Raw genomic sequence first — 57,671 nt, 5'->3', positions numbered from 1 at the left:
ACCCATCTCAGCGCCCGACCACGTCGGTGGCACCATCGATCGCGTCTCCTGGTCATTTCAGATCGAGCCCCGGACCCAGGCGCAGGCGGGCCCGCTTCGGGCCTGGCTCTGTCAGGCATCACTCTGCGTGCCGCTGGCCGCGGCGGCGGGAGAGACGGCGCGTTTCGCCGGCCGCGCCGCCGATGCGCCGTTCCGTTTTCGATTCCAGCGTCCGCCGGCGCCAGGCCTGAGCGGCAGTCTGGTCGTCTCGCGAGGTCAGATCACCGTCAACTATCGGCAATGAGGCCTGGATTGCCGCGCATCCCACGCTCGGTCGCTTCAAAAACCCAAAATGACCGCTTCCTCGTGGGGTTTTCATCCGCTTGGGGCGGCGGCGCCCGGACATAATAGATGGACTGGCAGGGTCTCGGTGCGTTCGACGCGGACCCGGGCAACGGAACCACGAGGCAAGCCGATGTATACCGCACAGGGCAAAATCGATCAGCAGGCATTGCTCGAGCAGTACATGCCGATGGTGAGGCGCCATGCACTCTCGCTGCAGGTGCGGCTGCCGGCGAGCGTGGAACTCGACGATCTCGTGCAGGCCGGCATGCTTGGCCTGCTGGATGCGATGGGGCGCTACGACGATGGGCAGGGGGCAAGCTTCTCGACCTACGCCAACCAGCGAATTCGCGGCGCGATGATCGACGAGTTGCGCAGCCGGGACTGGATGCCACGCAGCGTACGCCGCAACGCTCGCGCCATGGATCAGGCCACCAGCCGACTCGAGCAGCGCCTGGGCCGGGCGCCCGATGAGCGGGAGATCGCCGATGAAATGGGCATCTCGCGCGATGAGTATCATCAGTTGCTGAACGACGCCAACAATGGCTTTCTGCTCGCTTACGACGAGGCCGACAGCGAGAACGGGGTGACCACTGCGAGCGAGAGCGCCACGGCCTCGCCGTTTGAAGCGCTGCTCGACGAGAGCAATCGGGCGCGGCTGATGGAGGCGATTGATGCCTTACCCGAGCGCGAGAAACTGCTGCTCGGCCTCTATTATCAGGAAGAGCTCAACCTGAAAGAGATCGGCGCGGTGCTGGGCGTCAGTGAATCCCGCGTCTGCCAGCTCCACAGCCAGGCCGTCTCGCGCTTGCGCGGGCGCCTGAATCGCTGAGCTCAGCTAGGCTGGGGCTAAGTCCCGTCCCTGACGACGAGATAATGATTCGCTCTTGTGAGCGAATCAGTCGTTATGGAGTCGCGTCGGGTGCCGGCTGATTCCTGATCCGTGCCGCGATCTGGTCAGCGACCGTCTGCCATGCCTTACCTAGCGTCCTCACCAGCGCCGGATAGCCATCGTCCGGCAGCGGTTCGGTGACGTCGAACGGCTGCTGAAGCATCAGCCGGTTGCCATCATGTAACTGCCACTCACCGGACACGACCGCCTGACCATCGTAGCGTCCCTGGAAACGATCGACGGTCACCGTCAGCGATTCGCTGCTGGCCTGGCCGCCGCCGACCAGCGTGGCGCCGGGGAGGTCGGCCATCAGCGATTGCCGCAGTCGCCGGGTCAGTTGATCGCCTAGACCTTCCGCCCATAGATTCTGGTTGGCCGCCGTCAGCTCGATATCGCTGAGCTGCATGACGATACCGTCCTGGTCGAGAAAGCTGGCGACCTGAACAGGGCGCAGCCAGAGCTTGCGTGTCTGTGAGGGGTGGGTCTCCGCCGTCGACGAGAGAGCCACGTCAGGTAGCGTATAGCGGTTCTCGGGTGTCGCCTGGCTGGCACAGCCGGTCAGTGCCGTCGCGGCTGTCAGCATGAGAACGCCGGCGCCGATGCGCCAGCGGGGGAGTCTCGACGGATTCATTGCGGGGCCCTCGGTACGGGATCGGTCTTGACTTCACGGTCGAAGATCAGCGCGTTGGGCTGCTCGCGCAGCGTGCGCGCGACCGGCTGCAGATCTCGCATCAGCGTCTCGAGCTGCTTGAGCGTGTCGTTGAGCTGTTGATAGCCGCGCGAGCCCGAGGAGAAGCCATTGAGCGTTCCCTGAAGCTCCTGCAGCGTATCGTTGAGACTCGACGGCAGCTGCTGCGTTGCCGGATCGGAGACGATCGCGTTGACCGACTGCGCAATCTGGCGCACTTGCTCGAGCGTCTGCTGAGACGTCTGCATGGTCTGATCGAGACGCTCGAGGATCGGCTCGACCTGGAGATTGTTGAGCTTGTCGAGCAGGTTGGAGACCTTCTGCTCGATCTGCGCGAATCCACCCGACATGGTCGGGAAGACCGGCTTGCCGTCGAAGGTCAGCGGCTTGTAGGGATCCGCGTCATCGTTGAAGTTGACGTCGACGAACAGCGCGCCGGTCAGCAGGTTGCCCGCCTTGAGCGTCGCCCGCAGACCGTAGTTCTTGAACATCTTCTCGAAGCGATCCTTGACCGCCTGGTCGTCGATATCACCGGTCACGTCGTCGCCGCTTTCGAGCCGCTGTGGCTCGATACGAATCAGCACGGGAATCGCGAACTGGGTCAAGGAGTCCGGCTGAGGTGCGGTGAAATGCCAGGGCACGCTCTCGACCGTGCCAATACGCACGCCGCGATACTCCACGGGGGCGCCGCGACTGAGGCCGCGAACGGTGTCGTCGACCAGCAGGACGTATTCGATGTACTGATCGTAGGTGCCTTCGCGAGCGCTCTCCTCGCTGTTGTAGAGCGTGTAGGTCGCCCCCTGCTTGGCTGCCGAGCCTTGGGTGACGTCCTCGGGGACGCCGAACGTGACCCCGCCGCTGATCAGTGTCTCGAACGAGTCCAGGTTGACATTGACCCCTTCGGAGTCGAGCTGGATATCGATACCCGACGAGCTCCAGAACCGCGTGGTGTCGGTCACCAGTGAATCGTAGGGCGCCTGGATGAACAGGCGGTGGCGCATCTCTCGCTTGTCGGGGTCGAATTCCGTGCTCTCGACGCGACCCACGGTATACCCCTGATAGGTGACCGGATCTCCCGCGCTAAGGGAGTTACCGACCTGACTGACCAGGTTGATACGCAGCCCCGGCGCATCCGGCGGCGCGACCGGTGGCTGGTCGAGCACGTCGAAGTTGTCCTGAGACTCGTCCGACTTGCCCGGCGTGAGCTGGATATACGCCCCGGAGAGAACGGTGTTCAGCCCGCTGATTCCCTCTCGGCCGATCCGCGGCTTGACGACCCAGAAGCGGCTGTCGCTGTTTAGCATGCGCTCGGCGTCGCGAGACATGCGCGCCGTCACCACGGTGTGTGACAGATCGTCGGAGAGCCGAACGGCCTCGACATGCCCGACCTCGACGTTGCGAGTCTTGATCAGCGTCTTGCCCGCCTCGATGCCTTCGGCATTCTGCATGTTGAGGGTGATCAGCGGGCCGCGGCTGGTAATGTTGTCCCAGACCATCCAGGCGCCGATCAGCGCCGCCAGCAGCGGCACGATCCATATCGGCGACAGTCGCGACTGCGACAGTCGTTTGGCGCGTTGCATCGATTCAGGCATCGTCGACTTCCTTGACCGGCGAATACGGGGATTGATGTTTGAGGACCGCTGGCATGGGTGGCTGCATGTCACGCGCATCCCAGATCAGCCGTGCATCGAAGCTGTTGGCGGCCAGCATGGTGATCACCACCACGGCGGCGAAGGCCAGGGCAGCCGGGCCCGGCGTGATCGATAGCAGCGAGCCGGCGTGAACCAGCGCTACCAGAATCGAGACCACGAACACGTCGATCATCGACCAGCGGCCAATGAATTCGGTGATGCGGTAGAGCTTGAGGCGCTTGTGCTTGTTGTCCGACTCGCCGCTGCGCCGCACGCGGATACAGAGCCAGGCCAGGGCAAAGACCTTGCCGATCGGCACGACCACGCTGGCAGTGAAGATGACCAGAGCGATCGGCCAGTCACCATGGCCGATGAACAGCAAAACGCCGCCGATGATGGTCGATGGCGTCGCGCTACCCAGCGAAGTCGTGGTCATGATCGGGTAGAGATTGGCAGGAATATAGAAGATGGTTGCCGCGGCGAGCAGTGCCCAGGTTTTCTGCACGCTGTGCGGGCTACGGAACCGCAGCGGTTCGCCGCAGCGCTGGCAGCGCCCTCGGCCGAAGTGGCTGAGACGGTTGACCAGTCCGCAGGTCGGACAGCCGGTCATACCCTGCTCGGCCGCGGGCTCACCCACGCGACACCCTTCCGGCGCCAGCGGCTCACCCTCGAGCGAGAACCACATCCAGTCCGTATCGAGCGAGCGGGTGGTCAGCAGCAGCATCAACGCATAGACGCAGAAGGCCCAGAACGAGAGCCCGAGATCGATCGATGCCATCCCGGCGATCTTGATCAGGCTGACCAGCGCACCGATGACGAAGACATCCGCCATCATCCAGGGGGTGAGGTGCGAAAGGGCTCGCGCGATTCGTCGGCTGCGCGGCAGCGGCGCGCGACGCAGCAGGCCGATCTGTAGCCAGATGACCGAAAGCAGGTAGGCGACAGGCAGGATCACGATGGTCAGAAGCACCAGCACGCCGACGAACGGCTCATGGAAATTGACCAGGCTGAAGGCGGTGTCCGTCAGCTGGATGGCATTGCTGACGCCGCGGGCTTCGAAGCTGATGAACGGAAAACAGAGTGACGCGGCGAGGGCGATGAGCGCGGTGATGGCAAATGCCAGGCTTCGCTCGGCGGGCCGGTAGTGGCGGTGGCTCAGCGAATGGTCGCAGCGTGGGCAGTTCGCGCGCTGATGAGGCTTCAGCGGAGGCAGCGCGACGAGCAGATCGCATTCGTGACAGGCGCGCAGGCGTCGCCGCGAACGAACGCGCAGGTTGTCTCCGATGACGGTCTGTTGGGGTTGCGGATTGCTCGATGCCAAAAGCGAACTCACTATCGGGACGTTAGGCCGAACCACGGCGAGCGGATGACAGTATCACTCGAACGCCGGGCGCGCCGATCATCGGCGCCATTCCGAGAATCTGAGTCTGAATACCTCGGCCCATGGACCTGGGTCTGAGAAAGTCGGTCTGCCGAGCAGTATGGACGCGAACCTGAAAATTTGAAATGACTCCGCGCTCAGCCATTTAGCTGCCGTTCACATGCGTTGACCTATGCTGGAGGCCAGTCGGTTCCGGCAAACGATCGGCCGAGCCTACAAGTCGGTCGCCGGATAGAAGTGGCTGGCGCCCGATAACGATCCAGTCCGGCTGCAGTCAAAGCAGGCGGCTTGCGGGCCCGTTCGGGAATGAAAGTTACAGATTGTGAGTGAAAGATGAAAGGAGAGTCTGGCGTGGGGATGGCAATCGTCGCAATCGTTGCAGGTCTGGTGGTGCTCGTCTGGAGCGCCGATCGTTTCGTCGACGGCGCGGCGGCGACCGCTCGTCATCTGGGGCTGCCGCCGCTGTTGATCGGCATGCTGGTGATCGGCTTCGGTACCTCGGCCCCGGAACTGATGGTCTCCGCGCTCGCGGCGCTGCAGGGTAATCCGGGGCTGGCGCTGGGTAACGCCTACGGCTCCAACATTGCCAATATCTCGCTGATCGTGGGGTTGGTCGCCGTGATCAGTCCACTGCTGGTGCACTCCCAGGTGATCAGGCGGGAGTTGCCGCTGCTGGCGCTGGTTACACTCATATCGCTCTGGTGTCTCTTCGATGGCGAGATCTCCCGCTGGGATGCGCTGCTGTTGCTGGGGCTGCTGGCTACCTTCATGGTCTACAGCGTGCGTAGCGCCGGCGGCGGCAGTGGCGACCCGCTGCATGGCGACATGGAAACCGACGCCGCCGGCCAGTCGATGTCGCTCAAGGCCGGCATCGTCTGGACACTGGTCGGGCTGGTGATGCTCATCGTGAGTTCGCGTCTGCTCGTGTGGGGCGCGGTTTCGATTGCCGAGGCCTTCGGCGTGAGTGACCTGGTGATCGGCCTGACGGTCGTGGCCATCGGGACATCGCTGCCGGAATTGGCGTCGTCGATCAGCGCCGTGCGCAAGAAGCAGCATGACCTGGTGCTGGGTAACGTGGTCGGCTCCAACATGTTCAACACGCTGGGCGTGGTCGGTCTCGCCGGCGTGATCGAGCCGATCCAGGTCGACCCGGCGGTGCTGACTCGGGATTGGCCGGTCATGGCAGTACTGACGCTAGCGCTGTTGATCTTCGGGATGGGCCGCAAACGGCAGGGAAGCATCAATCGATGGGAGGGCGGCATCCTCCTGGCCAGCTTCATCGGCTATACGACCTACCTGGTCTTCAGCGTCATCGGTGGCTGATGCCGCTACCACGACCTTTTCGAGAAGGCAGCGTCGCGGGAGCCACCGCCAGGAGCGTGGCGGTCGCTTCAGTGTTGGCGATGCAGACTACTGGCGCGGGCGACTGTCGAAGCTCAGCGCCGTGCGTAGCGCGACCTGCCCGATGACGGCCGCTGCAGCCAGCACCAGCGCCGCCGCGAGCGCCGGGTCCTCGCCCAGTCCGGCGAGCGTCGTGCAGAGTGCGCCGATGCCCATCTGCACGAAGCCGTAGATCCCCGCCGCCGAGCCGACCACCTTGGGATTGATACCGACCGCCAGCGTCAGTGCGGTGGGGCCGCTCATTCCGACCCCCAGCGTGAAGAGCAGCATCGAGCCCTCCAGCGTGACGACCGATGCCCATCCTGTCAGCACGACGATCAGCATGAGCAGGCCGCCGGTCAGGCTGAGCAGGCTTGCGGAAAGCATCAGACGCGTCATGCCGATCCGGTGAATGGTGCGATTGGTGATGAAGTTGCCCAGCGAGATGCTCAAGATCAGCAGTGAAATATAGAACGCGACATGACTGGCCGGCTTGCCGAGCTGATCGACGAAGATGAATGGCGCCGACGCCACGAAGGCGAACATGGCGGTGGTGACGCAGCCGCCACCGATGGCATAACCGATGAAGGCCGGTGTCTTGAGCAGGCTGCGATACTCCACACCGAGTTTGTGGAGGTCAGGGCTGCCGCTCGCGACCGCGGTCTCCGGCATCAGCCGCCAGACGAACAGCAGATTGCCGATTCCCATCAAACAGAGCGCGAACAGCACGCTACGCCAACCCAGCGTCACGCTCAGCAGGCTGCCCAGCAGCGGCGCGAGAGCAGGTCCGATGGCGACGACGAGATTGAGCACGGCGAGGCGCTGGACGGCACGATCCGGCGGTGCCGTGTCGCGGATCATCGCGCGCCCTAGCGCCAGGCCGGCACAGCCGCCGAACGCCTGGAAGAACCTGGCCGTGATCAGACATTCGACGCTGGTCGAGCGCCAGGCCACGACGCCGGCAATGGTGTAGATCGCCATGCCCAGCATGAGTGCCGGGCGCCGCCCGAGGGCATCCGACAGAGGGCCGTAGAACAGCTGCCCGACCGCCAGGCCGAGAATATAGAGGCTGATGGTCAGCTGCATCACGCTGCTTTCCGCGTGCAGTGCGTTGGCCGCCGTCGGCATCGCGGGCACGAAGATATGCATCGCCAGCGTGCCCGCGAGCGTGATGAGCACTAGCATCCACAGCGCGGGTACCGCCGGGGGTAAATCGGTTCGTGTCGCCGGCGGCGTGGCAGGATCGGTCAAGTGAACTCTGTCTTGTCGGTATTGGTGAATATCAATCGGCGAGTGACCAGTGGCGGTCCGCATCGAGAGTGCATGATTCGGAATAGCGTGCTAGCGATTAAGACGATACTCGAAAACGCGCTAAGAAACCACGCGACCAAAGCCGAAGGAAACTTGGGAAATGGCGGTACGTTCAGGTGAAAAATCCTGGACTAAAAGCACGCTTTATCCTGGTCAGATTGTCGCATGGATGAATGTCTCGACATGACGAATGGATACACGTAATTCCTGAATCCCTGTTGATCAAGCCGCGTGGCTGGCGACTTTCCGCTGTTCTGTCTAGGTTGTCTGAAGGCTCGGGAGTGATGGAACGTGGCACGAAATGTCGACGTGGTGCGACATCGCGGCCGTATCGATAGTGCTTGCCAATTTCTATGATGCCGAGGTCGGGCGGCTGCAAGGGTCGCCTGAAAAGGGGTCGAAAATACGGCGCAATCGCGAACGGTGAATAGAGTACCGAGAGCGGCAGGTGCGTCGGGATAAACGGTAGAGTTGCCGTCGAGCGAAAGAGCCTGGCGAAGGGATTCGCTGCCATCGATGGCGAAACGCGATAGGGACTCAAGGAGAGGCCCGTTCGTGCGCTAGCGAGGAGTCAGTCATGGCGTTGGATCCTGTTCTGCTCTCACGATTGCAATTCGCTTTCGTGGTTTCCTTTCACGCAATCTTCCCGGTCTTCACGATCGGCCTGGCCTCCTACGTGGCCGTACTCCAGGGCCTCTACGTGGCGACCGGCAATGCGGTCTGGGACCGCCTGGGTTACTTCTGGACCAAGATATTTGCGGTCGTCTTCGGCATGGGTGTCGTCTCGGGGATCGTCATGGCCTTCCAGTTCGGCACCAACTGGAGCAACTTTTCCCAGTTCGCGGCGAACTTCATCGGCCCGATGCTGAGCTACGAGGTGATTACCGCGTTCTTTCTCGAGGCGGGTTTTCTCGGCGTGCTGCTCTTCGGTCGCCACAAGGTGTCACCGTCAGTTCATTTTTTCGCGGCATTGATGGTGGCGGTCGGCACTTTCATTTCGGCTTTCTGGATTCTGTCGTTCAACAGCTGGATGCAGACGCCCCAAGGCTACGAGATCCGCGAAGGTGTGCTGCATGTCACTTCCTGGCTGGAGGCGATGTTCACGCCATCGTTCCCTTATCGATTCGCGCATATGGCGCTGGCGGCATTCCTGACGGGTGGGTTCGTGGTCTGCGGCGTCAGTGCGTGGTTTCTGCTGCGCCGGCGAGACGTGGAAGCGCACCGGCGTGCGCTGTCGATGACGCTATGGCTGCTATTGATTCTGACGCCGCTGCAGGCCTGGGTCGGCGACGAACACGGCCTCAATACCCTGGAGCACCAACCGATGAAGGTGGCGGCGATGGAGGGGAACTGGGATACCCAGCCAAACGTGCCGCTGCTGCTGTTCGCGCTACCGGATCGTGACCTGCAGGCCAACCGATTCGAGATCGGCATTCCCAACGGCGCCAGTCTGATCCTGCGTCACGACCCGAACGGTGTCGTGCCCGGTCTCAAGGAGATCCCGGTCGAACAGCAGCAGCCGGTGTGGATGGTGTTCTTCAGCTTCCGCGTCATGGTCGGCCTGGGGCTTCTGATGATTGCGTTCGCCGTTGCCGGGCTGGTTCTACGCAGGAACGACCGGCTCTACACCTCACGCTGGTATCTGCGCGGACTCCAGGGTATGAGCCTGGCGCCATTTATCGCCGTACTGGCGGGGTGGTTCGTGACCGAGATCGGGCGCTCGCCGTGGCTGGTCTACAACGTGCTCTCCTACGAGGACGCGGTGACACCGTCGCTGTCGGGCTGGATGGTACTGCTGACGCTGATCGGCTATGTCGCGGTCTACGCGGTGATCTTCGTCGCGGGTGTCTACTACCTGTTCAAGGTGATCCGCCAAGGGCTGGACGAGCTGGGGCCGGATGAAGAGATCCACGATTCGGATCGTCCCGCGCGTCCGCTCTCCGCCACTCACGTGCCGTTCGACGGCAGCACCGCATCCGCCAGGAGCTGAATCATGGAAATGTTCGATCTGTCGCTGATCTGGGCTGTCATCATCGCGGTCGGGATCATCATGTACGTGCTGATGGACGGGTTCGATCTCGGGCTCGGCATTCTGTTTCCTTTCGCGCCTGACGAAGACGCCCGCGACGTGATGATGAACTCCGTCGCGCCAGTGTGGGACGGCAACGAGACCTGGCTGGTGCTCGGCGGGGCAGGACTCGTGGCGGCGTTTCCGCTGGTCTATACGATTTTGCTACCGGCACTCTACATCGGTGTCTTTCTGTTGCTGGCAGGCTTGATCTTCCGCGGAGTCGCCTTCGAGTTTCGCTTCAAGTCGAAGCGCACCAGAGGCTACTGGAACGCCGCGTTTGCCGGCGGCTCGTTCGTGGCGGCGTTCGCGCAGGGCTGCGTGGTGGGCGCCTATATCCAGGGCTTCGAAACGGCCGATCGCGTCTACACCGGGGGCGCTTTCGACTGGCTGACGCCGTTCTCGGTGCTGACCGGTATCGGGCTGGTCATCGGCTATGCGCTGCTGGGCGCCACCTGGCTGGTGCTCAAGTCCGAAGGCCATGTGAGGGAGTGGGCGCGCAACCTGGTGCCCAAGTTGCTGGCCGGGGTGCTGGCGGTATTCGCGATCGTCAGCCTGTGGACGCCGTGGATCGATCAGGGCGTGTTCGAGCGCTGGTTCGATCACCTGCAGATCATCTGGCTGCTGCCGTTTGCGGCGCTACTCTGCGCGCTCGGCATTTTTCTCAGCAACCGGCACCGGCGTGAGGGGCTCGCATTTCTGCTGACGTTGGGCATGTTCGTCTTCACCTACCTGGGGCTGATCGTCAGCCGTTGGCCGTACGTCGTGCCGCCGCAGTACACGCTGTGGGATGCCGCCTCGGCGCCTGAGTCCCAGTTTTTCATCTTGATCGGTGTGCTGTTCGTGCTGCCGATCATTCTTGCCTATACGGCCTGGTCCTACTGGGTCTTTCGCGGCAAGGTTCGCGTCGGCGAGGGCTACCATTGAGCGCCGATCGACGCGCACGGAATCCGTCGCGGGCGTGGCTCGCGGCGCAGGCGCTGCCATCCCGGCCCTGGTATCGCGCTGCCGTGGCCTGCGGGCTGGTTGCCGGCCTCGCTACGCTGGTCCAGATGGGCCTGCTGGCGTGGGTCATCGATCGCATCGTCATCGCGGGTGCCGGGCTCGGCGGTGTGAGCCTGGCGGTGGCGGGCATCGCCACGGCTATCATCATTCGAGCCGCGGGGCAGTGGGGCCAGGAGGTCTGCGGCCAGCGCTGCGGCCTCGCGGTCAAACGTCAGGTTCGCGAGCGACTGCTCAAGCATCTTCATCAGCTGGGCCCGGTGAGACTTGCTTCGCGACAGGGGGCGGGCGTAGCCAACCAGCTGGTCGATCAGGTCGAAGCACTCGAGGGGTACCATGCCCGTTTCCGGCCCCAGATGATCCTGGCGGCGCTGCTCCCGGTGCTCTATCTCGGCGTGGTGCTGTGGCTCGATTGGCTGGCCGGTATCTGGCTGCTGATCGCGGCACCGCTCATTCCGCTGTTCATGGCGCTGATCGGCATGGGGGCACAGCGACTGAACGAGGCTCAGTTTCAGGCGGTGGCCCGATTGGCTGGACACTTCCTGGATCGAGTGCGCGGCATCACCACGCTGCAGCTCTTCGGCCTTGGCGAGAGGAGCGTGGCCGAGGTGAGCGAAGTCGCCCACGACTACCGTAGACGCAGCATGAAAACGCTGCGCGTTGCGTTTCTATCGTCAGCGGTGCTCGAGTTCTTCGCGGCAGTGTCGGTGGCGGTGGTGGCCATTTATATTGGCTTCGGTCTGCTTGGCTACATCGATTACGGCCCCGCGGGCAGCCTGACGCTCTTCAGCGGCCTGTTCATACTGCTGCTGGCGCCAGAATTCTTCCAACCGCTGCGCACGCTCTCCCAGCACTATCACGATCGCGCCTCGGCCCTCGGCGCGGCCGAAGGGCTGATGGCACTGTTGGCGGAGCCGGTGCCGGAAGACGATCGATCCAGAACTCCCGATTCACTTCCTGGGTCCCTGGCCTGTCGCTTGACGGGCGTCGAATTCGCTCACGCCGGACGCGAACGTCTGCTCGGCCCGCTATCGCTGGACGTACTCGATGGCGAGGTCGTCGCGCTGGTCGGCCCGTCGGGTTGCGGCAAGTCGAGTCTGCTGCAGCTGATCGCGGGGTTCGTCTCGCCGACGGGGGGCAGCCTCGCCGCGCGGCGAGAGCCGGCCGTAGCGTGGCTCGATCAGCGGCCGCTGATCATCCACGGGACGCTGGCGGAGAATCTGCGTCTGGTCGCGCCCGAGGCGGACGACGGGAGTCTCCGGCAAGCGCTCGAGCAGGCGGGGCTCGGCGCCTGGTTGGCACGAGCTCCGGCAGGGCTGGCGACGCCGCTCGGTGAGCGTGGGGTAGGGCTTTCCGGGGGCGAAGGCCAGCGACTGGCTCTGGCGCGGGTGTTTCTCTCGCCGGGGACGCTCGTCCTGCTCGACGAACCAACGGCCGCGCTGGATTCCGTCACCGAGCGTGAGGTGATCGCGGGGCTCGAGTGTCTGGCCGCGAGCGGGCGAACGCTGATCGTCGCGACACACCATCCGGCGATCATGGCGATGGCGGATCGGATCTTCTCGTTGGAGGCAGGCCAGCTACGTCCTGTTGCACGAGCCGAGGTCCGCGAGGTAGGGGAGGCACTTTCATGAAGCGGGTATTCATGAGGTGGGTGTCCATGGGGTGGGTATTATGAGAACAGGATCGAAACAGGCGGCCGAGCTCCTCGCGCGGGACGGCGCTCACGACGGCGCGGCGAGGGAGCGCGTGGCGCTCACGCTGCAACCGCTGAAGCCGTGGCTCGCGGTACTCGGCGAGCGGCGAGGGCGACTGCTGATCGGCGCGCTGCTGATGCTGTTGACGTTGCTCAGCGCGCTGGGGTTGCTCACGCTCTCCGGCTGGTTCATCACGGCGACCGCGGTCACCGCGGCTCTCGGTGCCGGTGCCTATCTCGACGTCTTCACGCCCGGCAGCGGCATTCGCTTCTTCGCCGTGTCGCGCACGCTCTCGCGCTATCTGGAACGGCTCTATAACCACGACACGGTACTGCGGCTGCTTGCCGATCTTCGTGGTCGGGTCTTCCGCGGCCTGGTGACGCTGGATGCGGCGACGCTCGGCCGGGCCCGATCGTCGGAGTGGCTGAACCGACTGACCGCCGATATCGATACGCTGGATAACCTGTATCTTCGGTTATTGGCACCACCGCTGGCTGCGCTGATTGCCATACTCGGATTCGCCGGGTTCGCGATGGCGTTTCTGCCGGCGGCGGGCGTGTTACTGCTGGCTGTACTGGTGCCGCTATGGTTAGTGCTGACGCTGGGCTGCGCCTGCTGGGGCTGGCAAGCCAGCTATCGCCGTGTGGACCGCGAAGAGCGGTTGAGAGTGCGAACGATCGAGCAGATCGACGGGCTTGCCGAATTGCGCGCCTATGGGGCGACCGGGCGGCACCAAGCGCTGTGGCAGGCCGAGGAGTGCGAGCTTCTCGCCGACCAGCGTCGGCTCGGATGGCGCACCGCAGCGGCCAATGCGTTGCAGACACTCGGGGTGCAGCTCGCCATGCTGGCAGTCCTGCTCATCGGGCTTTTCAGTTTCGCCGCAGGCGACATCAGCGGGCCGGTCATGGTGATGATGGCGCTGGGTACGCTTGCGGTCAGTGAAGCGCTGGGCAATCTGCCGATGGCATTCACAAAGCTAGGCGCGACCGTCCGCGCAGCGCAGCGGCTCAATGCACAGATGACGCTACGAACGTCACTACAAGGAGAGCCGTTGACAGGCGGCGGCCAGGCGCCTGGACTTGATTACCGAGATATCAACGTGCGCCTGGGTGGTCGTAATTTATACCGTTATCTCTCCCTGTCAATCCACCCAGGAGAACGTGTTGGCATCATCGGTCCATCGGGCTGTGGGAAATCGACTCTCGCCGATCTTGCCGTGCGCGCGTTCGATCCGGATGAAGGGTGCGTCAGCTTCGCGGGCCGAGACCTGGTTGGTGTGGATCCTGCGTCACTGCGGGCGCGGATCGGATACCTGACGCAGCGCAGCGAACTCTTCCATGACACGCTCGCCGCCAATCTCAGAATCGGCGATCCGCAGGCAACCGACGCGGATCTGTGGCGAGCGCTCGAGCGGGTCGAGCTCAAGACGTGGGCCGACTCGCTACCGAGTGGCCTGGATACCTGGCTCGGTGAGCAAGGCCGCCAGGTCTCCGGCGGGCAGGCGCGTCGCATCGCCCTGGCACGCATTCTCTTGCGCAACTCGCCGCTGGTCATCCTCGACGAGCCGGTGAGCGGCCTGGATAGCGCCACTGCGGCGCGCATCAAGGCAATGCTTGACGTTTGGCTTGCCGGACGCACGGTATTGATGCTGGCGCACGCCCGGAACGCCATGCCGGCCTGCGACCGAATTGGCCGGCTGTCGCCTGGGGAGGAGGGGGCGCATTGGGTGGAGGAGTGAGCGAGATGCTCGAGCACTCGACCAGAGGTGAATAGTCGAGCTCGCAACGAGGTCTCAGACTGAAGGCTCTTCCGCTGTCGGATTGCAGGAGGGGCCATGCCACTCACGACGCCACGCCAGCTCGAGCAGCAGATTGCCCGGATCATGGGGTTCTATCACCCGCGCTGCATCGATGCCCAGTCGGGTTTCTATCACCACTTTCTGGATGACGGCACGCGCTACAACGAGGGCTACCGGCATCTGATCTCCAGCGCGCAGTTCGTCATCAACTACGCCCGTTTCGCGCGCCACACCGGCAACGACGAGTATCGGCACTGGGCCCGGCATGGGCTCAAGGCCCTCGAGGAGGGCCATCGACAAAGCCGGACCGGCGCTTATGCCTGGACGCTCGATCATGGGCGCCCGGGTGACACGCGCCAGCGGGCCGAAGGGATCGCTTTCGTCATGATGGCGTATGCTGAGGCGTTCATGGCAGGCATTCCGGAGGCCGATGCCGGGATGCAGCAGACGCATGAGTGTCTCGAGCGGCATTTTTTTGAACCCGCCCATGGACTCTACCTTGCCGAGACGGACGAGCGCTGGCATCCCCCGGGCGTGCGCAGGCAGAGTGCCAATCTGCTAATTTGCCGCGCGTTGCTCGCGGCCCATGCCACGACGCAAGCCGAGTCGTCGGCGTATCGGCAGCGCGCAGCCGAGTTGGCGACGACGGTCTGGCACAAGTTGGCGTCGATGGGGGACGGCTGGCTCTGGGAAACTTTCGATGCCGACTGGCGAGCGCTGTATGACCGAGGTTTACCGTTTGACGAACCCGGTGATGGCGGCTGGGGCTTTCGAATCGGGCATCAACTAGGGTGGGTCGAGACATTGGTGAGATTGAGCGGCACCGATGCCCGCTCACCCTGGATGCTGGAGACCGCCCAGCGCCTGTTCACTGAAACCATGAATGCCGCCTGGGACCGTAAACACGACGGTCTGATCGCGACCGTGGATTTCAATCGACACCCGCTCGATCGGGACAAGGTCCACTGGGTCCAGGCAGAAGCGCTGGTGGCCGCCGCCAGGCTGGCCGAGGTGACGGGAGAAGCGCGCTATTGGCGTTGGTTCGATCGCCTCGCCAATTACTGTGCGCGCTATTTCATCGATCAGCGTTACGGCGGTTGGTACCGAGTGCTCACGGCGGACAATCGCCCCTACTCGAGGGAGAAAAGTCCGGGTGGCAAGACGGACTACGAGTCACTGACGGCCTGCTACGCGTTGCTCCCGATTCTGAACCAGGCGAATGCGATGAATCGCGTAGCCTAGGCATCCGCCGGCGCTGGTGGCGTTTCCTGACTGAGCTTCGCGTTCTCCAGCCGATGACGAAGATCGGTCCAGGCGGCGTAGGTGCTGAGATAGACCTCGCCGCCAAGATGGTCGAGCAAGTCGCTCTTGCGCAGGCGGTCCATGACCGGCCCTTTCACCTCTGCCAGATGCAGCTCGATGGCGGAGTCCTTCAATCTGGCGTTGATCGCCTCGAGGCTTTCCAGCGCCGAGGCGTCGATCAGATTGACCGCCGAGCAGATCAGAACCATGTGCTTCAGGTTCGGTCGGTCAGCCAGTAGCCCGTAGACCGTGTCTTCCAGATAGCGGGCGTTGGCAAAATAGAGACTCTCATCGATACGCAGCAGCGCGATCTCATCGTCCACTTCGGCATCGTGGCGCTGAATGTTGCGAAAGTGCTCCGTTCCCGGCAGGCGACCCACCTCGGCGGTATGCGGGCGGCTGGTGCGGTATAGATAGAGCGCCAGCGACACGCCGACACCGGCCATGACACCGGCCTCCACGCCCTCGATGAACGTCAGCACGATCGTCATCAGCATCGCCGCGAAATCGCTGCGAGAGTAGCGCCATGTACGCTTGAGCCCGGGTAGATCGACTAGCGTCAGGGCGGAAACGATGATGCTCGCGGCCAGCGTGGCGATCGGCAAATAGGCAATCAACGAGGTCAGAAACAGAATCACGAGGCCGACGCCCAGCGCCGCGAAGCTCCCCGCCGCGGGGGTGCGGGCGCCAGCGTCGAAATTGATCACCGTACGTGAAAGGCTGCCCGTGACCGGCATGCCGGAAGTGATTGCCGCCGCCAGATTGGCGGTGCCGAGCCCGACCAGCTCCTGATCCGGCGAGATTCGCTCGCGACGGCGAGCGGCCAGCATCTGGGCCAGCGAGACCGACTCGATGAAGCCCACGACGCTGATCAGAAATGCTGGCAGCAGCAGCTCTCGCAGCAGCGCGGGGTCAAAGGAGGGCAAGCTGAGCGGCGGCAAATGCTCGGGGATCTCGCCAACGACCCTGACGCCATGCTCGGGCAGGTCGAGCGCCCAGGAAAGGGTCGTCGTGATCGCAACCGCCATGACCGGGCCGAGCCGAACCAGAAAGGTGGCTGCCCCGGCGTTTAGCCCCACCCGGCGCAAGAGTGGCCCGGCGCGTCGCATCAGTAGAAGAAACAACAGCGCCGAGGCGCCCAGCAGCAACGTCGGCCAGTTGATCTGGGCGAGATGGGTGATCAAGTGGCCGAGCTGATCGATGAGCGTGAAACCCCCGCCCCCGACACCGATCAGACTGGCGAACTGGCTCGCCGCGATCAGCACGCCGGAAGCCGTCAGCAGGCCGGAAACGACCGGATGGCTCAGGAAGTTGGCAAAAAAACCCAGTTTCAGAAGCCCCATGAGCGCGAGAATCAGACCCGAGAGCATCGCCAGCGTCGTCGCGGCCTCGCTGTAAGAGGGCGTACCGGACGCGTAGAGAGGCGAAAGCGCCGCAGCCGTCATCAGCGACACGATCGCCATCGGCCCCACGGCGAGTGTGCGGCTCGTGCCGAAGATCGTGTAGGCGATCAGCGGCAGCATGCTGGCGTAGAGGCCGGTGATCGGCGGTAGCCCGGCCAGGATGGCGTAAGCCAGCGCCTGCGGGATCACCATCAGCGTGACGATCACCGCCGCAACCAGATCCTCCCCCAGCAGGTGGCGATTGTAGTAGGGCAGCCAGGAGGAGATGGGAAACAGACGCGCCAGCCGCGCCCGCAAATGGACTTGCTCTCTCGTATCGCTACCGGTGAGTCGCTGCCAAAGGCTCATCGTAGAGTGCTGCCTCGTCATAAGCTTATCGTTGGAGGCGATAAATGGTGCGCTCGGTGGGCGTTGGGTGCAAGTCAATGAGTGTTCCGAAGTATCCCCGCTTGCGATGATGGTACGCGAGGGATGACTTGGCTAGCGATGCCTGCTCATGTGTTCGGCAGCCGCATCTCCCAATTCATATTCCGCACTGCCGCGAAACAGAAAGGTCGTGATGTGGCCGAGGCCATTCATTCAGAACAGTTTCACGTGGTTGTCATCCACTTCTGGCGCCTGCATTAAGGTCCCGATCTGTCGGTAAGATGCGAGATTGGGAGCATAAAGAAGTGCGGTATATTGGGGGGGGGGAACGCGGAAGATCGCCGGTGCCACGGTATAGGCTGCCGGATGCTCCCATTCATCATTTGTATCAGCAGGCGACCCTGTCCCATGGACACAAATGTGCCAGCGTGCTGCCAGAGAATACCTCCGCGAAACCGGTATCGCTACCGCCGGAGGGGTGTCCAGGCTTGCTGATTGTGCCGACTACCAACGCCAGCAGGCTGACGTGATGGGGCCCCGAAGTCGGTCCGTCTCGGCGCCGAGCCGTCTCTGTTCGCAGCGGTCGATACCTTCTAGGCAGACGACTGGAGCATTTCCGCTCCCAGTGAAGTCCTAATCATCGAAGGAGTCGGCTCCCTGATGTTTACCTCGAATCGCTTGAGAGTGGGAACGTGCAAGATTTTTAATCAATGTAAATTTTTAGCGAGAGAAGCATCTATGAACTGAGAGTTTCGGACATTTTCAATGAATAGCAGGTCATAAAAAGCTACTCTGTCAATGACCTCCGTTTCTTCTTTATCATGATCAATTGAAGTCTGCCATCTATTAGCTGGAGACGGTACGTTGGGATTGTGATGAATAGTCGTAATTTTTTTATGCATGCGTCGGGCTTCTTCTAGATCGTCGACGTGAAGGCCGAGTAAACTACCAACTTTTAAAGTTTTATTAAAATCTTTAAAATCGTCTGTTGAGGCCCATAAGAAATTTCCGGATATCTTTTGGTATATTCTCTCGGCTTGAATTTGCCGGTAATAAGAGTCTAAAACACCCCAATAACAGAGCTGATAGTTTGAAAGGGTTTGGGGCTCAAAAATAGGTAGAGAGCCAGGTGCTGTTGGATCGGCTGAGAACTGTTTCCCTAAGGTCGTTCTCATCGGGAAGCTACCACGCGTGTATAGACTTTTGGCTGTTTTTCTGAAATTCCTATTGAGGAAGATTAGCTGTGGAGAAATGCCCATCCTGACGAGTGGAATCAGAAAACCCTTTCCGAAAACGTTGCTCGTTTCAGCATAATGCTGCTCTTTTAAGTTGTTGATGATATTTATTTTTTCCTTTAAAAATTCTATCGATGCCCTAGGGTTTTCTTTGACACTAGGGAGTATGTCAGAATAATTGGGAGCAGGTTCATGTTCGCTGCGGATGTCGGAGAATATTTTCAATATCTCCGTCAGCATGGTCGTTCCTGTTCTGCCATGAGTAATAGTAAAAATGATGTTTTTCTTTGTTTCTATCATAACTTGGAACCATCGATTTTACGTACAGGTTTAGCAGGTCGTCCTGCTACGATTGTGTTGGCAGGTACATCGTGGGTAACCAAGCTGCCAGCGGCCACCACGGCATTCTCACCGATGTGGGCTGGGCCTAGAACGGTTACGCCTGAGCCCAGCCATACGCCTTTTTCCAAGGTGATGTCTCTACCAGTATCCGGCACTGCTTTCAGTCTTTTTAAACCAGTTTCCCTATAATCATGGGTTCCGGTTAATAGCATACAACGATGACCAAAGAAGCAGTCTTCCTTGATGGTGACATTTCCCGAGCGAGTGTTTACCAACAGATCATTTATCGATATCGTTGCTCTATCAACATGAAGCCTGCTTGGCTCGCCCCATATTTTTGGCTGTCGCAGTTCTAGATCGGTTATGAATGGCATCAGCAGTTTGGCTAGTGCTTGCAGTTCGTTTTTTTTGGCCGTCCTAAGAAGGGCGAGGAAGTCACTGTCGTTCTCATTATTAGCCTGTGCAGGCGAAGTCGAAATGTTGTCGGGGGTGGTGCTTCTTTGTATAGAGAGCATGATGAATGCTACCTTAGCAGTTTGTCTAGATCGTCGGAGATGGTGTCCGTGCTATTCCAGTCTGAGCCAGAATCGAATGGTTGGCTGAATGCGGATGGTTTTGTTTTAGCATCCTTGTTTTCCAAGAATCTTTCCCAGTTATTTGCCAATATAGAGTTTGCGGTCGCCAACAAATTATAGCTGAGGTCGCGAATGCCGTAGAGTTGGTGTAGCAGAAATGCCAGCTTAATACGTTGACTGTTGCTCATTTTTTTAATGCGATCTGCCGCCGGCACGAATAGTGCATCAGCAGTGACTAGTTCCGAGGCTTGTTTTAGTTGCACCGATGCTTCTTCCGACACGCTACTATGATAGTCAGCATGGTGTAAGCGGTGGAAACGGAAGCCATGTTTATTAGCCCATCGAATAAGGCTGCCGAGGTCTGCCTGATTTTTATGAGTGGGATTGAAGCGAACCCGGATCTGTAGCAGTAGTACTTTTTTCAGTGCTTTGGCGCCGTATTCGAGAATCGCTAGGTTGTCGTGGCGATCGTCGAGGGCCAATACATCCAGGCTTTCCAAGCCTTCGATGCTGTCCAGGGCGATACTTGGTATCTCCAACGTGTGCATTGAATCGGCAATGTCGGAGGCTAACGGCTTCAAACTAGTAATGTCGTATTCGCCTTCAACCTCTATGAGCATGGCGGGTTGACCATTACCCAGCGTGACTTGTGGGAAATGCTGAATTTCACCGTATTGTGCCAGCTCCTCAGCATTGCTGATGGCGTTTACTGGATCGAATACCAGGACCGCAATGTTGCCCGAGCCGAGTAACTCCTTGGCGTCGCTGCGTGTCGCAATACCGGCGCCGTTATCTAGAATCGTGACGGGGCTTTCCAGACTCCAGTCGAAATCGTGCTGCAATTCGGTAGTAAGTTTTACAGGCTTGGCCTCGTCTTCGAACCAAGCTTGACCACCTTTGTTGAAAGTGAGGGCGGCTGGCGACTTGCCTTCACAGTGGCGTTGCCAGATGGCGCGCAGTGCCTTATGAAGGTGTTTACCGAAACGCGCGCCGTCGCAGATAGGCGACTGTTCCAGATAGGTGCGCAGCGTGGCACGAATGATACTTAGACTTGTAAGGTCGGTGGCGAGTCCAATGGCCCGGGCTCGGTACTCTTCCCAGTTGTCGGTGACCAGCTCTGGCATGCCAGCGTTCGTGAGATGTGTTGCGCTATGGCGGCCCGCGAATGTCGGCCCGGTTCGGGTGACAACGGGAACGCCCATCAGCAAAGCTTCACAAGTGGTCAGTCCTCCCGAATAAGGCCAAGTGTCGAGAGAGATGTCGACTCTGTTATAGCTCTCCAACAAACGTTGATGATTGGATGGGCCTTCAAGCGTGATCCGGTCCCGCGTGATTCCGCAGCTTTCTAGTGTGTGCAGGACCCTTTCGCAAATTTTAGGACTGCTATATTGAGATCCCTTAAGGAACAATCGACTATTGGCGACCTTGTGCATGATTTGAGACCACTGTCTCAGCAAAATGTCGTTGACTTTGGCAGGATTGTTGAAACAACCAAAAGTGATATATTGATTTTCCATGGCCGGTAGGGCCGTGATGGAAGGTTTGTAGTATGGAGTTAGATAGCAGATGTAATCATCGGGCAGCCGGATGAGCTTCTCGGTATAGAGTGAGTCAACGTCTTCGGGTGTCTCTATTTTATCACTGAGGAAGTAGTCGAAGGACGGCATTGCCATGCTGCTGATTTGCATGCCGACCCATTTGACGATGATCGGGGCAGGCTTGATTAGTGCGACCTTGAGGCGTGAGCCACTTCCATGGCCCGCCAAATCGATCAGGATGTCTACCTCGTCTTCTTGAATCAAATTCGCCAATTGCGCGTCATCGAGATGGTAGCACGGCTGCCATTGAGTGATGACGCTCTTGATTTTTCGGGTGATAAAGTCTTCGGCGTCACTATCGCTATAAGCAACGATATCGATATCATCTGGCAGATGAGCGATTGCCGAGGTTATCATCCACCCAACCGGATGGATGCGAAAGCTGGGGGAAATTAATCCAACCTTGAGTTTCTTGTCCGGTGTGTTATCGGTATTACGCTGACTAAGCGGCTTCGTGTTCGCCGCAAAGCGAGTGTGCCAAGAACTTGCCAGCTTGAAGATATCTTCGCTCGAGACGCCGGGGATATAATGGAGCGTCAACAGCTCGTTAGAATAAGCTGTGATATATTCCGGAAAAAGCTCCTGCGCTTTCCGATAATGAAATAGAGACTTTTCAAAATTTGTGGCGTCCTTGTGGAAATTCGCCAGATTGTTATGCACGACGGGCTCGTCTGGCCTAAGTTCATAAAGCTTTTCGAGATCCTCTAGGCCTTCCTGAAATTTGAAGCTCAGAGCCTTAATGTTGCTGCGAATAGATAATATTTCCGCAAGACCGTAACCCAGTTGCTCAGCTTTTTCGAGATGGGGTAAGGCACGGTCTCCCATTCCTGCCTGATGTAGCATGGTAGCTAGATTGAAGTGTGCCTTCGAGTTAGTCGGATCGGATTTCAAGCTTGACTTCTGTATGTCGATGGCCCGTTCCGTTTCTCCTAGCATGAAATATACGCGAGACAAAGTGGTCTGCGCTAAAGCATCTTCAGGCCCTAGAGAGAGAGCGGTTTCAAGGCTCTTTTTCGCCTCTTCGAAATCGCCGATATGGAAAAGACAGTTGCCTAGGCACTTCCAGGCAAAGGGATCACGAGAGTGTCGCGCGACCAGTTCCAGCGCCAGTGAGTGTGCCTGAGATATCTTGCCCACTTGATATAGGTCGACAAATTTCTTTTGCTGGTTCTTGGGGGTCAGACGATCATGTTTCATTGCATCCGTCTCTCAGAGTACAGGCCGGTCTAGAGTTGGATGAAGGATGTCACGGGTGGGGCGGAGGGAAAGCCAAGAAAAGAGTTCGTTTAATAGTACTTTCCTTACCCTTGAGCGAAAAAAAGGCCGGCTAATAGCCGGCCCCTATCTACTGCTGCGAAATGATTACTGGAGCAACGAGAGAACGCCCTGCGGCACCTGGTTGGCCTGAGCCAGAACCGAGGTCCCTGCCTGTTGCAGGATCTGTGCCCGGGTCATGTTCGACACTTCGACAGCGTAATCAGCGTCTTCGATACGGGATTTGGCCGCTGACAGGTTAGTGGATGTGGTGGTGATGTTGTCGATGGCAGTCTCGAAACGGTTCTGTACCGCACCGAGGTTGCTGCGCTCGTTGTCGACGTTGCTAACCAGTGAGTCGAGGTCCGCGAGAGCGGTACTGGAAAGCACGTCAAATCCTTGCGCGGAGACTCCACGGGTGGTGCCGTGTACAGAAGCAATATCATTGGCTGCAGTCCCGGAGTACGCGTTCCAGCCGGAAGCAGAGCCTATGCCGATGGAGATGGTTTCATTGTCGTTGGCACCAACCTGGATGCTGAACGAGCCGGTGGCGTTCTGCGAGAAGAGGGCCGTACCATTGAAACTGGTCTGGTCCGTGACTCGATTGATCTCTTCCAGACGCTGATTGACTTCCTTCTGGATGGAGTCAATGTCAGCGGCGCTGTTGGTGCCGTTCTGAGCCTGGACGGTCAGTTCACGGATACGCTGCAGGTTGTCGTTGATCTGATCCAGAGAACCTTCGGCGGTCTGGGCCAGAGAAATACCGTCATTGGCGTTACGGCTAGCCTGGTTCAGACCGGTAACTTGGCTGCTCATACGGTTGGCGATGGCTTGACCGGCGGCGTCATCCTTGGCGCTGTTGATGCGCAGGCCGGAGGAGAGACGCTCCATCGCGGTGGAGAGCTGGCTCTGGGACTTGTTCAGGTTGTTCTGACCAATCAGCGAGGTGATGTTGGTATTGATAACTGCCATCGTCGTATTCCTTCTTGCGGTGGTAGGGCTGGGGCCCGGTGTCAGCTCTGGTGGCGATTGTGCCCCTCGAGCCTCACTGCAACGGCGCCGTCGCCGTTGTCCCAGTTATCGGCGCTAGCGGTTTTCGCTTTAGGGGCAATTTCGCTTTTTTGATGTAGCGGTTTGTTAACGTTAGCGACGAGCGACGAGCGACGAGCGACGAGCGACGAGCGACGAGCGACGAGCGACGAGCTACGAGCAGCGGTCCGCCTGCCGCTGGTGCATGCAGTCGCTGACGCGGGCCGACATCTCAGGCGGGTGAGGCAAGCTCGAGGGAACGAAAGGCCTGGATCGAGGTCTGAGGGGCTTGCCTTGTTCGCGCCGAGCGGGTGCGAGCTGGATGCGATGAGCGCGTAATTTGACTAGAATGTGGCGGCTGTGGCGTGCCTCGTGCGCCCATCGGCACGCCCCACATCCACTTTTTTCTGCTGCCATTTTGAAAGTCTGGTGCGGGTAGCCGTTTATTACATAATCAATAGCAGTTTTTATTATTTACCAAGGTCTCGATTTCAATCATGTCTCGTATGTCCGATGAGCGGGAAAAATTAAGAAAGTTTCGTGAGCTCGATGATGCTTTCTCTCAAGCACTTCGAGCGCTGGACGCTGGAAAGAGCGGTGTGCCGGAGGTCAGCCACGAAGCGGCTCCGCGTACCGATTTCGAAGATCGACTCAAGGCGCTGATGCAGGAGTATGCGCTGAGTCAGGCGTGTGTCCACCGGATGCTCACCACGTTGGTCGAATATCAACGCATTGCGTGATGCCTACCGCTACTGTTTGGCGGCAGGGGCTGGCCGCACAGGCATTTCTTGGTCGTTTCCCTTACCATGACAGCCGGAATTTGAGCTGAAGAGCTGGTTGAGGGAACTCGCATGCGAATTACGGTCTTTGGTACGGGGTACGTCGGGCTGGTCACGGGCACTTGCCTCGCCGATGCCGGGCATGAAGTCATGTGCATGGATATCGACGGGGAGAAGGTTGCGAGACTCAAACGTGGCGAGATCCCGATCTACGAGCCTGGGCTCGAGGCGCTGGTGACCGAGAACGTCGCGCAGGAGCGCCTCCGATTCACTACCGACCCCGCCGAAGCGGTGGCGTTCGGTACGCTGCAGTTCATCGCCGTGGGGACGCCCCCGGACGAGGATGGCAGCGCGGATCTCCAGTACGTGCTCGCGGTCGCGAAAACTATCGGTGAGCACATGGAGGATTATCGTGTCGTCATCGACAAGTCGACGGTTCCCGTGGGGACGGCAGACCGCGTACAGGCGGCCATCGCCGAGTCGCTCTCCAAGCGCGGGGCGGATATCGCGTTCGACGTCTGTTCCAATCCGGAGTTTCTGAAGGAAGGCGCGGCCATCGAAGACTTTACCCACGGCGCGCGGATCGTCGTCGGCACCGATTCCAGACGGGTCGAGTCGCTGATGCGCGAGTGTTACGCGCCTTACAACCGCCGTGCTGAAAAGCTGATGTTCATGGACGTGCGCAGTGCGGAGCTGACCAAGTACGCGGCGAACGCGATGCTCGCGACGAAGATCAGCTTCATGAACGAGATCGCCAATCTCGCCGAGCGCCTGGGTGCCGATATTGAGCAGGTGCGGCGCGGCATCGGTAGCGATCCGCGAATCGGCTACCACTTCATCTACCCCGGCTGTGGTTACGGCGGCTCCTGTTTCCCCAAGGACGTCCAGGCGCTGGCGCGAACTGCCAGCCAGATCGGCTACGAGGCGCAATTGCTCAATGCCGTTGAATCCGTCAATGACCGGCAGAAGACCACGCTGTTCACCAAGCTCAATCAGGCGTTCGATGGCGATCTGAAGGGCAAGACGGTCGCCGTATGGGGGCTCGCTTTCAAGCCCAATACCGACGATATGCGCGAAGCGCCGAGCCGCGCGCTGATGGAGGCGCTGTGGGAAGTCGGTGCCCGGGTACGCGCTTATGATCCCGAGGCGATGGAAGAGTGCGCTCGGCTCTACGGCGAGCGTCAAGACCTCGAGCTCGTCGACGCCCGCGATGACACGCTCGAAGGCGCCGACGCTCTGGTGATCTGCACGGAATGGAAGTCGTTCCGCACGGCTGACTTCAAGCAAATTGCGACGACGCTGAAGACACCGGTGATCGTCGACGGTCGCAACCTGTTCGACCCGGCGATGGTGCGTGAGGCGGGGCTGCTCTATTTTGCCGTCGGGCGAGGGGACTCCCTGCAGGTCGGTCGTCGGCAGACGCACTGAACGAACTTTACAATGAATTGATGAAAGCCCGGCGCATCCGTGCGCCGGGCTTTTGCGTTAATAGACAGAGTGCCAGCTTGAAGGGAGCCGCATCAGAGAGGAGTCGTTGTCAGGGATCGAGGGTTATCGACTAATCTTCCGGATACTCAACGCAAAAGGACGTGCTTATGCTGATTCCCGTGGTGCTGGCCGGTGGCGCCGGCACTCGCCTGTGGCCGATGTCTCGGGCCAGCCTGCCCAAGCAGTTTCTGCCCGTTTGCGGTATTGAAAGCATGCTGCTCGAGACGCTCGAACGGTTTCGTCCGCTAGAGCCATCCGATCCCATCGTGGTCTGTCAGGAAGCACACCGGTTCCTGGTCGCAGAGCAGCTGCGGGAGGGCGGTTGGCAGGCCGATATCCTGCTGGAACCGGCGATGCGCAACACCGCGCCGGCGATTGGCCTGGCGGCGCTGCAGTCGCTGGAGCGAGACGCTGACGCAACGCTACTGGTGCTTCCCGCCGATCACGCTATTCGTGACCCTGCTGCTCTGCTGAATGCACTGACGCCGGCTGTCGAGGCGGCCCGGCGTGGCAAGTTGGTGACGTTTGGCATCACGCCGGATCGCGCCGAAACCGGCTATGGCTATATCGAGGCCGTCGAAGCGCCGGCGAGTGATCGCGCGGTCGGCGTCAGCCGCTTCGTCGAGAAGCCCGACGCCGAGACTGCCGAGTCGTATCTCGCCAGCGGCCGCTACCTCTGGAACAGCGGCATGTTCGTGATGCAGGCTAGCCAATACCTGGAGGCACTGGGTCAGGCACGCCCAGAAATGCTGGCGGCGGTCGAGGCGGCCTGGCAGGGGCGGCAGGCCGATCTGGATTTTCTGCGCGTTGACACGGAAGCCTTCTCGCGCTGCGAGGCCGAGTCGATCGACTATGCGGTGATGGAGGCGACCGAGGATGCCTGCGTGGTGGCGCTCGATGCCGGCTGGTCGGATGTGGGTTCGTGGCAGGCGCTGTGGGAAATCTCGACGCGAGACGAACAGGGCAATGCGAGCCTGGGAGACGTGATTCTCGAAGATGTCGGCGATAGCCTGATTCGCAGCGAGAGTCGGCTGGTCGCGGCGGTCGGCGTGAAGGATCTGGTGATCGTCGAGACGCCGGATGCGGTGATGGTGGCGCACCGCGATGCCGCGCAGTCGGTCAAGCGTGTCGCCGAAGTGCTGAAAGGGCAGTCACGCCCGGAGTGGGACCTGCATCGTCGCGTGCACCGCCCCTGGGGCAGCTACGACGGCGTCCACGCCGCCGAGCGCTATCAGGTCAAGCGCATCTGCGTGGCACCAGGCGGTCGGCTCTCCCTGCAGAAGCACTTTCATCGTGCCGAGCACTGGATCGTGGTTCGCGGCACGGCCAAGGTCACTCGGGGTGAAGAGAGCTTTCTGCTGGGCGAGAACCAGTCGACCTACATTCCGCTCGGCGTCGTTCACCGGCTCGAGAACCCTGGCAAGATCGAGCTCGAGCTGATCGAAGTGCAGAGCGGCAGCTATCTGGGCGAAGACGACATCGAACGGCTCGACGACGTCTACGCCCGCAGCTGATCTGACGCCCAAGGCTGATTCAACACTCGGCGCTTGCCTAACCGGCGGCGCTCGCATCCTTCAGCGGGTTGCCGTTGCCGGGAGGATGGGTCTCCGAAAGCGGCGGCTCTGGCGTGTTGCTGCCGTCACGTTGAGGCATGTCGAGACGCACCGTAGGCAGATACTGCGGGTAATGTTCGCAGATGAAGTCGATCAGTCCCTCGCGAATTTCGCAGCGCAGGTCGAACGTGTTGGGGCCGCCGCTGCTGCTGATCAATACGCGCATCTGCTTGTTGCGTTCGGTCATCTCCAGCATCTGGATCTTGCACACCCGGCCGGTCCAGAACGGTGAGTTGTCGGCGATGCGCTGACACTCTTCGCGGAGCGGCTCCATCGGCAGGTGATAGTCGGCGTAGAGGATGACGACGCCGATCAGGTCCTTGTCACGGCGGGTCCAGTTCTCGAACGGATGATCGACGAAGTAGGTGATCGGCAGGACCACTCTGCGCCAGTCCCAGGTCCGCACGACGGCGTAGGTCAGCGTCAGCTCTTCGACCCAGCCCCATTCTCCCTCGACGATCACCGAGTCGTTGAGCTGGATCGGCTGCGTCAGCGCGATCTGGATACCCGCGATCAGGTTGCCGAGCACCTTCTGTGCGGCAAAACCCAGCACGACACCCAGAATACCGGCCGAAGCCAGGATACTGGCACCGAGTTGGCGCACCTTGTCGAATACCATCAGCATCGAAGCGACGGCGAGAATGATGATGATGAAGTTGATCAGCTTGCGCAGCACCGTGATCTGGGTGTGCACCTTGCGCGCCACGGCATCCTCGTCATCGAACTTGTAGCGCTCGCTCAGTGCCCGTTCGCTGATGTTGACGCCATGCACCAGCACGCCGGCGATGCTGCCGATCAGAATCAGGCTGGTGAGGTTGTGCAGGGCCGCATCGAGACTGGCGGAGGTGATGAAGACGGGAAAGATCGAGAACAGCACGAAGATCGGAATGAGCGCGGCGAGACAGCGTGCCATGAAAGGCACCAGGAAGCGCTCCAGCATCGATGTCCGCTTGTCGCCCCAGCGATCCATCAGCTGCACCAGGCGGCGACAGACGCGTATCAGCAGCCACACCCCCATCAAGGCCGCGAAGAAGTGGGCCACCGTCATGATCAGCGAGTGGCCCTGAATGGAGGAGGGGATCAGGTAGTAGGCGGCGCCGAACAAACCGTATCCCCAGAGCGCACCGACCAGCGGCGGATGCACGGCCTTTGCCGTGGTGCTGAGGACATGAAACCGGCTCTCGTTGAGTCGGCGCAGGCGGAAGTGCAGATATTTGAGACCCGCGTGAGCGAGCACGGTCGCGCCGATCAGCGCGGCCGCAGCGACCCAGAACGGGAAGGCTTCAAGCGAATCGGTAATCCAGGCGTTGATGGTAGAGACATCCATTGGCGGTCACATTGTTGCTGTTGTCTCTGCTCATCCTAGGCGCTTTGGCTGCAACTTTCGTCGTGTCTTGCGCGCGAACTCGCCTCCCTGCGCGTAGAAATTTGTATCACGGCCGTTGGTGAACCCGGCGACCATCGGCCCAGGTCGCGGCCACGGTGCGGTCGTCGCCGAGCATCATCATCGCGAAGAGGCGTTCGGCCAACGAGCCTGTCTGCGAAAGCCGGCGTGACAGAAGCGGGGTTGCCTCCGGGTCGAGCACGACGATATCCGCTTCCTGGCCGGGTTCGAGACTACCGATGCGGTCCGCGAGATGCAGCGCACGGGCATTGCCGAGCGTCAGTCGATAGAAGCCCTGCCAGCCTGTCAGCGGCTGGCCGAGCAGGGCGCCGACCTGGTAGGCCCCCTGCAGCGTGCCGAAGCCGGAGAGCGAGGTACCCCCGCCGACGTCGCTGGCCAGCGATGTCGCGAGCCCGGCGTCACGACAGGCGAGTCGATCCATCAGACCGCTGCCGAGGAACAGATTCGAGGTTGGGCAGAAGGCGATATTGGCGCCCTCGGCGGCCAGGCGGCGGCGCTGTTCGTCGTCGAGGTGGATGCCGTGGGCAAAGGTCGAACGCGGGCCGACCAGGCCATGATCTTCGTAGACGCCAAGATAGTCGCGGCTCTCCGGAAACAGCTCCGAGACCCAGGCGATTTCGCCGCGATTTTCGGACAGGTGCGTCTGCAGGTAGAGATCCGGCGCATTGCGCAGCACGCCACCGACGGCGTCGAGCTGCTCGGCGCTCGAGGTGGGGGCGAAACGCGGGGTCAGGGTGTAGCTCAGCCGGTCGCGGCCGTGCCAATCGGCGATCAGCCGCTCGCTGTCACGGATGCCGCCAAGGGTATCGTCAACGAGGGCAGCCGGCGCGTGGCGATCCATCAGCACCTTGCCGGCGATCATCCGCAGCCGCCGGCGCTGGGCGGCGGCGAAGAAGCTGTCCACGGAAACCGGGTGGGAGGAGCAGAAGACCTGGGCCGTCGTCGTGCCGGCGCGCAGCATCTCGTCGAGGAACCGCTCTGCCGAGGCTTCAGCGTGCGCCTGCTCGGCGAAACGGCACTCCGCCGGGAAGGTGTAGTCGTTGAGCCAGTCGAGCAGTTCGCGGCCGTAGGCGGCCATGATATCGAGCTGCACGTAGTGGACGTGGCTATCGATGAACCCCGGCATCATCAGCTTGCCGCGGTAGTCGACGTGCTCGGTTTCGGCGGGAACCCGGCCAATCAGCGCAGCGTGATCGTCGACCGCCTGGATATGGCCATCGACGATCCAGATCGCGCCGTCGTCCCAATAGCGGGTCGTGCCGGGCAGCGGGGTGTTCTCCTCGCCCGGGTCGTCGACGCAGGTGAAGATCGCGCCGCGCAGCAGTCGATGGGTAGCGGTCATGTCAGCGGTCCTGATCTGATGAACCGCCAGCGGTCGCGCCCGCTACCGGCTCGGATGAAGAAAAGGCGTCGCGAAGGGCATCTGGCGAGACACCCCGGCGGTCCTGGCGTGGCGCCGCAGGGACGAGTGTCAGAAGCTCGGCGGCGACGCAGATCGCGATCTCGTGGGGTCGTTTACCGGACGCTGGCGAGTCGGCGTCCGGTAAACGACCCGATGGACGGCCGATCGGGCAGCGCACGCGAGCCAACTGGTCGGCGCCGACACCCTCGGCGAGTAGACGGCGTTGAAAGCTCGCCCATTTGCTGGTCGAGCCGATCATGCCCAGCGAGGCGAGATCGTCGCGCCGTGCCAGCGCCGCGATGAGGTCCCGGTCCTGGGCGTGATCGTGGGTCATGATCAGCACGTGCGTCTGCGCCGGGATAGCGGCCGTCACGGTCGCAAGCGAACCTGGCTGATGCGTCCAGCGGATCGCAGTGACCCGATCCAAGGCCGGCATGGCGGCCATTGCCTCCTTCCGCGTGTCGTACCAGTCGATGCGCCAGGGCAGCGGGGCCAGAATCTGTACCAACGCCTGGCCGACGTGGCCGGCACCGAACAGCGCCAGACGCTGTTCGGTGCCGGGAAAGATCTCGATCAGCACATGCACGAATCCGCCGCAGCACTGGCCAGAACGACCGCCGAGCGGGAAAGCTTCCAGGCAAGTTTCGGCGACGACGGGCATGGCCGTGAGCCGTGCGCGGGCCAGTTCGACGATCTGTTGCTCGAAGTGGCCTCCGCCCAGCGTGTCGATCACGTCATCTCGCGTGACCACGAGCTTGGCGCCCGGTTCTCGCGGGGTCGAACCGGCCGCGCTGACGAGGCTCGCGAGCGCATGCGGCTCGCCTGCGCGCTGCAGTCGGTCGAGGGCGGCGTGCCAACGTTCCGGGCGCTTCCAGCACTCAAGCGCATCGTTGGCGCTCATGGGTGTACGTCTCGCTGTTGGGCGCTCGCGTTCTCATCGCCGGCGTGCTTGAGCGCTTCGGCGGCCATCAGCACTCGTTCGGGCGTGGCTGGCGTATCGAGGTCCGGGCTGATGCGATAGTCGACGAGACTCGCGAGCGCGTCTCGCAGCGCCGACCAGACCGACATGCTGAGCATGAACGGTGGCTCGCCGACCGCCTTGGAGCGATAGATGCTCGCCTGCGAGTTGGGGTGGCCTTCGAGCAGTTCGACGTTGAACACGGGTGGCAGGTCGCCGAAGGTGGGGATCTTGTAGGTCGCCGGGCCATCGGTCATCAAGCGACCATCGTCGTTCCACTTCAGCTCTTCGCTGGTCAGCCAGCCCATGCCCTGAATGAAGCCGCCCTCGACCTGCCCCAGATCGATCGCCGGATTGAGCGAGTCGCCGACATCGTGAAGGATGTCGACGCGCTCGACGCGATATTCCCCGCTCAGCGTATCGACGCGTACTTCGCTGACCGAGGCGCCGAAGGCAAAGTAGTAGAACGGGCGGCCCTGTCCGGTGTCGCGATCGTAGTGGATCAGCGGCGTCGAGTAGAAACCGGTCGCCGATAGCGAAACGCGACCGAGGTAGGCAGCCTGGATGAGTTCGCCCCAGGGCATGCGACGGGTGACGTTGCCGACGCCGGTCACGAGCTCGCCGCCTTCCAGACGCATGCCCCCGCGATCGAGTTGGTAGTGTTCGGCGGCGAAGTCGTAAAGCCGCTCGCGAATCTGGCTGGCGGCGTCGCGCGCCGCCATACCGTTGAGGTCGGCGCCGCTGGAGGCGGCGGTCGGCGAGGTGTTCGGCACCTTGTCGGTACGCGTCGCGCTGATGCGCACGGTAACCAGATCGAGGCCCAGCTCTCGCGCCACCACCTGGCACACCTTGGTGTGCAGCCCCTGGCCCATCTCGGTGCCGCCGTGATTGATCATCACGCTGCCGTCCGTGTAGACGTGGAGCAAGGCACCGGCCTGGTTGAGGTGCTGGGCGGTGAAGGAGATGCCGAACTTGACCGGCGTCAGCGCCAGCCCCCGTTTGATCACGGGGCTTCGACGGTTGAAGGCGGTGATTTCCTCCCGCCGCGCCCAGTAGTCGCTCGAGCGTTCCAGGCGCTCGAGGATCTCCCGCATCAGCGGATGCTGATCGACCTCCTGGCCGTAGTGGGTGACGTTGCGAGGCTTGCCATCTTGCACCGATCGATAGAGATTGCGCTTGCGCACGCTCAGCGGGTCGAGGCCCAGGTGGCGGGCGATATCGTCCATGGCCCGCTCGATGATCATCATCCCCTGTGGGCCGCCGAAGCCACGAAATGCGGTGTTGGAAGCGGTATGCGTGCGCGCGCGGTGGCCGACGACGCGAGCGTCGCCCAGCGAATAGGCGTTGTCGGCATGGAACATGGCGCGATCCACGACCGCCTCGGAGAGATCCGGCGAATGGCCGCAGTCGCCGATCACGGTAATGTCGGCGCCGAGCAGGATGCCCTCATCGTCGAAACCGAGTCGGTAGCGGTTGGAGAACGGATGGCGCTTGCCGGTGGCGCGCGTGTCGTCGGCGCGGGGCAGGCGCAGTTTCACCTCCCGGCCCGTACGTCGGGAGATCAGCGCGGCCATGCATGCCCAAGGGGCGGCTTGGGTCTCCTTGCCGCCGAAGCCGCCGCCCATGCGCCGATTTTCGACCGTCACCGCGTGAAACGGGATCGACAGCACCTCGGCAACGAGCTTCTGGGTCTCGCTGGGATGCTGGTTGGAGGTATAGACGGTGACGCCTTCGTCCTCGCTCGGCACGACCAGGCACGCCTGGCCCTCGAGGTAGAAATGTTCCTGACCACCGACGAATTGCGTGGCCTCCAGCGTGTGCGGCGCGTTGGCCAGCGCCGCCGACCAGTCGCCGCGACTCTGGGTGTGGGTCGGGCGTACGAATTCACTTGCTTCGGCCGCCGCCACCGGGTCCAGGCGCGGCGGTAGCGGATCGATCTCTATCACGGCCGCCTGGGCCGCGCGACGGGCGACCTGATAGCTGGTCGCCGCCACCGCGAACAGCGGCTGGCCGACATAGCTGACTGTCGCTTCGGCGAACATCGGGTCACCGGGAAAGACCGGGCCGATATCCCGGTGGCCGGGAATGTCCGCGGCGGTAATGACGTCGACCACGCCCGGAAAGCGGCGCACGGCCTCGAGGTCCAGGCGCTCGAGGCGGCCGTGGGCGACCGGGCTGAGTCCGACGATGGCATGCAGTGCATCGTCAGGGGCCGGCAGGTCATCGATATACTCGGCGCGACCGGTGACGTGCTTGATCGCACTCTCGTGCTGGCGGGTATGTCGATTCGGCGCTTTCGCTTTCGGGGCGCCGGGCCGCACGGGGTCTCTGGCGATCGGTTCGTCACCTTCGAGCCTCCCGACTTCGCCGGTTTGTCCCAGCTCGCGTTCCACTTCCCGGGCCAGGTCGGGCGCAGCGTTTCGATCCGTGGCCGACGCCCGTGAGCCGAAGACGCGTTTAGTGAGCGTACGCATGGAGCATCACCTCCTCGGTCGTATCCGATGGATCGCCTTCGCTGCCTTCGCCGCCTTCGACGACCAGTCGCCAGCGTTCGAGCAGGTTGCACGCTGCTGTCAGGCGGTACGCCGCCGAGCCCCGGGCGTCGTTCATCGGCGTCAGGGCGTTGCGGAGCGCGTCCTTGGCGGCTTCGAACGTGTCGATGTCCGGCGCGCTGCCTTCGAGGATCCGTTCGACCGTCGGCACGCGCAGCGGTACCGCGGCCATGCCGCCGAAGGCGACACGGATATTCACCAGCCGGATTTCCCCGCTGGGAACGTTTTCAAGCTGCCAGCGAAAAACGCCGAGCAGCGTCGAGATGTCATCTTCGCGGCGCTTGGAGAGCTTCCAGGCCCGCAGTTCGACGCGCGGCGAGGTTGGCGTGGCTTCTCCGGGCGCGTCTTCCGGGCGAGGTGAAAGGCTTCCGAGCGTGTCTGGGCGAGTTGAAAGGCTCCCGAGCATCTCTGGGCGAGGTAAAAAAACGTCGGCGATGCATTCGCCCGGCTGCAGCGCCGTGCGCTTGTACTCGAGAAAGAACGCGTCAAGCGGCAGTTCACGGATGCCCGACTCGCTTGCCAGGCGCAGTTTCGCATCGAGCGCCAGCAGCGCGGGTGGCATGTCGCCAATGGGCGAGGCGTTGGCAATGTTGCCGCCGAGCGTGCCGCGATGGCGAATCTGCGCGGAGCCCAGGCGCGTCAGCAGGTGCGCCAGCGCCGGATAGTGGCGTGCGAACAAGGGCTCCAGTTCGCGGTAGGTGAGCGCCGCGCCGATCCACCAGCCGTCGGGCGTCTCTTCGATTGTGCGAAGCTCCTTCACCTGGCGCAGATCGATCAGTGCATTCAGCGGCGCGAGGCGCTGGGTCGTCTCCAGCCAGAGATCGGTCGCGCCTGCGACCAGCCGCGCCTCGGGGTGGGCCGACATGGCACGGGTTAGCGCGGCGAGATCGGTCGGTACCGCCAGAAACGTGTCCGGTTCCAGATCGTCGGTCGCGGGGATTCGGCCGAGCCCGTGGACGGCTGTGTCGAGCGCCGGGTCTTCCGACCACGCAGGACGGTGATCGGGCTGCCGGCTCATGTCGAGCGCGGCATCGCGAATGGGTCGATAGCCGGTACAGCGGCAAAGATTGCCACCGAGGGCGGACTCCAGGCGCTCGGCGTCGAGTGGCGGTCCGGGGTGAGCACGTCGATCTTCGTGCAGCGTAAACAGCGACATGACGAAGCCCGGCGTGCAGAAGCCGCACTGGCTGCCGTGGCAGGCGACCATCGATGCCTGCGCCGGATGCAAGTCATTGCCGTGAGCCAACCCTTCGACGGTAACCAGATGGCATCCCTGCAGCTGGTGGGCCGGCGTGATGCAGGCATTGGCGGTGCGGTATTCGAGGGGTTGATCGCCGGTCTCGGCTTCCGCGATCGCCACCGTGCAGGCGCCGCAGTCACCGGAAGCGCAGCCTTCCTTGGTGCCGCGCTGGCCCAGCGGCCCGCGCAGCAGTTCGAGCACGCTGGTGTCGGGCGCGACCGTCACGCGCTGGCGTTCGCCGTTGAGAAAGAATTCGATCATGGGGAACCTGCCGTCGGCCTTGTCGTTATCGTTGTGTCGCTATCGTCGTGTCGTTGTCGAAATCGTCTGCGGATCATGACTGACAAGCTGAAGCCCACCCCGCGACATTCGACCGAACCTGACCAATCGGTCAAGAATCTGTCTAGCTTCTCGGATTTCGCTGTGTCTGACAAGCCCTCTCGCACTGGATGTCGGCCCCCTCGCGCTGAATCGCGCTCTCGATCGGCCGTGCGTGAGGAGACTCGCTCGGCTCGAATGACCGTTTGGACGGTGACGGGAAGACAGACAGGGCGTTTTCAGCATAGCATCGGAGGCGCGCGCTTCATGTGGCGCGGCCAAGGGAGACGGTGTGAACGATAGGCAGGCGATGAACAAAGACGAGACGTCGAACGTCAGCAGCGAAGCGACCATCCGCGAGCGTAATCAGGCGCGGATACTCGAGGCCGCGGAGAGCGTCTTCGCGCGGCATGGCTATCGCGGCGCGAGTATCCAGGCGATCGCGGCAGCCGCCGGGTTGCCCAAATCCAACGTCCTTTACTATGTGGGCAGCAAGCGCAAGCTCTATCTGACGCTGCTGGAGCGGACCATGCAGCGCTGGAACGCGATGCTCAGCGATATCGATGCGGACGACGACCCGGCTCAGGTACTGGAAGCGTTCATTCGCAGCAAGATGGCGCTAAGCCAGACCCACCCGCAGAGCTCGCGTCTGTTTGCCAACGAGATCCTGCATGGCGCGCCTTTCCTGAAAGAGTCGCTGTTCGACGAGATGCAGACGTGGGTCGATTCTCGCGCGCAGGTCTTTCGCCAATGGGCGGATCGTGGATTGATGGACCCGGTCGATCCTGTCTGGCTCATTTTTCTGATCTGGTCCGCCACGCAGCATTACGCCGACTTCGAAACGCAGATTCTGGCCATCACCGGACGAGAGGCACTCGGTGACGAGGACTACCGTCGCGCAAGCGATTTTCTGTGCGAGGTCATTCTGAAAGGGTGTGGCATTCGTACTCGCGAGACGACTTGAATACTGAATCGCGTGTCGCTCGAGACAAGAGGTAGAGGACGTTTGAGATTGAGGGCGGAGGACGTTCGAGCTAAGTACGTTCGAGATGAGGGGCAGAGGACGTTCGAAGTGAGGGGCGTCGCGGGATCGGTCCCTCGGCGCTGAATTCGGAAGCGAGTCCATTCGCACTCAACTTCCTGTCGAGTCTCGACCTTGAGGCCGGCAACGTCCTGTTGCGCTGCTGTCGTTCCCTGGATTCATCCGTGATCGCACTCCGTGCGAATCTGGATCTTCCCTGAGGCATCCATGCGGCAGTGGCTCCTTGCCTTGAGTATTGTAACCGACAATGAATCGCTGACGCTAATCGAAAAGTTGAAAAAACCCCTTTCTTTACAAATGCTTACGCTGAGATTCGACTAACGCCGATGTTGCTCTCAAGCTGCTGTTTATCAACGAGATTGTGCGTCGAAGGCAACGCTTCTGATCAGCGCAATGACGCTTTGCCCCTCGCGCAGTTGCATTTCGTCACAGGCTTCCCGCGTCAGGCGCGCACGCAGTCGTTGATCCCCCAGTCGCAAGAGGACCTCAACGGTGCTCGGCGACTGTGGAGAGGGTTCGATCGCGTCGATCGACGCCCGTAGCCCATTGCGATAGCTGGTGCCCGACGGCATCTCGCGAGCCAGCGCGACATCGCGAACGCCGATGCGCAGCCGCACCTGAGCGCCCAGCGGTCGGTCGATGCGCGGCACCTTCAAACGTTGGCCATCGTTCAGGACCACGTGACTCAGGGCGTAATGGTCATCGTGTTTATCGAGGCGGGCCAGGAGCCGCGTTGCCGCATCGAAGCCACCGAGCCGGTCGGTCAGATCCAGCCGCATCATCAGGTCGTCGAGTGGGCCGTGGGCAATCAGTCTGCCTTTTTCCACCAGTGCCAGATGATCGGCAATGGCCGCGATCTCCGCGGTGTCGTGGCTGACGTAGACGATGGGAATATCGATGTCGCGAGTCATTCTGACCAGGTAGTTCAGCAGCTCCTGCTTGCGATCCCCATCCAGGCCGGTCAGCGGTTCATCCATCAGCAGCAGCTCAGGTTCCGTGAGCAGGGCGCGACCGATCGCCACGCGTCTCGCTTCGCCACCCGAGAGCGTGCCGGGCAGGCGATCGAGCAGCGACTCGATACCCAGCAGCGAGACGAGGTCATCGAAGCGGCGCCGCGCCGAGGGGGCCATGCCGTAGGTCAGGTTGCCGCGCACGCGGTAGTGCGGAAAGAGTCGGGCTTCCTGGAACACGACCCCCAGGCGACGGCGGTGAATCGGCACATGCAGTCGTTTCGCGCGGTCTGTCAGCGTGCGGCTGCCAAGCCGCACATGGCCCTCGTCGGGACGGTCGAGCCCCGCGATCAGGCGGAGCAGGCTGGTCTTGCCACTACCGGATTGACCGAACAGCGCGGTCACGCCGCTGCTCGGCACGCTCAATGAGATATCGAGCGAGAAGTCGCCGAGCTGCTTACGCAGGCGGCAGTCGAGCGCGGCGCTGGCGATGGATTCTGCAGACTCTCTCATCGATCCCGCTCCTGGAGACGCTGGCGGGCACGGCGCGCCAACCACTCGGAAGCGAGCAGCGAGAGCATGGCAATGACGATGGACAGCACGCAGAGCCGGGCGGCGGCCGACTCCTTGCCGGGAGTCTGGATCAACGTATAGAGCGCCAGCGGCAAGGTGCGTGTCTGCCCCGGGATATTGGAAGCGAAGGTGATGGTGGCGCCGAACTCCGAAAGCGCGCGGGCGAAAGCGAGCACCGCGCCAGTGAGCAGTCCCGGCACCGCGAGCGGGAGCGTGATCGTGAACAGCACCCGCCAGCGGTTGGCGCCGAGCGTACCGGCGGCGGCTTCCAGCTTGGGGTCGACGGCCTCCAGTGAAAGCCGCACGGCGCGAACCAGCAGCGGAAACGCCATGACGCCGCCGGCGACGGCGGCGCCTTGCCAGGTGAAGGGCAGCGACACACCGAGCCACTGGTAGAGCCAATGCCCCAGCCAGCCATGGCGCCCGAGCGACAGCAGCAGCAGATAGCCGACGACCACCGGCGGCAGTACCAGCGGCAAGTGAAGCAGGCCATCGAGCAGCGACTTGCCGCGGAATTCATGGCGGGCGAGCAGCCAGGCCACGGCGATGCCGGGGATCAGAATCCATCCTACCGCGCTGCCGGCGATCTTCAGGCTGAGCGCGATCGCCTGCCATTCGGCATCCGAGAGCATCTCCGGCGGGCTCAGTCCGCGTCGACCGGCGTGAAGCCGAATTTGGAGAAGATCGAGAGCGCGTCGTCTCCATCAAGCCACCGGCGGAAGGCCTCGGTGGAATCGCTGGGATCGGGATTCAGGACCGCGAGCGGATAAACGATCGGCTTGTGGCTGTCGTCGGGGAAGACGCCGACCTCGTGCACCTTCTGGCTCGCCATCGCGTCGGTCTCGTAAACGATACCGAGCGGGGCTTCGCCGCGTTCGACCAGCGCCATCGCCGCGCGCACGTTGTCGCCGTTGGCCAGCCGCGGCTGCAGGGCGTCCCATTCACCGATCGACTCGAGCGCCTGCTTCGCGTAGATACCTGCCGGCACATGGCTCGTCTCGCCGACGGAAAGGCGGCCATCGTCACCTAGCTGGGAGACGATCTTGGTGTCGCCACCCGGCGTGAAATCCGGGATCTGGCTCTCTTTGGGGGCAATCAGCACCAGGCGATTCTTGAGAAGGTCGGCGCGCTCGCTGACCGGCGCATCCTGATCCTCCAGCCAATCCATCCATTTTTCGTTGGCCGAGATGTAGACATCTGCCGGGGCACCGTTGGCGATCTGCCGAGCCAGTGTCGACGAGGAAGCGTAGACCGGCACGATATCGACATCGTGGCTCTTTTCGTAGGAGGCGATGGCGGCGTTCATCGCATCGGTCATCGAGGCGGCCGCGTAGACTTGGACCTGGTCGGCGGCCTGGGCGGCGAGAGGTGTCAGGATGACCGCCAGAACCAGCGACCCGAGGGAAACCTTGCGTACGGATTGACTCACGTTGTTCTCGCTATGTCTGGATGGAAATAACGGGAAGTCACTATAGACGCTCGGCGGGCGTCGGTCGACCCGCGCGCGGCGATTCGGCGGGGAGATGGCCAGGCGCGTCGGGGTGTTGTCAGCTGCCGTCGGTGGAGGGCGTAGGCGAGAGCGCGCGCTTCAGCGCTTCGGCATCGGGATGATCGGCGAGGCTCGCGGCGAGCCGGCGATAGTGGACGATCAGCTCGCGGCCCAGCGGGGTCAGTGTGGCGCCGCCTCGACTCGATCCGCCGGTGGCGGTGTTCACCACCGGCGTCAGGCAGTGCCGGTTCATGGTATCGATCAGCTGCCAGGCCTTCTTGTAGCTGAGGCCCATGTCGCGACAGGCCGCCGCGATGGAGCCGTGGCGGTCGATCGCCTCGAGGAGGTCGATCTTGCCCGGCCCGAGAACGATCTCCTTGTCGGCAACCAGGCGTAGCTGAAATCGAGGATGGGCGTGGTCGGTTCGCGTCATGGCGGCTTCGTCGCTCAGCGTCGGTGGTTGCCGGTTGTAGCACAACCACCGCCAGGATTCAGCCGCCGTGCTGCTTCGCGGTCTCGGCACGGCGGCTCATCCGACCGACCGCTCCAAGGCCGCATGATTTTCGTGGCGCTCAGGCCGTCTGCGCGGTCCGAGCGTTGCCACCGGCTCGCCAGCGCAACCAGTCGACCGCCACGAACACAACGAGGCTAGCGCCCATGACCGGCAAGGCAACGCCCAGCGCGACAGCGACGATCAGCAGTGTCAGGCGTGTACGCCCGCTCAGGCTGCGGTAGATCGAGGTCAGGGTCTGCGGCTGGAAAGCCGAGCGCGCGGGGGCGGCCGGACGGCGGCGCCACCACATGAGATAACCCCAGCAGATCAGCGTTGCCAGCGATCCGGCGAAGGCGATCAACACCACCTGGTTTGCCACGCCAAACAGTACGCCCATGTGCAGATCGATGCCCCAGCGCGTTAGCTTGGCTGCAAGCGGGAAGGTAGCGAAGTCAGCTCGGTCGGTCACCGCGAAACTGACAGGATCGAGGGCGACCTGATCGACCTGGGTAGGCCACTCGCGGCCGATCTCGCGAATCTTCCAGGCTTGATGCGCCGTCGTCGGCGGTACCATCTCGATTTTCGCCGCGTCGATGCCTGCCGCCCGCGCGGCGTCGTAGGCGCGATCGAAAGCCGCCGGCGCGAGGTGGAATGTCTGGTCGGCGGCGGCCGGTTCCGCTGCGTGATGGGCTGCGTGGGCATCTTGGCTCGGGACGGCGGGCGTGGCCCCAAGCGCCGTCGAGACGCTCGGCGTGCCCCAGCCCCAGGCGTGCCTGAGTTCAGCGATGTTGCCGCCGGCGTACTGGGACCAGGTCAGTCCGGTCGCGGAGAAGAACAGCAGGCCGGCGAGCGCGGCCATGCCGAGGGTCGCATGTCGGCGCCTCAGTGGCTGGTTGGACGCGCTGGCGCGGGTCGCTCGACGGCGCTGCCACCACAGAAGCGCGCCGCCGAGGGCGATGAGCCACAGCCAGGAGGCGGCGAGCTCACTGTAGAGCCGTCCGACATCTCCCAGCAGCAGACCCCGGTGAAACTGGTCGATCGCGGTGCGCAGTGGCAGCGCGCCGCTGGTGCCATAGACCGTCATGTCACCGTGGATGGCGAGGGTCACCGGGTCGATAAACAGCGCGCGATGTTCGGAGGGCCCGTTGCCGGGAGCGGAGAACATGACGCGCGTGGTCGCGCCGGGACCGCTCGCCGGGCGCACGGCGGCTGGGTTGGCGGTGATACCGGCGGCATCCTGCGCCGCCTCGATCTGACGGGCCAGGGTGGCGGGGGTGCCGCGGCTATCGCTGGTCAGGGCGTCGTGGTAGAGCCAGCTCTCGAGCTGTGGGGTCAATGCGTAGGCGATGCCCGACAGGGCGGCGATGAGTAGAAACGGCCCGACGAACAGGCCCACGGTAAAGTGCAGGCGTTTGAGCAGAGCGACCAGCAGCTGTCGGTCCCGACGCTGGCGGCTCGCGGTGGAGGTTTGCATGATCGGCTCCAGAGGGATTCCGTGACGGCGCGCGGGGGCTGCGAACCCACGCGCGAAGGCGACAGGCGATGCGTCATCGCTGTCGGCGAAGTCAAACCATCAGGGAGCCGAACGGCGGTGCACGTGGCGCGTAGGGAGAATGGACAAGCGCCGGTGCCGGCAGGGCGACGGGATGCCGGGGCAGCAGCTCCGGCGGCGGCGGCAGGGTCGGCGGCACGGCGGGTGGCGCCGCCACGCCCGGTACGTGGAGAAACAGATCACAGTAGCCGCAGGCGGCCATGTGCCAGTGGTCGGCAGCACTGAACCGCTCGCGCGTGTCGCTTGCGGCGTCTCCGTGCGTGCCGTGATGGTGCGCGCTCATGGCGCTCGGGCCCGACGGCATCGTCATGTGGTGAGACGCCAGCGGCAGGCCACCGTGGGCCGGCATTTCCATCAGTCGCTGGGTCTGACTGATCAGCGGGCCGACGAACGCCATCAGCATGGCGAACAGCGCCCATGCCGTCAGCATTCGAGACCAGCGGTGCCAGAATGGCGTCATCGTTCGACCCGCAGCGCCAGGAGGGAGTCGGGACTTTACCGAAGTGGGAGTGCGAGTGCTATCCGCGAAGCGCGAATTCCGGCGTCATCGAGTGCCGGGACTCGTGTTCGAGAAGCCACGCCTTGCGTGCCATGCCGCCGGCATAGCCGGTCAGCGTGCCATTGCTGCCGATGACGCGGTGGCAGGGAACAATGAGTGCCAGCGGATTGCGCCCGTTGGCGGCGCCGACGGCGCGCACGGCGTTAGGCGCGCCGATCGCGGTGGCGATATCGCGATAGCTGCGGGTCTCGCCATAGGGAATGTCGGCGAGCGCCTGCCAGACGCGCTGTTGAAAGGGCGTGCCGTCTGGCGTCAGCGTCAGGTCGAACGTCTCTCGCTGCCCCGCGAAGTAGTCGTCGAGTTGATCCGCGCAGCGCCGGGTGTATGGGCCGGGCTCGGCGCCGGCTGCCACGCCGGGCGGCGTGTCGTCGCTCATGAAGCCGAGCCAGATCAAGCCTTTCTCGCTGGCGCCGATGACCATCGGGCCGAGTGCGACGTCAGAGGGTGGAACGTATGTCTGAACCTGCGTGGCCATCGTCAATGGATGTGGCCTCATGCGCTCGGGTCGGTTGGCTGTATCAACGGTTTTCATAGGATGTGATTCCATAGCTGCAGGGTCAGATAGCTGCGCCAGGGCGAGGCGCGCTCTGCGCTCGTATCCTCGTTCAGCGCAGCGTGATCGAGACGTTTCAGCGCGCGCTTGATTCCGAGATCGCTGGCGAGCCAGATGTCCGGATGGCCGGCGCCTCGAAACGCCGCGACGTCTGCCGTCCACGGGCCGATGCCCTTGAGCTGTGTCCAGGATGCCGGGTCATCGCCGATCTCCCCGGTAACATACGCATTCGCCAGCCGGCCAAGCGTGTCGCGGCGACTGGCCGGCATCCCGAGAAAGGCCAGGTCACTGCCGGCGATGGCCGCCGGCGTCGGAAATCGGACGCGGCCCTGGGCATCACGTTCGCCAAGGGTGTCGACAAGCCGCTGGGTCAGCCGGTTGGCCGCCGCGATCGAGACCTGCTGGCCGAGAACGGCGCGGATGCCGGCTTCGAATATCCCCCAGCTGCCGGGCAGGCGCAGACCGGGCGTGAGCGCCAGGCCCGGGTAGGCGTTGCCAAGATGGGTTTCGATGATTGTCGTGTCGGCATCCAGATCGAGCAGCTGACGAATCTGGCGCACGATGGCGTTGAGCTGATCCAGTCGGTCCAGCGCCAGCGAGACATCGAAACGGTGATGGCGGGCATCGTGACAGGCGGTAAAGCTTCCGGTCGTCTCGCCCCAGCGGATCGTGCGGCCGTAGTGATCGTCGCCGATCCACTCGATGCCGTGGGTGAGATGCAGCGCGAAAAAGTGGCGAAGCCGTGACCACTCATAGGGTGGACGATAGGCCAGGCGGAGCGTCAGTGGGCCGGGTTTCGGGGCGCGCTGGCGCCGGATCTCGCTCGGGGTCAGGCCGATATGGCGTTTGAAGGCGTCGTTGAACCGCCTGAGGCTTGAAAACCCGCTCGCAAGCGCGACGTCGGTGACCGGCAGCGTGGATTGGTGCAGTAGCTGCTTGGCGAAGAGGCACTGGCGGTAGAGGGCATAGCGCTTGGGCGAGACGCCGAAGCGTCGCTGGAACAGCTGGCGCAGATAGCGTTCGCCGACACCGAGTCGGTCGCAGAGCTCGGGCAGTTTCTGATGCTGCAGCGCGCCCTGATCGATCAACTGCAGGGCTCGTGTGAAGGTCGTTTGACTGCCGCGCCAGGCCGGGGACTCCGGCGCGCTGTCCGGGCGACAGCGCAGGCAGGGGCGATAGCCGGCGCTGGCAGCGGCAACGGCGGAGCCGTAGTAGTGGACGTGAGACTCTCGCGGTAGCACCGCGGGACAGATCGGACGGCAATAGATACCGGTGGTCGTCACGCCGATGAAGAAACGGCCGTCGAAGCGCGGGTCTCGCGACAGGCGCGCCTGTTGGCACTGCGCCGCGGTTAGGGTCAGGCTGTCGTCGTGAAGGCGCTGCGTCATTTCGGATATCCGCCGTGGCATGAGAGAGGCTATCCCGATTCGACCTCGAATCGGCCGCTCCCGTCGTCGAGCTGGCCACAGTGTAGCGCGTTGGCGCCATCGAACTGGCCGGATTCGGCACTGGACGTCGCCGCCGGCATCACAGCGTGATTTCGGACGAGGGCGGCGCCCTGAGGCGCCGTCCTTGTCTGCCGAAGCACGATATCTATGACAGTACGATGTCCGCGCAAGTCCGATCACTTCCAGACGTCGTCGTACGTATCCCAGTAGTTGCCCATGTCTCGATCATTGGTCAGGCCATAGAGGGTGTAGCGTCGCGCGAGGCGAGCTCCGCCGTCGCGGGTCAGCGGTTGCCAGGCGATGGTCGTGCTGTTGCGACTGGAGCTGGTGAAGAAGGCATCGAAGGGAATCGAGACGTAGAGCCCCTTGTCGAAACTCCCTTCGCCGTAGTCGTCACCGGCATCGGTGAAGGTGGCCCAGGCGCCGACCCGCACGCCCGAGTCGAACTGGCGCGAGAAGTCGAACGTCGTGCCGATATCTCCGGCGAGATAGCGACCGACGCTGATCTGCGCCAGGACATCCTCGACACCTGTCTGAATGTAGGCGGTCGCATGGCCGGTCCAGGTATCGTAGTCGCGCATGTCGAAACGCTGGTCGAAATCGCGCTGCTTGACCCAGTTGAGGTCGACGCCGAACGCCACGCGACTGTCGAACGGGCGATAGAGCACCTCGCCCCCGGCGCCGGCATACATCATCTCCAGAATCCCGCCGTAGGCCATGCCGTACCAGTCCTCGCCGAAGCGCGCCGTGCGGGTGTACTGGAGGTTGTAGATTCCGAGGCTGGTCTCGTCCAGATAGTTGCCGATGTAGGTACGTACCCGCGGCAGCTTGGAGCTGGCGATGTAGTCGTAATTGTCGAAATTGTCGATCAGGTTGAGTGCGGCCTGACCGCTGAACCAGCCGTTGGCGTCGGTGCGATATTCGGCGTCCAGCTTGGCGTAGAGCTGATAGAGATAGCCGTCGGGCCCGCCGAGGTTCTGGTTGAGACCCGGAGAGAGATTCCAGCTGAAGCTGGCGAGGTCGTCGTCATAGAGCGTTTCGCCGTGCGGCGCCTGGTCGTCGGGTTGGGTCAACGCGGATGCATACAGCCCGTAGTGATACTGCTGATCGTAGGCGGTCGATGTCGCGGCGTTGACGAAGGCCTGGCGGTCGTGGACGTCGTCCCGCAGCCCGAGACCGACGCTCTCCCAGCGATAGCGATAGGTGTCGATGTCATCGCTGGTATGGTTGTTCAAGATGCGGTTGGCGCGAGTCTCGCTCTCGAGCAGGGAGCGGTATTTGGTGGCCTCCGCCTCGACGATGAGTTCGTCGCCGTCCCGTGTGACGCGCCGCACCCGCATGCCGGCGTTGGTTGCCAGATCGTCGCTGACGTCGTTCCAGTTCCGGGTCGTGCTGGCGGGCGCGGGCTCGATGGGCGCCGGCCGTGGGTCGGCCGTCTTGGGCTGCGACAGACCCGCGAGGTTTCCTCGGAACGTGATGCCGAACATGGCCGTGTTGCCGCGTTCGAAGCCTGCGCTCAGCGAGACGTTGTCGTTGAGATCCAGGCGGGCGCCGACGTTGATCGGTGAATCCTGCGTCTGCGGGTTGTCCAGTGGCTCGTTGCGATAGTCGTTGCCGTCATATTCGAGCTGCAGCGTCAGCGGCTGCCAGGGTGTCTGATATTCGACCCCGCCGAACAGGCCGAGATTGCCGGCGAAGAGATCGCCGAGCTCGAAGTCGCCGGCCTGATCCGGATTCTGGGTCGAGCGCGCATCGAATCGGCTCGAGACAGCGGACAGCGGGTTGTCGAGACTGCTGCCGTTGGCCAGATATCCCCAGCCCAGCCCGAGCGTGAAGTCGAAGTCGTACCAGCGTTTGCTGGCGACCAGGTATTCACTGCCGAAGAGCCCGGTACCGCCGAAGTCGCGGAAACCGAGCGCAACGGCCGGCGTGTATCGGTTTTCCTCGAGCAGGCGGAGCTTGAAGTCGACGCCCTTGTCGAGATAGGAGCGGTCGTCATCGCCCGAGGCGCGATAGTCCTGGTTGAGCACGGCGGTGTAGCGAAAGCCCGCCTCCAGCCAGTCGAGCGCCTGGACGCTGACGTTGTAGCGATTGTAGGGCGAGACATGACTGGCATTCAGCGAGATATCGCCGAGCGGCGCCATGCGCGCGGTCGGGGTCTGCATCAGGCCGACGCCACCGAAGTCGGTTCGCGCCTGCCCCAGATCGGCGTGGGCGACAGGCGCCTGCGCCAGCAGCAGCGGCAACGGCAGCATCGGTAACGTGAAACCGATGGCGGGGGGCACACGGCGGGCGGCGCAGAAGCGGCGTTTTGCGATTTTCGTCATGGGCCTGGCTTAATGATCCTGGGATTCACTTAGGGATAGAGCGTCGCGGTATCGACGGTGGTGCATTCGTCACCCGGTACTCGTGTGGCAAGAAACTGCGGCAAAGCGCTGTCGACCCAGCGTGCGCTCACGGCATCCAGCGGCAGGTCGACGACGATCCGGCTGCCGGGTGTCAGTGACGCCGGCTGGTGATTCCAGGCTGCGATTCCGATGTCGCGAACATCGCCCTGCGGTGTGATCACCCGGGCCTGGTCAGCGTTGGCGTAGGCGGTGCCGGGTAATTCGGCCAGCAGATCGTCGACGGTCATGGCCGGTTGCCACGGCTCGCGCGTTACGCCGAGCGGGGTCCAGGCCTCCACCCAATCGGGTGTCTGGCACCAGCCCATCTCGTCGATCTGCGAGGCCAGCGGCACTTCGCGAAGATGTGCCATGAGCCAAGTCGGATCGACCCGTCCGGGCACCCGGCCGGCATCGAGTTTTGATAGCGCGCTTTGCCAGGCGACAAGCCCCTCGGCGATCTGCGGATGATCGAGAAGCCGAAACTGCAGGCTGAGGTTCTCGAGTTCCGCCGTGAGTCGCCGTTGCAGCTGGCGCTCCTCGGGTGCCAGCTCGTCGCGCACCACGAATGCGCGGGACCAGTTGACCGGCGCTTCCTGCTCGACGGTGAGCCAGGCATCGAGAAGCGTGGGCGGCGTGTCACTGGTCTGACGACCTTCGATATCAATCGTGAAGAGGGCGGGGGGCTCGCTGTCATCGGTCGGCGCCGTCGACTGCGCCGTGGCGAAAGTGGCCGCACTCGCCAGCAGCGACACCATCACGAGTTGCGCCAGGCGTCGGGCCACTACCGACCGGGGTCGCACAGCGCACGATGCTTGCCAATCGCGTCGCGCGATCGTCGGTCTGTTGGTCAGTGGCTTCATGAACGTCCCTGTTCCCTTTCCGGCAAGTCTCTATTCAATCCCGGATGGTGTCTGTTCAATTCGGGATGGTCTCTATTCAATTCTCGTTGGTTTCCATTCAATGCTGGCTGGTTTCCAGTCAATGCTGGATAGTCGCTGCCCATTTCCCGCAAGTCTCGGTCCTCACCCAAGGCAATTCGGCTGGCGCTACGGCTCGAGGGCCGAGCGAGACACTCAGTCGTCGGCCGTCTGCCACGGCCTTGCGATCCGCCACGAGAATGTCGGTCCATCGGGCCACGGTTGGGTGTCCACGGCCCATAGCCTGTGGTCTGTCGGCGAACGCCATAGCGTGCTGGTCGTGGTTTCACCGTCATCCCAGGTCAGCGTTTCGAGGCACGCTTGGAGCGTCTGTGTCGTCAGCGGTAGTTCCAGCTCGACCGGATCGCTATCGCACTGCAGAGCCCCGCGAGCATGACCGTGGTGGGCTTGCCCATCGGCAGTGCGCCACTCCCGTTCGATCCCGTAGTGCCCGGTTGGCTGCGAATCGCGCCAGGGCTGACTATCGGAGGCGTCGAATCGCGTGTCGATCAGATCGCTCGGCAGTCCCGCGCTGCTTTTCAGGTAGCCGTTCTGCAGAGCGACAGTCGCGTTGTCCGAAAATTGCCAGTAGGTCAACGCGTCGGCCTGCTCGGCAAGAATGATCAGTCCGCCGTTGCCATCAACTTTGAAATCCAGCGATGCATAGGGCGTGTCATTGGCCTGCGTGGCGATATCGTCCCCTGTGGCTCCCTCGAGCAGACTATTGATCGATGGACTCTCACCCAGCGCGCAGCCGGTCATGGCCAACGGTAAGGCAAGCATTGCCAGAAGGGCCGGGAAATCCTTGACGCGCACACGGTGCGAGAGTGGCTGGCGGGAATCGAATAGACGAAAGAAGACCGCCCGAGGGCGGTCTTCCAGGCAGTAATGACGTACTGCTGCCATTACCGGGTCCCGGTCGTGCCGGTAGTACCGGTCGTACCAGTTCCGCTTGTGCCATCGCTACCGCCTGCGGCAGCCAAGGCGCCAACCGATGACGCAGCCGAGCTTGCGGCAGCAGCGGATGCTGTCGAAGCGTTGGCTGCGCTACCGGCGCCGGCAGCTTGACCGACCGCCACTTCTTGCGCGGCAGCAACTGAAGAGACAGCCATAAGTGCGACTGCCATGATGGCTAGCTTCTTCATGGGTCCTCCTGGTTTGTTGGTTGAGCCAAAACGTTGGTTAAACCAACCACGTGGTCCGAAGACCATCTTCATTTTTACCAATATTATGCGTCGCGGCAATTACAAGTTGTCAATTAATGAGAAAACGCGCCTTTAAATTGTCGGGAATGACCGACATGACGTTATTGCACCGGAAGGGAACGAGTTAAAATTAGCTTTGGTCATCGTGGTGCGGAATGGTGATTGTCGGTTATGTTTTTGTCTGAATCATTATTTTAACAGTATGTAAAAACCGTCTTCTGGATGTCGGATTTTAGGGACATTTATGAAGAGGCTCGCCCGCGAAGGCCGAATATTAATTAGGAAAAGTGAGTCTCAGGGGCAAAAAATCGCGGTCCAGAAAGGCTTAGGTCATTCTGAAAGTCCCATGAAACCTAGCCTAAAGTCTATAAGACCATGATTCACAGCAAAGTTTTTCAGGTCTGAATATTAGTATTTCAAAATGTATGCAGTGCGGCAGTCTTGTATGTGCCGCGTTCTTTTATGTGTGTCGATGGGCTATTGTTCGTCCCCACCCTGTCGCAGATTCGTCACGTCAAGTCGGTATCAATGGAAACCATCTAAGGCAGCAAGATGAGGTTTCGTTTTTTTTGCACGATGTTTTTGACGGATTTGTAACGCATTGGTTGTCGCTTTGTTGTGGTTTGACAGTCATGGCACGAGATTCGCATTGTTTGATTTGGGGCGGGCTGTGCGACAAGGATAGGCGTCCCCAAAATACGAACTTGCACTGACGTCGATGTCTCGTTGGGCAAGAGGTAATGGGGGAAAGTTCAAGGTGAAAGATAAATAAACGACGGCTTCGGGGATCGCCGGATAAACCTCGGGGCGGTAGCGTGTCTTTAGCTTTTTTTAGTTAATTAATCTGGGATGTCCGGAAGGTCTCATCGCCCGGTTGCGCCTGGGCTTTGTGTCGCATCACTCGACGACAAGCAGAACGCGGGAACCCATCAGGATGAAAGGACGGTCTACAGGGATGACGTATTTTCGTGAGGGGCGTCGACGCTCACCTTTTGCTCTTCTGGCCGTTGTGGTCTCTCTCGGTTTGAACGGGTGCGCGTTCGCGCCGGGCGGACATATCGGTTACGACACCGACTCCGCACCCATCGACGATCTCGTGGATGTCGAGCCGATCACGCTCGGGCTAGTGAGAGCGGAACAGATGGCGGGCGACGCCGAGACGGGCAAGACCTCGTCGATGGCGCTGTCGAATGCTGTCTCTCCTGCCAAGCGTCAGTCGCTGGCCGACGGCTATCAGTACCATATCGGCATTGGCGATGTGCTCTCGATCATCGTCTACGATCACCCCGAACTGACGATTCCCGCGGGCAGCGAGCGCCCGACGGAAGACTCGGGTAGCACGGTCTATAGCGACGGTACGATCTTTTACCCCTACGTCGGACGTATTCCGGTCGCCGGCCGCACGGTCGAGGAAGTGCGTTCGGAGCTGCAGCGCCGGCTGGCGACCTATATCACCGAGCCACAGGTCGATGTGAAGGTGGCGGGCTTCCAGTCGCAGAAAGTCTATGTCACCGGTCAGATCGAGCAGCCGGGAGTGCTGCCCATCACCAACGTGCCCATGACGGTGCTCGACGCGATCAACACAGCCGGTGGTCTGAACGGCGACGCAAATTGGCACGATGTGGTGCTGACTCGGGGCGATAGAGAATTTCATATCGACGTCTACGCCATGCTCCAGAACGGCAACCTCGAACAGAATCGGCTGCTCAAGGACGGCGACGTGCTGCATGTCTCCGATCTCGGTAACCAAAAGGTGTTCGTGATGGGCGAGGTGATGGACCCGGTCACGCTGCCGATGGGCAATTCTCGTCTATCGCTCACCGATGCGCTCTCCGAGGCCGGGGGCATGGACGAGGCACAGGCCAACGCGAAGGGGATCTTCGTGATTCGCCAGGCGCCGGCCGATAGCGGCAAGCTGGCGACGGTCTATCAGCTGGATGCGCGCAACGCCACCGCGCTGGTACTCGGCGCGCAGTTCATGCTGCAGCCCACCGACATCGTCTACGTCACGGCGGCGCCGCTGAGCCGCTGGAACCGCGTCGTCAATCAGCTGACGCCAACCATCAGCTCCGTCTACCAGGTGACCCGAGCCACGCGTGATTTCGACGAACTGCGGGACGGTAACTGATGTTCGATCACATCCTCGTACTCTGCACCGGCAATATCTGCCGTAGCCCGGTTGCCCAGGCGCTCATGCAGCAGCGGTTCCCCGACAAGCGGGTCGAGTCCGCAGGGCTGGGCGCGCTGGTCGGCGCGGGGGTCGATGCCAATGCCGGCAGGCTGGCGGCCGATGCCGGGCTCGATCTCTCCGGCCATGTGGCTCGCCAGGTGGATACGGCGATGCTCTCCCAGGCTGACCTGATACTGGTCATGAGTGAAGGGCAGCGCCACGCCGTTGCCGAGCGTCATCCGCCGGCCTCCGGCAAGACCCTGCTGATGACGCGCTGGGTCGGTGGCGAGGACGTCCCCGACCCCTATCGCAAGAGCAGAGACGCTTTCGAGCACGTTCATCGGCTGCTGGTGGATGCCGCCGATGGATGGGTCGACAAGATGCCCGGTCGTTAAAAAGGATGCGCTGAAAGGATGTCAAAGGCCCCTATGAACACGAGCAACACTGCACCGTCAGCCGACGCCGGTAGCCACGAAGAGATCGATATTCGTCGGCTGCTGGGCATTTTGATGGATCACAAGAAATGGATCCTGGTGAGTGTCGTCGTCTTTGCGCTGATCGGATTCATCTACGCCAGCCTGGCGACGCCGATCTATCGCGCCGACGCACTGATCCAGATCGAAAGCTCCGCACCGGGCAAGAATCCGCTGCAGGAGGTCTCGAGCCTGTTGGGACAGGAGCCACCGACGCTCTCCGAGATCGAGATCATCCGCTCGCGGATGGTGCTGGGGCGGGCCGTGGATCTGCTGAATCTGGATGTCAATGTCTCTCCCGTGACGCTCCCCGTGATCGGCACCTTCCTCATGCGACACGGGCTGGGACGGCCCGGGTTCGCCGATGGCTGGGGCTACGCCTTTGCCGGCGAGAATGTCGCAGTCAGCGAGATGCCCGTGGCCGATAGTCAGCTCGGCAAGACCTTCACGCTCAAGGTCAAGGACAGCTACACCTACGAACTGCTCGATGCCGATGGCAACGCACTCGGTACCGGCAAGGTCGGGCAGTTGAGCAGCTTTCTCGGCGGCGACGTTTCGCTGCGTGTGACGACGATCGATGCGCCGGCCGGGGCTGAATACACGATCCAGCATGTGCCGAGACTCGCCGCTATCAACGGGCTGCGCGGGCGCTTCACCGTGGCCGAAGCGGGTAGCGAGACGGGCATTCTGAGCTGGAGTCTGACGGGAGCCGATCCGGAGGCGACGCAGAAGGCGCTCAACACGATCGCTGACATCTACTACTCGCAGAACGTACAGCGGCAGTCCGAGGAAGCGCGCAAGAGTCTCAAGTTTCTCAATAGTCAGGTGCCACAGATCCGCGATGAGTTGAACGCGGCCGAGGAAAAGCTCAATGACTACCGTGAGTCGAAGGACAGCGTCGATCTGTCGATGGAGACGAAGTCGGTCCTCGATCGTATCGTCAACCTGGAGTCCCAGCTCAATGAGCTCGAGATGAACGAGGCCGAGATCTCGCAGCGCTTCACCAAGTCGCACCCGACCTACCAGGCGCTGCTCGAGAAGAAGGCGCAGTTGCAGCGGGAGCGCGACAATCTGAACAAGCAGGTCAAGGGGTTGCCGGAAACCCAGCAGGCGATTTTGCGGCTGCAGCGTAACGTCCAGGTGACCAACGAGATCTACGTTCAGCTTCTGAACAAAGTGCAGGAGACGAAGATTTCGGAAGCGAGCACGGTAGGCAACGTGCGGATACTCGACCGTGCCGAGGCGCTGTCGGCGCCCGTCTCGCCGCAGAAGACGCTGCTGATGGCGGTTTCCATCATCGTCGGCTTGATCGTCGGGGTGGCGGGCGTATTCCTGCGAGCGTTGTTCAACCGCGGCATCGAGACTCAGGAGCAGATAGAGGCGCTGGGAATTCCGGTCTACGCGACGATTCCGCTGTCCGATGAGCAGAGCAAGCTCAACCGTCGCGTGAAGGGCAGTGACAAGTCGCAGAGTCGTAGCTTTCCGGCTGGCCTGCTGGCGGCGCGCAACCCGGCGGATGTCTCCGTCGAGGCGCTGCGCGGGCTGCGCACCAGCCTACACTTCGCCATGCTCGAGGCGGCCAACAATCGACTGATGATCACCGGTCCCAGTCCCGGCGTGGGCAAGAGTTTCGTCAGCGTCAATCTGGCGGCGGTCTGCGCGCAGGCCGGACAGCGAGTACTGGTGGTCGATGCCGACATGCGCAAGGGCCAGGTGCACAGCGTATTTGGCGAAAGTTCGGAAGGTGGGCTGAGCGACGTGCTTTCCGCCAAGCGCTCGCTGGAGGACGTCACTCGTCACGCCGAGAACATCGAAGGACTCTCCTACATTTCTCGGGGGATGGCGCCGCCCAATCCTTCCGAGCTTCTGATGGGACCACGATTCAGCGAATTCCTGGCAACGGTCAGCGAGCGGTTTGATCTGGTGATCATCGACTCGCCGCCGGTGCTGGCGGTGACCGACGCCGCCATCATCGGCGACCAGGTGGGTACTACGCTGATGCTGGCGCGCTTCCAGCTCAACCCGGTCAAGGAACTCGATCTGGCGATCAACCGACTCAGAACCGCGGGCGTCGAGCCCCGCGGGGCCATCCTAAATGCGGTAGAACGTAAGGCGGCTACCGAATATGGGTATGGTTATTATCATTACAGCTACAAGTGACGTTTCAATTGGCGCACTCTCTGGGAACGTCGGGTCTACCGACATGATCTGAACTGTTGATGGCGCTGAATGCATGTCTCTTGAAGCCTACTTTTCTCTTGGCCTGGTCGCCTGTGTGCTGGGCGCTCTGGCCACCAATCGATTTCCTACCGATGCCATCCTCGTCGGGGCGATGGCACTGCTCATCGTGACCGGTGTGCTCTCGCCGCAGCAGGCACTGGCAGGCTTCGGCAATAGCGGCGTGATCACCATCGCCGTGCTGTTCGTCGTCGCGGCCGGGCTCAAGGAGACCGGTGCGGTGGACTGGATCGTCCAGCGCGTGCTCGGCATGCCGAGCAACGAGCGTATCGCCCAGCTACGCATGATGGTCCCGACGGCGCTGTTGAGTGCCTTCATGAACAACACCACCGTCGTGGCAATGTTGATCCCGGCGGTGCAGGAGTGGTGCCGGCGCCTGCAGATGTCGCCATCGCGGCTGCTGCTGCCGCTGAGCTATGTCGCCATTCTGGGTGGCACGATGACGCTGATCGGCACCAGTACCAATCTGGTGGTCAACGGGCTTCTCCAGCAGAACGGCGAGGGGCTGGGCATCTTCGACATCACGCCGTTGGGCATTCTGGTACTGCTGGCCGGGGGCAGCGTGCTCTATCTCTCGGGACGCTGGATGCCCGATCGTCAGGGCGCGAGAGGGCAGCTCTCGAAAGTTCGCGAATATGGCGTCGAGTGCGTGGTGGAAACGAAGGGCCCCGTCGTCGGCAAGCGAATTGCGGAAGCGGGCCTGCGTCGGCTGTCTCACGGCTATCTCGCCGAGCTCGAGCGTGACGGCGAGCTGTTTACCGCGGTCAGTCCGGATACGGTGCTGAAAGCGAATGACCGGCTCTTCTTCGTCGGCTCGCCGGAGTGCGCTCAGGAGCTGCGCGCGCGCAACGGGCTCAAGCCCGCCAATGGCGACGTGGACACGCTGCCGATGGCGCATATCCACCGTAGCCTGACCGAGGTCGTGCTGTCGCCGGAGTTCCCCGGCATCGGACAGACCGTCAAGGAGGCCAGGTTCCGGACGCGCTATCACGCCGCGATTCTGTCGATCTCCCGCCACGGTCAGCCGATGCAGGGCAAGCTGGGCGACGTCAAGCTGCAGACCGGTGACACGCTGCTGGTCGAGGGCGGTCGAAGCTTCGCCGACGTGCATCGCAACAGTCGCGACTTTCTGCTGGTCAGTGGTCTCACGGACTCCAACCCGCCGGACCACCGCAAGGCACCGCTGTCGCTGGCGCTGCTGCTGGGTTTGGTGGTGAGCTCGGCGATGGGGTGGCTGTCGATTCTGCAGGCGGGGTTCCTGGTCGCTGGTCTGATGATCATGACCCGCTGTCTGACGGCGACGCAGGCGCGCAAGTCGGTCGATTTCAGCGTACTGATCGTCATCGCCTCCTCGTTTTCGCTGGGCGAGGCGCTGGATGTCACTGGCGCGGCCAAGGGGATCGCCGACGGGCTATTGTCACTGGGGCTCGATAGCCCCTGGCTGACGCTGGTGGCCATCTATCTGCTGACCACGATCTTCACCGAACTGATCACCAACAATGCGGCGGCGGTGCTGATGTTCCCCATTGCGCAGGCGGTATCGACGTCGCTTGATGTGTCGATATTGCCTTTTGCCATCGCGGTCATGTTCGCCGCCTCGGCCAGCTTTCTTACTCCGCTGGGCTACCAGACCAACCTGATGGTCCAGGGCCCTGGCGGATACCGCTTCACCGATTACCTGCGATGGGGCTTGCCGCTGAGTGTCGTGGTCGCGGCGGTGACTCTCTTCGGCATTCCATTTTTCTGGAGCTTTTGATGAGCCAGGCCGCCGTACGTGTGCTTGCCCAGCGGGTCGCCCCGAAGATTCGTGGTGAGCTGTTCATCAACCTGTGCCGCACCTTCGCGGCACGGGGCGTGGCCGCGCTGGGCACGGTGCTGCTCGGCCTCGTGCTGGGACGACTTTACGGTGCGCAAGGGGTCGGGATCTTCGCGCTGGCGCAGAGTGTCATCTTCGGTGCGGGAATCATCGCCTGTTACGGTTTGAACGGCTCGCTGATGCGCTACGTCAGCCAGGACGTGGCAAGCCCCAATATCATGCAATATCTGCGCTGGGCGGTGCTGCGGGCGCTGCTTCTCAGCGTGCTGTTCGGTACCGCGATCGCGCTGCTGCGCAGCCCCATTGCCGCCGCGTTCGATGCCCCGCAGCTGGCGCCCATGCTGCTGGGCATCGCACTGGCCACGCCGGCCTTCACGCTGTCTTTCGTGGCCGCGGGATTTCTCAAAGGCATCGGCATGCCGGCGCGTGCGAGCCTGCAGGAGAATGGCTCGATTTCGTTATGGGCGGCGGTCGCCATCGGTGTCGTGGCGTGGATCGACCCGTCTCGCTCTCTGACGCTGGCCAGCTGGGCATTCTGTTTTGCGGCATGGCTGGTCTGCGGACAGGGCGTCTTTCATTCGCTGCGTTGGCTGTGGCGACATCCTTCGGTGAGCCGCGCCGAGGGCCCGGACGCAACGACCCTGCCGAGCCGCGGGGCGTTCTTCTCCACCGCGCAGAGTTTCATCATGCTCAATCTCTCGATGTTCCTGCAGCAGGTCGTGGGCATGTTCATCGCAGGGGCGCTGCTGGCTCACAGCGATCTTGGGCTGTTCAAGTCTGCCGAGCGCGTCGGCATGATCATCAGCTTCATTCTGCTGGTCATCAACGCGGTCTTCCCGCCGAGATTCTCTCGCCTGTTCCACGAAGGGAAGCACGGCGCGCTCTCTCGTCTCGGGCGCCAGAGTTCGCTGGTCGCCACGGCCATGGCGCTACCGCCGGCACTGCTCTGTCTGCTGTTTCCGGAGTGGGTGCTCGGCTGGTTCGGCCCGGAATTTCACGCGGCTGCCAACCTGCTGCGGATCATCGTCATTGGACACCTGGTCAACGTGGCGACCGGCTCGGTCGCATTCCTGCTGACAATGACCGGGCGCGAAAAGCTGATGCGCAACATTTCGCTGACCTGTAGCGCGATCGGTGTACTGGGTTTTCTCGTACTGATTCCGTTCTGGGGGGCGATTGGCGCCGCGATAGCGCTGACGCTGGTGATCTCCCTACAGAATATCGTGGCTGCGATCGTGGTCTGGAAGGAGATGGGCATCGTCATGCTGCCAATTCCGCTCTCGACGCCTGGCCAGTCGCGACGAACCAAGGAGATAACGTAATGGATGACGAGCAGATCAGGCAGCTGATCGACGCGGTGGATGACGCCGGTGTGGCGGTGATGGCGGTCTACGGACGCGAGATCGCCGTAACCCAGAAGGCCGACGACTCTCCGCTGACCGACGCGGATCTGGCATCGCACCGGGCGCTGGTCGCAGCGCTCGAGAGCATGGAGCCCCGCTTGCCGATCGTTTCCGAAGAGTCGGCCGAGATCGATTTCGCGACCCGCCAGACCTGGGATCGCTACTGGCTGATCGATCCGCTCGATGGCACCAAGGAGTTCATCAAGCGTAACGGCGAATTCACGCTCAACGTGGCGCTGATCGAGAAGGGCATTCCCGTCTTCGGTGTGGTGCACGCGCCGGCTCTCCCCGAAGGACCGACGACCTGGTGGGGCGGGCGAGACAGCGGAGCATTCAAGCGGGTCGATGGCGGCGTCGTCGAGCGTATTCGCGTGCGCCAGCTACCTGATCCCGACCGCGCTCCCTGGCGGATCGTCGGCAGCCGCTCGCATGGTGCGGAGACATTCGAGGCATTTTGCGCAAACCTGCCTCGCCACGAAAGAGTCAGCATGGGCAGCTCGCTCAAGCTTTGTCTGGTGGCCGAGGGACTAGCGGATCTCTACCCGCGCCTCGCGCCGACCTGCGAATGGGATACGGCGGCCGCGCACGCCGTGGTGACGGCGGCGGGCGGTGACGTCCTGAATGCCGAGACGCTCGAGCCGCTGCGCTGCAATCAGAAGGAGAGTTACCTCAACCCCTTCTTCATTGTCTGCGGTCAAAGAGATGGGCGATGGGAGCAAGCACTGGAAGAGAGCCTTGCGTTACCCGCCGCCAACGCACAGTGACGTGACGCTGCCACGACCTCTTTTGCCTCGCCGACCTTTCCCGGATGGTGACATACCAAGGACATGACATGACCGAGATCACTCTCGAACGCCAGACCCACCTCAAGCAGCTCGAGGCGGAATCCATTCACATCATCCGCGAGGTCGCCGCCGAGTTCGGTAACCCGGTCATGCTCTACTCGATCGGCAAGGACTCCTCGGTGATGCTGCACCTGGCGCGCAAGGCCTTCTATCCCGGGCCGCCGCCGTTTCCCCTGATGCACGTCAACACCACCTGGAAGTTCAAGGAGATGATCGAGTTCCGCGACAACATGGCCGCGGAAGTGGGAATGGAGCTGATCGAGCACATCAACGAGGAAGGCCGCGCCGCCGGCATCAACCCGTTCGATCACGGCAGCGCCAAGTACACCGACATCATGAAGACCCAGTCGCTCAAGATGGCGCTCGACAAATACGGCTTCGACGCCGCCTTCGGCGGGGCGCGCCGGGACGAGGAAGCCTCCCGTGCCAAGGAACGCGTCTACTCTTTCCGCGACAAGCACCACCGCTGGGACCCCAAGAACCAGCGCCCGGAGCTGTGGAATCTCTACAACGGCAAGGTCAACAAGGGCGAA

At 62.2% G+C, this 57,671-nt stretch carries 44 protein-coding genes (1 of these 44 cut by a window edge); 19 read left to right on the top strand and 25 right to left on the bottom strand.

Features of this window, described 5'->3' with window-relative positions; genetic code table 11:
- Together IE125_RS02450 and IE125_RS02445 are read left to right on the top strand one after the other, a co-directional pair.
- Window positions 1-283 carry the 3' portion of a flagellar protein FlhE gene (locus IE125_RS02450; protein WP_189442985.1) on the top strand. 131 nt of this gene lie to the left of the window's left edge, so only the last 283 of its 414 coding nucleotides appear in the window; the start codon falls outside the window, past its left edge; it ends in the stop codon at window positions 281-283.
- A gap of 171 nt (window positions 284-454) precedes the next feature.
- Window positions 455-1,153 (top strand): RNA polymerase sigma factor FliA, encoded by a 699-nt coding sequence (locus IE125_RS02445; protein ID WP_189442984.1) that lies wholly within the window; start codon window positions 455-457, stop codon window positions 1,151-1,153.
- A 73-nt stretch (window positions 1,154-1,226) separates the two neighbouring features.
- On the opposite strand, the gene IE125_RS02440 is transcribed toward IE125_RS02445, so the two are convergent.
- Genes IE125_RS02440 through IE125_RS02430 form a run of 3 tightly spaced genes read right to left on the bottom strand, consistent with a single transcriptional unit; the run spans window position 1,227 to window position 4,853 of the window.
- Entirely contained in the window at window positions 1,227-1,844 is a 618-nt protein-coding gene (locus IE125_RS02440) for an ABC-type transport auxiliary lipoprotein family protein (RefSeq protein WP_189442983.1), read from the bottom strand.
- Window positions 1,841-3,493, bottom strand: a complete 1,653-nt coding sequence (gene pqiB, locus IE125_RS02435) for an intermembrane transport protein PqiB (RefSeq protein WP_189442982.1) — start codon at window positions 3,491-3,493, stop codon at window positions 1,841-1,843. The genes IE125_RS02440 and pqiB overlap by 4 nt, the downstream gene beginning before the upstream one ends.
- Window positions 3,486-4,853 carry a paraquat-inducible protein A gene (locus tag IE125_RS02430; RefSeq protein WP_189442981.1) on the bottom strand — a complete coding sequence of 456 codons (1,368 nt, stop codon included), beginning with the start codon at window positions 4,851-4,853 and terminating at the stop codon, window positions 3,486-3,488. Before IE125_RS02430 ends, pqiB begins: the two co-directional genes overlap by 8 nt.
- Before the next feature lie 411 nt (window positions 4,854-5,264).
- On the opposite strand from IE125_RS02430, the gene IE125_RS02425 reads away from it, so the two are divergent.
- Window positions 5,265-6,236 carry a calcium/sodium antiporter gene (locus tag IE125_RS02425; protein ID WP_189442980.1) on the top strand — a complete coding sequence of 324 codons (972 nt, stop codon included), beginning with the start codon at window positions 5,265-5,267 and terminating at the stop codon, window positions 6,234-6,236.
- 87 nt (window positions 6,237-6,323) lie between these two features.
- On the opposite strand, the gene IE125_RS02420 is transcribed toward IE125_RS02425, so the two are convergent.
- Window positions 6,324-7,544, bottom strand: coding sequence for a multidrug effflux MFS transporter (locus IE125_RS02420; protein WP_229808877.1), 1,221 nt, complete (start codon window positions 7,542-7,544; stop codon window positions 6,324-6,326).
- 637 nt (window positions 7,545-8,181) lie between these two features.
- Between IE125_RS02420 and IE125_RS02415 the strand changes: the two genes are divergently transcribed.
- The 5 genes from IE125_RS02415 to IE125_RS02395 all read left to right on the top strand — a co-directional run bounded on the left by IE125_RS02415 (window position 8,182) and on the right by IE125_RS02395 (window position 15,408).
- A complete protein-coding gene (locus tag IE125_RS02415; RefSeq protein ID WP_189442978.1) occupies window positions 8,182-9,594 on the top strand; it encodes a cytochrome ubiquinol oxidase subunit I in 1,413 nt (470 codons plus the stop codon).
- Between the two features lie 3 nt (window positions 9,595-9,597).
- Entirely contained in the window at window positions 9,598-10,599 is a 1,002-nt protein-coding gene (cydB, locus tag IE125_RS02410; RefSeq protein WP_189442977.1) for a cytochrome d ubiquinol oxidase subunit II, read from the top strand.
- Window positions 10,596-12,305 carry a thiol reductant ABC exporter subunit CydD gene (cydD, locus tag IE125_RS02405; protein WP_189442976.1) on the top strand — a complete coding sequence of 570 codons (1,710 nt, stop codon included), beginning with the start codon at window positions 10,596-10,598 and terminating at the stop codon, window positions 12,303-12,305. The genes cydB and cydD overlap by 4 nt, the downstream gene beginning before the upstream one ends.
- Before the next feature lie 40 nt (window positions 12,306-12,345).
- A complete protein-coding gene (cydC, locus tag IE125_RS02400) occupies window positions 12,346-14,106 on the top strand; it encodes a thiol reductant ABC exporter subunit CydC (RefSeq protein WP_189442975.1) in 1,761 nt (586 codons plus the stop codon).
- 96 nt (window positions 14,107-14,202) lie between these two features.
- Window positions 14,203-15,408 carry an AGE family epimerase/isomerase gene (locus tag IE125_RS02395; protein WP_189442974.1) on the top strand — a complete coding sequence of 402 codons (1,206 nt, stop codon included), beginning with the start codon at window positions 14,203-14,205 and terminating at the stop codon, window positions 15,406-15,408.
- Here the strand turns inward: IE125_RS02395 and IE125_RS02390 are convergent.
- The 5 genes from IE125_RS02390 to IE125_RS02370 form a co-directional block, all read right to left on the bottom strand.
- Entirely contained in the window at window positions 15,405-17,219 is a 1,815-nt protein-coding gene (locus tag IE125_RS02390) for a SulP family inorganic anion transporter (protein ID WP_189442973.1), read from the bottom strand. The genes IE125_RS02395 and IE125_RS02390 overlap by 4 nt on opposite strands.
- A gap of 725 nt (window positions 17,220-17,944) precedes the next feature.
- Entirely contained in the window at window positions 17,945-18,712 is a 768-nt protein-coding gene (locus tag IE125_RS02385) for a hypothetical protein (RefSeq protein WP_189442972.1), read from the bottom strand.
- A 56-nt stretch (window positions 18,713-18,768) separates the two neighbouring features.
- Window positions 18,769-19,329, bottom strand: a complete 561-nt coding sequence (locus IE125_RS02380) for an acyltransferase (protein WP_189442971.1) — start codon at window positions 19,327-19,329, stop codon at window positions 18,769-18,771.
- Between the two features lie 8 nt (window positions 19,330-19,337).
- The gene (locus IE125_RS02375) at window positions 19,338-22,184 is read right to left on the bottom strand and encodes an O-linked N-acetylglucosamine transferase family protein (protein ID WP_189442970.1); all 2,847 of its coding nucleotides are present in this window, start codon (window positions 22,182-22,184) and stop codon (window positions 19,338-19,340) included.
- A gap of 165 nt (window positions 22,185-22,349) precedes the next feature.
- Window positions 22,350-23,213, bottom strand: coding sequence for a flagellin N-terminal helical domain-containing protein (locus IE125_RS02370; RefSeq protein ID WP_189442969.1), 864 nt, complete (start codon window positions 23,211-23,213; stop codon window positions 22,350-22,352).
- Window positions 23,214-23,767: 554 nt separating this feature from the next.
- Between IE125_RS02370 and IE125_RS02365 the strand changes: the two genes are divergently transcribed.
- The 3 genes from IE125_RS02365 to IE125_RS02355 all read left to right on the top strand — a co-directional run bounded on the left by IE125_RS02365 (window position 23,768) and on the right by IE125_RS02355 (window position 27,051).
- Window positions 23,768-24,010: a hypothetical protein gene (locus IE125_RS02365; RefSeq protein WP_189442968.1), complete on the top strand. Its 243-nt coding sequence runs from the start codon at window positions 23,768-23,770 to the stop codon at window positions 24,008-24,010.
- 111 nt (window positions 24,011-24,121) lie between these two features.
- A complete protein-coding gene (locus IE125_RS02360; RefSeq protein ID WP_189442967.1) occupies window positions 24,122-25,477 on the top strand; it encodes a UDP-glucose dehydrogenase family protein in 1,356 nt (451 codons plus the stop codon).
- Window positions 25,478-25,644: 167 nt separating this feature from the next.
- Window positions 25,645-27,051 (top strand): mannose-1-phosphate guanylyltransferase/mannose-6-phosphate isomerase, encoded by a 1,407-nt coding sequence (locus IE125_RS02355; protein WP_189442966.1) that lies wholly within the window; start codon window positions 25,645-25,647, stop codon window positions 27,049-27,051.
- A 37-nt stretch (window positions 27,052-27,088) separates the two neighbouring features.
- On the opposite strand, the gene IE125_RS02350 is transcribed toward IE125_RS02355, so the two are convergent.
- From IE125_RS02350 to IE125_RS02330, 5 genes are all read right to left on the bottom strand, one after another.
- Window positions 27,089-28,477 carry a mechanosensitive ion channel family protein gene (locus IE125_RS02350; protein WP_189442965.1) on the bottom strand — a complete coding sequence of 463 codons (1,389 nt, stop codon included), beginning with the start codon at window positions 28,475-28,477 and terminating at the stop codon, window positions 27,089-27,091.
- A gap of 106 nt (window positions 28,478-28,583) precedes the next feature.
- Window positions 28,584-29,897: a guanine deaminase gene (gene guaD / locus IE125_RS02345; protein ID WP_189442964.1), complete on the bottom strand. Its 1,314-nt coding sequence runs from the start codon at window positions 29,895-29,897 to the stop codon at window positions 28,584-28,586.
- Window position 29,898: 1 nt separating this feature from the next.
- Window positions 29,899-30,858 carry a xanthine dehydrogenase accessory protein XdhC gene (gene xdhC, locus IE125_RS02340; protein ID WP_189442963.1) on the bottom strand — a complete coding sequence of 320 codons (960 nt, stop codon included), beginning with the start codon at window positions 30,856-30,858 and terminating at the stop codon, window positions 29,899-29,901.
- On the bottom strand, window positions 30,855-33,389 hold the full coding sequence (gene xdhB / locus IE125_RS02335) for a xanthine dehydrogenase molybdopterin binding subunit (RefSeq protein WP_229808876.1): 2,535 nt from the start codon (window positions 33,387-33,389) through the stop codon (window positions 30,855-30,857). The genes xdhC and xdhB overlap by 4 nt, the downstream gene beginning before the upstream one ends.
- A complete protein-coding gene (locus tag IE125_RS02330; RefSeq protein WP_189442962.1) occupies window positions 33,373-34,968 on the bottom strand; it encodes a xanthine dehydrogenase small subunit in 1,596 nt (531 codons plus the stop codon). Before IE125_RS02330 ends, xdhB begins: the two co-directional genes overlap by 17 nt.
- Before the next feature lie 367 nt (window positions 34,969-35,335).
- Here IE125_RS02330 and IE125_RS02325 point away from each other — a divergent pair, with 367 nt between their 5' ends.
- Window positions 35,336-35,989 (top strand): TetR family transcriptional regulator C-terminal domain-containing protein, encoded by a 654-nt coding sequence (locus tag IE125_RS02325; protein ID WP_189442961.1) that lies wholly within the window; start codon window positions 35,336-35,338, stop codon window positions 35,987-35,989.
- A 428-nt stretch (window positions 35,990-36,417) separates the two neighbouring features.
- Here the strand turns inward: IE125_RS02325 and modC are convergent, their stop codons facing one another.
- From modC to IE125_RS02270, 11 genes are all read right to left on the bottom strand, one after another.
- Window positions 36,418-37,530 (bottom strand): molybdenum ABC transporter ATP-binding protein, encoded by a 1,113-nt coding sequence (gene modC, locus IE125_RS02320; RefSeq protein ID WP_189442960.1) that lies wholly within the window; start codon window positions 37,528-37,530, stop codon window positions 36,418-36,420.
- Window positions 37,527-38,222, bottom strand: a complete 696-nt coding sequence (gene modB / locus IE125_RS02315; RefSeq protein ID WP_189442959.1) for a molybdate ABC transporter permease subunit — start codon at window positions 38,220-38,222, stop codon at window positions 37,527-37,529. Before modB ends, modC begins: the two co-directional genes overlap by 4 nt.
- Before the next feature lie 11 nt (window positions 38,223-38,233).
- Window positions 38,234-39,019: a molybdate ABC transporter substrate-binding protein gene (gene modA, locus IE125_RS02310; protein WP_189442958.1), complete on the bottom strand. Its 786-nt coding sequence runs from the start codon at window positions 39,017-39,019 to the stop codon at window positions 38,234-38,236.
- Window positions 39,020-39,137: 118 nt separating this feature from the next.
- Entirely contained in the window at window positions 39,138-39,512 is a 375-nt protein-coding gene (locus tag IE125_RS02305) for a winged helix-turn-helix domain-containing protein (RefSeq protein WP_189442957.1), read from the bottom strand.
- A 139-nt stretch (window positions 39,513-39,651) separates the two neighbouring features.
- Complete coding sequence (locus tag IE125_RS02300; protein ID WP_189442956.1) at window positions 39,652-41,046, bottom strand: PepSY-associated TM helix domain-containing protein; 1,395 nt, start codon at window positions 41,044-41,046, stop codon at window positions 39,652-39,654.
- A 91-nt stretch (window positions 41,047-41,137) separates the two neighbouring features.
- Window positions 41,138-41,584 (bottom strand): DUF2946 family protein, encoded by a 447-nt coding sequence (locus IE125_RS02295; protein ID WP_189442955.1) that lies wholly within the window; start codon window positions 41,582-41,584, stop codon window positions 41,138-41,140.
- Between the two features lie 58 nt (window positions 41,585-41,642).
- Complete coding sequence (locus IE125_RS19345; protein ID WP_308430112.1) at window positions 41,643-42,179, bottom strand: methylated-DNA--[protein]-cysteine S-methyltransferase; 537 nt, start codon at window positions 42,177-42,179, stop codon at window positions 41,643-41,645.
- 32 nt (window positions 42,180-42,211) lie between these two features.
- Window positions 42,212-43,624, bottom strand: a complete 1,413-nt coding sequence (locus IE125_RS02285) for an AlkA N-terminal domain-containing protein (RefSeq protein WP_189442954.1) — start codon at window positions 43,622-43,624, stop codon at window positions 42,212-42,214.
- A gap of 236 nt (window positions 43,625-43,860) precedes the next feature.
- On the bottom strand, window positions 43,861-46,011 hold the full coding sequence (locus IE125_RS02280) for a YjbH domain-containing protein (protein WP_229808875.1): 2,151 nt from the start codon (window positions 46,009-46,011) through the stop codon (window positions 43,861-43,863).
- Window positions 46,012-46,040: 29 nt separating this feature from the next.
- The gene (locus IE125_RS02275; protein WP_189442953.1) at window positions 46,041-46,853 is read right to left on the bottom strand and encodes a capsule biosynthesis GfcC family protein; all 813 of its coding nucleotides are present in this window, start codon (window positions 46,851-46,853) and stop codon (window positions 46,041-46,043) included.
- Window positions 46,854-47,144: 291 nt separating this feature from the next.
- A complete protein-coding gene (locus IE125_RS02270) occupies window positions 47,145-47,894 on the bottom strand; it encodes a YjbF family lipoprotein (protein WP_189442952.1) in 750 nt (249 codons plus the stop codon).
- Window positions 47,895-49,148: 1,254 nt separating this feature from the next.
- Here IE125_RS02270 and IE125_RS02265 point away from each other — a divergent pair.
- The 7 genes from IE125_RS02265 to cysD form a co-directional block, all read left to right on the top strand.
- Window positions 49,149-50,321: a polysaccharide export protein gene (locus IE125_RS02265; protein WP_189442951.1), complete on the top strand. Its 1,173-nt coding sequence runs from the start codon at window positions 49,149-49,151 to the stop codon at window positions 50,319-50,321.
- Entirely contained in the window at window positions 50,321-50,758 is a 438-nt protein-coding gene (locus tag IE125_RS02260) for a low molecular weight protein-tyrosine-phosphatase (protein ID WP_189442950.1), read from the top strand. The genes IE125_RS02265 and IE125_RS02260 overlap by 1 nt, the downstream gene beginning before the upstream one ends.
- 33 nt (window positions 50,759-50,791) lie before the next feature.
- A complete protein-coding gene (locus IE125_RS02255) occupies window positions 50,792-52,996 on the top strand; it encodes a polysaccharide biosynthesis tyrosine autokinase (protein ID WP_229808874.1) in 2,205 nt (734 codons plus the stop codon).
- A 73-nt stretch (window positions 52,997-53,069) separates the two neighbouring features.
- Window positions 53,070-54,830, top strand: coding sequence for an SLC13 family permease (locus IE125_RS02250; RefSeq protein WP_189442948.1), 1,761 nt, complete (start codon window positions 53,070-53,072; stop codon window positions 54,828-54,830).
- Complete coding sequence (locus IE125_RS02245) at window positions 54,830-56,212, top strand: lipopolysaccharide biosynthesis protein (protein WP_189442947.1); 1,383 nt, start codon at window positions 54,830-54,832, stop codon at window positions 56,210-56,212. Before IE125_RS02250 ends, IE125_RS02245 begins: the two co-directional genes overlap by 1 nt.
- Window positions 56,212-57,057, top strand: coding sequence for a 3'(2'),5'-bisphosphate nucleotidase CysQ (cysQ, locus tag IE125_RS02240; RefSeq protein ID WP_189442946.1), 846 nt, complete (start codon window positions 56,212-56,214; stop codon window positions 57,055-57,057). The genes IE125_RS02245 and cysQ overlap by 1 nt, the downstream gene beginning before the upstream one ends.
- Before the next feature lie 68 nt (window positions 57,058-57,125).
- On the top strand, window positions 57,126-57,671 hold a 546-nt coding region (gene cysD, locus IE125_RS02235; RefSeq protein ID WP_189442945.1), incomplete at its 3' end, for a sulfate adenylyltransferase subunit CysD.

Origin of the sequence: Salinicola rhizosphaerae (assembly GCF_014652715.1) — a bacterium.
In the GTDB taxonomy this organism is placed as follows: Bacteria; Pseudomonadota; Gammaproteobacteria; order Pseudomonadales; family Halomonadaceae; genus Salinicola; species Salinicola rhizosphaerae.
The sequence above is the reverse complement of the archived record's forward strand: the minus strand, read 5'-3'. Positions and strand labels throughout refer to the sequence as shown.

Coding starts and splice junctions, on each gene's coding strand:
- IE125_RS02445 (WP_189442984.1), top strand. CDS start 455: ATGTATACCGCACAGGGCAAAATCGATCAGCAGGCATTGCTCGAGCAG.
- IE125_RS02440 (WP_189442983.1), bottom strand. CDS start 1,844: ATGAATCCGTCGAGACTCCCCCGCTGGCGCATCGGCGCCGGCGTTCTC.
- pqiB (WP_189442982.1), bottom strand. CDS start 3,493: ATGCCTGAATCGATGCAACGCGCCAAACGACTGTCGCAGTCGCGACTG.
- IE125_RS02415 (WP_189442978.1), top strand. CDS start 8,182: ATGGCGTTGGATCCTGTTCTGCTCTCACGATTGCAATTCGCTTTCGTG.
- cydB (WP_189442977.1), top strand. CDS start 9,598: ATGGAAATGTTCGATCTGTCGCTGATCTGGGCTGTCATCATCGCGGTC.
- cydC (WP_189442975.1), top strand. CDS start 12,346: ATGAGAACAGGATCGAAACAGGCGGCCGAGCTCCTCGCGCGGGACGGC.
- IE125_RS02395 (WP_189442974.1), top strand. CDS start 14,203: ATGCCACTCACGACGCCACGCCAGCTCGAGCAGCAGATTGCCCGGATC.
- IE125_RS02390 (WP_189442973.1), bottom strand. CDS start 17,219: ATGAGCCTTTGGCAGCGACTCACCGGTAGCGATACGAGAGAGCAAGTC.
- IE125_RS02385 (WP_189442972.1), bottom strand. CDS start 18,712: ATGCTGACGGAGATATTGAAAATATTCTCCGACATCCGCAGCGAACAT.
- IE125_RS02380 (WP_189442971.1), bottom strand. CDS start 19,329: ATGCTCTCTATACAAAGAAGCACCACCCCCGACAACATTTCGACTTCG.
- IE125_RS02375 (WP_189442970.1), bottom strand. CDS start 22,184: ATGAAACATGATCGTCTGACCCCCAAGAACCAGCAAAAGAAATTTGTC.
- IE125_RS02370 (WP_189442969.1), bottom strand. CDS start 23,213: ATGGCAGTTATCAATACCAACATCACCTCGCTGATTGGTCAGAACAAC.
- IE125_RS02365 (WP_189442968.1), top strand. CDS start 23,768: ATGTCTCGTATGTCCGATGAGCGGGAAAAATTAAGAAAGTTTCGTGAG.
- IE125_RS02360 (WP_189442967.1), top strand. CDS start 24,122: ATGCGAATTACGGTCTTTGGTACGGGGTACGTCGGGCTGGTCACGGGC.
- IE125_RS02355 (WP_189442966.1), top strand. CDS start 25,645: ATGCTGATTCCCGTGGTGCTGGCCGGTGGCGCCGGCACTCGCCTGTGG.
- IE125_RS02350 (WP_189442965.1), bottom strand. CDS start 28,477: ATGGATGTCTCTACCATCAACGCCTGGATTACCGATTCGCTTGAAGCC.
- guaD (WP_189442964.1), bottom strand. CDS start 29,897: ATGACCGCTACCCATCGACTGCTGCGCGGCGCGATCTTCACCTGCGTC.
- xdhC (WP_189442963.1), bottom strand. CDS start 30,858: ATGAGCGCCAACGATGCGCTTGAGTGCTGGAAGCGCCCGGAACGTTGG.
- xdhB (WP_229808876.1), bottom strand. CDS start 33,389: ATGCGTACGCTCACTAAACGCGTCTTCGGCTCACGGGCGTCGGCCACG.
- IE125_RS02330 (WP_189442962.1), bottom strand. CDS start 34,968: ATGATCGAATTCTTTCTCAACGGCGAACGCCAGCGCGTGACGGTCGCG.
- IE125_RS02325 (WP_189442961.1), top strand. CDS start 35,336: ATGAACAAAGACGAGACGTCGAACGTCAGCAGCGAAGCGACCATCCGC.
- modC (WP_189442960.1), bottom strand. CDS start 37,530: ATGAGAGAGTCTGCAGAATCCATCGCCAGCGCCGCGCTCGACTGCCGC.
- modB (WP_189442959.1), bottom strand. CDS start 38,222: ATGCTCTCGGATGCCGAATGGCAGGCGATCGCGCTCAGCCTGAAGATC.
- IE125_RS02305 (WP_189442957.1), bottom strand. CDS start 39,512: ATGACGCGAACCGACCACGCCCATCCTCGATTTCAGCTACGCCTGGTT.
- IE125_RS02300 (WP_189442956.1), bottom strand. CDS start 41,046: ATGCAAACCTCCACCGCGAGCCGCCAGCGTCGGGACCGACAGCTGCTG.
- IE125_RS02295 (WP_189442955.1), bottom strand. CDS start 41,584: ATGACGCCATTCTGGCACCGCTGGTCTCGAATGCTGACGGCATGGGCG.
- IE125_RS19345 (WP_308430112.1), bottom strand. CDS start 42,179: ATGAGGCCACATCCATTGACGATGGCCACGCAGGTTCAGACATACGTT.
- IE125_RS02285 (WP_189442954.1), bottom strand. CDS start 43,624: ATGACGCAGCGCCTTCACGACGACAGCCTGACCCTAACCGCGGCGCAG.
- IE125_RS02280 (WP_229808875.1), bottom strand. CDS start 46,011: ATGACGAAAATCGCAAAACGCCGCTTCTGCGCCGCCCGCCGTGTGCCC.
- IE125_RS02270 (WP_189442952.1), bottom strand. CDS start 47,894: ATGGCAGCAGTACGTCATTACTGCCTGGAAGACCGCCCTCGGGCGGTC.
- IE125_RS02265 (WP_189442951.1), top strand. CDS start 49,149: ATGACGTATTTTCGTGAGGGGCGTCGACGCTCACCTTTTGCTCTTCTG.
- IE125_RS02260 (WP_189442950.1), top strand. CDS start 50,321: ATGTTCGATCACATCCTCGTACTCTGCACCGGCAATATCTGCCGTAGC.
- IE125_RS02255 (WP_229808874.1), top strand. CDS start 50,792: ATGAACACGAGCAACACTGCACCGTCAGCCGACGCCGGTAGCCACGAA.
- IE125_RS02250 (WP_189442948.1), top strand. CDS start 53,070: ATGTCTCTTGAAGCCTACTTTTCTCTTGGCCTGGTCGCCTGTGTGCTG.
- IE125_RS02245 (WP_189442947.1), top strand. CDS start 54,830: ATGAGCCAGGCCGCCGTACGTGTGCTTGCCCAGCGGGTCGCCCCGAAG.
- cysQ (WP_189442946.1), top strand. CDS start 56,212: ATGGATGACGAGCAGATCAGGCAGCTGATCGACGCGGTGGATGACGCC.